Raw genomic sequence first — 57,671 nt, 5'->3', positions numbered from 1 at the left:
ATCCGGCCGCGATGACCCGCCGTGGCTAATGCCACCACGCTGTCGGCCATGCTCAGGCCCGAGCCGATGATGGCCACGTCGTCATCGCCGGCCAACAGGCGCACGCCGTCGTAATCCCACGCATCCACCACGCGGCCGGGCGGCAGGGCCTCGGCACCGGGCGTGGGCAACGGGCGCATGCTGTTGCCGCAGGCCAGCACCACCTGGCGTGACTGCCATTGCTGGCCATCGGCCAGTCGCAACACGTTCCGTGGCGTGCCCGGCTGCAGCGCGATAACCGGCACGTGCACCACGTGCAGCGTCGCCGGGCTCTGCGCCTGCGCTTCTGCAAGGCGATGCTGCAGGTACGCCGCGTAATGGCGGCGCGGAACGAACGTCTCGGTCAGTACGTCGCGCGGGACGCCTGGCAGTGCATCGGCCTGCAGCAGGTAGTCGACGAAATCACCCGGCTGTTCGGGCAGGCCGCTCATCTTGCCGGCCGGCACGTTGAGCAGGTGCTCCGGCCACGGCGTGGCGTAGGCAATGCCTTGGGCCAGCGTGGACGCGGGCTCGAACAGGACCACCTGCACGGGCGCGGTGGCGCCGCGCAGCGCGTTGAGCGCGACCAGCACGCCGGCCGCACCGCCGCCGATGATGGCCAGGTCGGCCTGGAGCATGGGTTCGGAGTCGGTCATGGCCGCATTGTAGGACATGCGCCCGCAACGCCCCGTGCGCTACATCAGCGCATCGGCCAGCCGCGCGATGCCTTCGCGGCTGCGTCGCCACGCAGGCCGCAGCCGCCACGCCTTCAGGTCGAGCTGGCGCGACTGCCGCAGGTAGTCGTCTTCGATCTCGATCAACTGTCGTACCAGCCCCCGGTCGTAGCAGAGCATGCCGATCTCGGCGTTGAGCGCGAACGAGCGGATGTCCAGGTTGATCGACCCGACCAGCGCGATGTCCTCGTCCACGGTGAGGTGCTTGGCATGCAGGAAATGCGGTTCGTACAGCGCAACGCGCACGCCGGCGCGCAGCAGTTCGTCGTAGTACGCCTCCTGCGCCCAGGCGGTGAGGTGCTGGTTGTTGCTGGCCGACAGGATCAGCTGCACCTGCACGCCCGACAGCGCGGCGATGCGCAGCGCACTCAACGTGGCCTCGTCGGGGACGAAGTACGGGGTGACCAGCACGATGCGGCGGCGTGCCAGGTGGATCAGCGCATTCACCGCGTCGCGCGCGTTGCTGAAGGGATAGGCCGGGCCACTGGGCAGCAGCTGGGTGGGCACGTCATCGGCGCAGACCGGCTCGACCATCATCACCTCCAGGCGCTGGCCGGTTTCCATGTACCAGTCGCTGGCGAACACCGCCTCCAGGTGGGCGACTGCGGGGCCGCGCACCCGCGCCACCAGTTCGCGGTTGGGGTAGCCGGGCACGAAGCCGGGCTGGGCCAGGTTCTGCGAACCGATGTAGCCGACCCGGTTGTCGATCACCGCGATCTTGCGGTGGTTGCGCAGGTCCATCCGCCCGCTGCGGCGCCAGCGCAGCCCGCCGGGCAGCATGGCGCGCACGTCCACGCCCAGCGCCTGCAGGCGGTGGCGGTAGCGGCGCAGGCCACGCTTGGCACCCACCGCATCCAGCAGCAGGCGGCAGTGCACGCCGCGTGCGGCGGCGCGCTGCAGCGCCTGCACCACCGCTTCGCCCACCGCGTCGTCGAACATCAGGTAGTACAGCAGGTGCACGCGGTCGCGGGCCTGGTCGATATCGTCGATCAGCGCCTGCAGCGAGGCGTCGTAGTCGGTCAGCAGCTCCACCGCGTTGCCGTGCACGGGCATGAAGTCGCCCTGGCGCTCGATCAGCGGCACCATTTCGGCGGTGGCGGTATCGGGCACCGGGTTCCAGCGCAGCGGCGGCTGCAGCGCCTGCTCCTCGCGGATCACCTGGGAGGCCTCGGCCTGGCGCTGCACGCGCTGGCGCGACAGCCAGGGGTGGCCGAACAGCAGGTACAGCGGCAGGCCCAGCAGGGGCACGAAGCCGACCAGCAGCAGCCAGCTGCGCGCGGCGCCGGGCGTGGTGCGGCTGGGAATCCAGAACAGCGCGGCCAGCCGGATCAGCCAGTCCAGCATCAACAACCATGAACCCAGCAGCCATTCGAACAGCATCGGTTCGCCCGTTTGGGGGTGTGCCGGCATTCTGCCATGGCCGGCGTGCACGCCCACGGAAACGAAAAAACCCGCCGTGAGGCGGGTTCTTCGTTGGCCATCGAGCAACCCCGTGAGGGATTACTTGATCTTGCCTTCCTTGTACGGGACGTGCTTGCGCACGACCGGATCGTACTTCGAGAATTCCATCTTCCCGGGGGTGTTCTTCTTGTTCTTGTCGGTCGTGTAGAAGTGACCGGTACCGGCGGTCGAAATCATACGGACCTTATCGCGCTTGCCTGCCATGATCGTCTACTCCTCAGACCTTTTCGCCGCGCGCACGCAGCTCAGCCAGAACGGAATCGATGCCGTTCTTGTCGATGGTGCGCAGTGCATGCGCGGAAACACGAAGCTTGACCCAGCGGTTTTCGCTGGCGACCCAGAAGCGGCGCTCGTGCAGGTTGGGCAGGAAACGACGACGGGTCTTGTTGTTGGCGTGCGAGACGTTGTTACCCGTCTGCACTCGCTTGCCGGAAACTTGGCATACGCGGGACATTGCGCACCTCGATGAAAGTATGTGTCAGCCCATAGCCCGGGCGACGGCGGCCTCGGCGGTTTCCCGCCACACGTCATGAGAATCAAAGGGTTACGCTGACGAGGGCAGACCGGATGACGTGTTCCCGGCCACCAATCCGGACAAATCCGGACACAGCGAGCCGCGCATTATGCACGCGCAGCCCCTGCAAGGCAAGGCTTATCCACAGCAAAACCCTGAACGGTGGCGCTCTTGCCCCTGTACCGGGGCGCGCCCGCGTGACATGATTTCACCAAGTGCTGCTGATCGGGACCCGGCGACGGGATAGTAGCGCTGCGAAGGCGGACTTGGTCCGTTCTTTCCTCAGCCATCGGCGGGATAGGCGAAAGCCAACGCGTTTCACTTTCACCGAGACCGTAATTCCAAGGCACCCCAGCGATGGGGTGCCTTTTTTATTCAGGGTCGCGGAATGCCCAGCTTGCTTGCCAACACTTTCTGGACCCGGAACAACCCCTGACCGCGCGGGAGCACCATGCCCTGCCAGTCGCGGTTGTAGGCGCTCACCACCCAGACGCGCACGCGGTTCTGCCGCTCACGTCTCGATATCCGGGTCCAGATGATGTCGCCATGGCCCAGGTCGGTGCAGAAGTACTGTTCCTGTGGCTCGCCACCCACGCTACGGACATGCCGCCGCACCGAAGCGTCGAAGAAGGGCCCACGCATGAAGGCTGCGACAGTGTGACTGAGCTGGTATCGCTTCACGCAGAAATAGCGCTCCTCGGCATGATGCGGGAAGCACGGTCCCCTGCCCTTCTGGTCGGTGAAGACATGGAAGCTGAAGTTCACGTCCACATCGACAAGGACGCCGTGCACCCTCACCTTCACCGAGAACGGATCCAGATGGCGCAGGTCATATCGGAGATTACCCGCAAAGAAAGTACCGTAGGACAACGTCTGCTGCCTTGAGCGCAGTTCCAGCCAGTGCTCGAGACTAGCTGCGGGTCATCGCCGCCAGGTTTGACGTACTTATCAGATTCGGGGATTGCAGCGGCGGGATAGACCCGTTCTGCACACCGCATGGAGATACTTCAATTTTCGATCATCGGATGCGTCCATGCGACTTCTCGCTGTGACCTATGGAACCGAAGGCGACACCCGGCCGCTGGTGATGCTGTGCCATGGGCTGCAGGTGGCTGGACATGAGGTGATGGTGCTGGCCGAGGGTGGCACGCTGGGCAGCGCGCAGGCACTTGGCGTGCCGCATGCGGCGCTCGAAGGCGACATCCACGACGAGGTGGTGGCGCTGGTGTCGCGCGGTAACAACATGGCGGCGGCATCGCGGGGCTTGGCGCGGATGGCGCAGCGGCACGTGCCGGCATGGATGCGACAGGCCGACGCGGCCGCGGCCGGGTGCGACGCGGTGCTGACCGGCGGGCTTGCCGCCTTCGTGGGCATGACGGTGGCCGAGCACCACGGCATACCGGTGATCGGAACCGGCATGATTCCACTTACGCCCACGCGCGCATTCGCCTCGCCCTTCCTGCCACGGCTGCGCCTCCCCGGTGTGCTCAACAAACTCAGCTACGGGCTGGTCAACGATGCCGTGTGGCGCACCTTCCGTCGCCCCATCAACGAAGCGCGGCGGGCGATGGGCATGCCGGCTCGGCGCACCCTGTGGCGTGACGTTCCAATGCTGTACGGGATTTCGCCGAGCCTGATGCCGCCGCCTGCCGACTGGCCGGCCAATCACCATGTGTGCGGGCAATGGCGTGCACCCGATGCGCCTTGGCAGCCGACGCCGGAACTGCAGGCCTTTCTCGATGAAGGCCCGCCGCCCGTATACGTCGGCTTTGGAAGCATGACGGGATTTGATCGCAACACGGTGTTGCCGGCACTGCTGCAGGCGCTGGCACCGCGGCGCGTGCTGCTGTTCCCGGGCTGGGCAGGCCTTCCAGACGGTCCGCTGCCAGCGAACGTGTTTGTCATCGGCCCTGCACCGCACGAAGCGCTGTTCCCGCGCTGTTCGCTGGTGATCCACCACGGCGGCAGCGGCACCACCCATTCGGCCTGCCGTGCGGGGGTGCCTTCATTGGTGATGCCGTTTGCGGCAGATCAGTTTTTCTGGGCGGCGCGATTGCGGGAGATCGGCGTAGCCGCCGAACCGCTGTCGCCTAAACGCCTGGACACCGGGACGTTGGGGCGTGCTATTTCCGTTGCCGAGCATGTGGACACGCGGGCACGTGCAGCTGCATTGGGACGGGCCATGGCGACGGAGGATGGTGTAGCGAAGGCCGTTCGGCTTATCGAGCAGGGGCAACGCCCGACCAACGGTCGGGCGCTACCCGGATAGCGCTACTGCCTGCGGTGCAGCCAGCGGTACAGCACCGGCAGCACCAGCAGGGTGAGCAGCGTTGATGACACGATGCCGCCGATCACCACGGTGGCCAGCGGGCGCTGTACTTCGGCGCCGGCGCCGACGTTGAAGGCCATCGGCACGAAGCCGAGCGAGGCCACCAGCGCGGTCATCAGCACCGGACGCAGCCGGCCCAGCGCGCCTTCGCGCACCGCATCGGCCAGCGGCATGCCGCCCTCGCGCAGGCTGCGCACGAAGCTGATCATCACCAGGCCGTTGAGCACCGCAACGCCCGAAAGCGCGATGAAGCCGACGCCCGCGGAGATGGAAAGCGGAATGCCACGTGCGGCCAATGCAAGCACCCCACCGGTGAGCGCCAGCGGTACACCGCTGAACACGATGGCCGCATCCTTGACCGAGCCGAACGCCCAGAACAACAGCGCGAAGATCAGGATCAGGGTGACCGGCACCACGACCGCCAGGCGCTGGCTGGCCGAGATCAGCTGCTCGAAGCTGCCGCCGTATTCGATCCAGTAGCCATCGGGCACCTGTACATCACGGTTGACCGCCTGCTGCAGGTCACTGACGAAGCTGCCCAGGTCACGATCGCGCACGTTGGCGGTGACCACGATGCGGCGCTTGCCGTTCTCGCGGTTGATCTGGTTCGGCCCCTCGCTGTTGGCCAGCGTGGCCAGCTCGCGCAGCGGCACGGTACGCGCGGTGCCGCTGGTCCAGCCGCCGGCCTGGCTGGATTCGTCGGCATCGCCTTCCAGTGCCGGGGCCAGCGATACCGGCAGGTCGGCCAGTGCGGCCGGGTCCTGGCGCAGCGCCTCGGGCAGGCGCACCACGATGTCGAAGCGACGGTCGCCTTCGAACAGCTGGCCGGCCACCTGCCCACCCACGGCGGTGGCCACGGTGGACTGCACCTGGCCCGGGTTGAGCCCGTAGCCGGCCAGCGCGCTGCGGTTGGGAGTGACGGTGAGCAGCGGCAGGCCGCTGGTTTCTTCCATGCGCACATCGGCCGCGCCGGGCACGCTGCCGGCCACGCTGGCGATGCGCCTGCCCACCTTCAGCAACGTCTCCAGGTCATCGCCGAACAGCATTACCGCCACGTCGGCACGCACGCCGGAGATGAGCTCGTTGGTGCGCATCTGGATCGGCTGGGTGAACTCGTAGTTGTTGCCGGGCAGCTGCTCCACCGCTGCTTCCAGCTCAGCCAGCAGCGTGGCGCGCGGTTTGCGCGGGTCCGGCCAGTCCCTGCGCGGTTTCATCATGATGAAGGTGTCGGCCACCGAGGGCGGCATCGGATCGGAGGCCACTTCCGGGGTGCCGATCTTGGAAAATACTTTGCTCACCTCCGGGAACCGCACCAGCCGGTTTTCGATCAGCTTCTGCATCTCGACCGACTGGGTCAGGCTGGTACCGGGAATGCGCATGGCATGCATGGCCACGTCGCCTTCGTCCAGGTTGGGCACGAACTCGCTGCCCAGCCGGGTGGCAAGCAGGCCGCAGCCCACCACCAGCACCAGCGCGCCACCCACCATCCAGCGCCCGCGCCGCAGCGAGAATGCCAGCAGGGGCTGGTAACGCCGGCGCACCCAGGCCATCACCCGGTTCTCCTTCTCCTGCACGTGGCCGCCCAGGAACAAGGCGATGGCGGCCGGCACGAAGGTCAGCGCCAGCACCATCGCGCCGCTCAACGCGAGCACCACGGTAATGGCCATGGGGTGGAACATTTTTCCTTCCACGCCCGACAACGCGAAGATCGGCAGGTATACGGCAGTGATGATGCCCAGCCCGAACAGGCTGGGGCGGATCACTTCGGCGGTGGCGCTGGCGGTTTCGGCAAAGCGCTCTTCGCGGGTCATGTCGCGGCCCAGCGCGTGCTGGCGCTCGCCGAAGCGGCGCAGGCAGTTCTCGATGATGATCACCGCGCCATCGACGATCAGGCCGAAGTCCAGCGCGCCCAGGCTCATCAGGTTCGCTGATACGCCCCCGCGCGCCATCCCGGTGAGGGTGAACAGCATCGCCAGCGGAATCACCGCGGCCGTGATCAATGCGGCGCGGAAATTTCCGAGCAGCAGGAACAGCACCACGATCACCAGCAGTGCGCCCTCCACCAGGTTCTTGGCCACGGTCTGGATGGTGCGGTCCACCAGGGTGGTGCGGTCGTAGCTGGCGGTGACGGTGACGCCGGGCGGCAGGCTGCGTTGCGCCTGCTCCAGCCGCGCCGCGGCCGCCTGCGCCACATCCCGGCTGTTGGCACCGATCAGCATCACCACCGTGCCCATCACCACTTCATGGCCGTTCTGGGTGGCGGCGCCGCTGCGCAGCTCGGGGCCTTCGGCGACCTCGGCGACGTCGTGCACGTGGATCGGCACGCCTTCGCGACGTGCCAGCACGATGTTGCCGATTTCCTCCAGGTTGGCCACCTGGCCGGGAATGCGCACCAGGAACTGCTGCCCGTTGCGTTCGATGTAGCCGGCGCCGACGTTCTGGTTGTTGCTTTCCACGGCCTGGACCACGTCTTCCAGGGTGAAACCCAGCGCACGCAGGCGGGCCGGATCGGGCGTGATGTGCACCTGGCGCTGGAAGCCACCGATGGTATTGACCTCGGTCACGCCCGGCACGTTGCGCAGCTGTGGGCGGATCACCCAGTCCTGCAGCGTGCGCAGGTCGGTGGCGGTGTAGGCGCTGCCATCGGGTTTACGCGCCGCCGGATCGGCGTCGATGGTGTACATGAAGATCTCGCCCAGACCGGTGGAGATCGGCCCCAGCTGCGGGTCCAGCCCGGCCGGGATCTGCGACTTCACCTGCTGCAGGCGTTCGGCCACCTGTTGCCGCGCGAAGTAGATGTCGGTGCCGTCTTCGAACACGACGGTGACCTGCGACAGCCCATAGCGCGACAGCGAGCGTGCCTGTTCCATCCGTGGCAGGCCGGCCATCACGGTTTCCACTGGGTAGGTAATGCGCTGTTCGGCTTCAAGCGGCGAATAGCCCGGGGCGGCGGTGTTGATCTGCACCTGGACGTTGGTGATGTCCGGGGTGGCATCGATGGGCAGCTTGGTGAAGCTCCACGCGCCCACGGCGATCAACGCCAGGGTCAGGCTCATCATCAGCCAGCGATGGGCGATGGAGGCGGCAATGATGCGCTCAAGCATGGCGATGCCCTCCACGCCCGGGGATGGTTGCGTGCTCAATGCTCATGCGACGCTCCCGCCTTGCCGATGTCGGCCTTCACCACGTAGCTCTGCCCGGTGACGACTTCATCGCCGAGGGTGAGGCCCTCCAGCACTTCCGCCTGGTTGGCGTCGCGCGCGCCGAGGCGCACTGGACGGGCGGTGTAGGTCTCGCCGGTGCGTACGAACACCACGTCCTTGCCTTCCATCGTCTGCAGCGCGCTGAGCGGCACCACCTGCGCGGCGGGCCGTGTCGCGACCACGATGCGCGCCTTCACCGCCGCGCCCGGCCGCCACAGGCCGTCGTCGTTGCGCAGCGTGGCGCGGGCCACGGTGCTCTGGCTGGCGGTGGCGGTGCCGGGCAGCACGCGTTCCAGCGTGGTAGCCTGGGTGACCCCGTCGGTCATCCGCGACACCGTAACCGGTACGCCGGCGGTGATGTGCTGGGTGTCGTTGCCGAAGATGTGCAGGTCCACCCACAGCGTGGACAGGTCGCCGATCTCGAACAGCGGCGTGCCCTCGCCCGCCACCCCGCCGACCTGCGCCTGGCGGGCCAGCACCACGCCGCTGATGGGAGCGCTGACCGTGTAGGTGGTCAGGCTGAGGTTGCTTTCGATGCTGGCCAGTACCTGGCCGGTCTTGATGGTGTCGCCCACGTTGGCGCGCAACGAGCGGATCGGGCCGGGGAACCGGGCCATCACCTGGGCCACGCGGCCGTCCACCGGGGTCAGCAGGCCCTGCACGTCGTGTTCGTCGGCGATGGTGCCGGCCGCGACCGGGGTGACCTTGATACCGGACTGCTCGGCCATCGCCGCAGGGATGGTGGTGCTGTCCGATGCGTCGTCGTGGTCCTCGCCCGCTTCGGTGTGGCCGGGTTCGCCGTGGCCGGCGTCCGGGCTGGCCGGTGCCGTGGGCGCTTCCTTGGCACAGCCGGCCAGTGCGAGCAGGCACAACAGGAGGGCGGCGATGCGCGCCGCGCGGGGGATCGAAAGGTTCATCGGCGGTCCTCCGTGGACACGGTCGCGGTAGCGGGAGCGGTGCTGGCGTGGGCAAGCAGGCCCTGGCCGGTCAGCCGTTGCAGTTCGATGAGTGCGGTCTGCGCGGCGATGGCGGCATCGAGCTGGCGCTGCCGCGCCTCGATGCGCATGGCCTGCAGCTGCGCCCACTCCATGTAGCTGATGGCACCGGCACGCCAGGCCTTTTCGGCGGCGTTCTCGGCACGCCGCAGGTGCGGCAGTACATCGCTCGCCATGCGGGTGACTTCCAGCCGCGACGTTTCATAGCGTCCGTGCGCTTCGGCCAGGGTGGTGTACAGCTGCAGCGCGCGCGCATCGCGTTCCACCCCGTTGAGGGCGAGCTCGGCTTCGGCTGCGCGGATCTCCGGACCGGCGCGGCGCAGGCTCCCCAGTGGCACGCTGAAGCCGCCGACCAGCGCGGTATCGCCGCTGTCGCGGCTGTTGCGCGCGCCGACCTGCCAGCTGATATCCGGCCGTGCCTGGGTGCGTGCCAACTGCAGCTGGGCTTCGCGCACGCGGCGTTCGCCGGCAAGCACGGCCAGTTCCGGGGTGCGCTGCAGTTCGTCAGCAAGGATATCGAAGGGTTGCAGGGCGGGCAGCTGCAGCGGGTCGCCGCTGACCACGTCGAAGCCGGGCTCGCGCTCACGCCACAGCGCCGACAGCGCGAGACGCGCGGCGCGGTCGGCCTGCATGGCGCGATCACGGTCCACTTCGGCCTGCGCCAACATCGCCTGCGCGGTCATCAGCACCGATTCGGGCGACGCGCCGGCCTGCAGGCGCATCCGGGCGGCGGCGACCGCGCGGCGACGCTGGTCGATATCGGTGTCGGCAATGGCAAGCTGCGCGCGGGCTTCAGCAATGGCGAGATAACGCTGGGCCACGGCGGCCATCAGGTCCAGCCGCGCGGTTTCGCGCTGCGGTGCCAACGCGTCGAGATTGGCCTGGGCCAGTACCCGGCGGGCATCAACCTTGCCGCCGCGCTCCAGCACGCCGGCCAGGGTGACGGTCAGTTCGGCGGCGTCGAAGCCACGGCTGCCACCGGTGCCCAGCGCATTTTCCAGCTCAACGCCGACGGTCAGTGGCGGCCCGAACGCGGCCGCCTCACGGCGCGCTTCCCAGACCGGGCGCTGGGCATCGGCCAGGCGAAGGTCGGGGTGGTAACGGGCGACGCGGGCGATGGCCTCGTCCAGGGTCAACGGGGGGGCGGCCGCCGCTGCAACGGGCAATGCTGCTTCGGCGGAACGGGAAACAGGCGCGGTGCCCTGCGCATATGCGCACGGCACGAACGCAATGGCAGCAACGGCTGCCAGACGCATCCACATGGGAATCTCCAGAAAGCGGTTCAGAGGTGAAGCCGCGGCAAGGCGCCGCGTGGCATCACACCGCTATCGGGGGGCGCAGCAGGCTCTCGGGTGGCTGGGCAAGCAGCTGCGCCGTCAGGCCGACCGGCACGGCGTGCGCCGGTGCGACCGCTAGCGACCAGGCCGATGCCGCCAGCGGCAGCACGCCGCCATGACCATGGCAGTGTCCGCAATGGACCAGCGCGTGCAGCAGGCGCGCGCCGTCATCCTCGTCCGCATGGTCAGCCTCGGCAGTGGCCGCGGCCACGTCGACCGGTTCGGCATGCGACACCGCATGCGACAGACCGGCGACCCCGGCGTGCGACAGCGCATGCAGGTCGCCCAGTGCCGACGCGAGCGCGCCACCGGCCGTGCCGAACAGCACCACCGCCAGCATCAGCAGGCGGACAGGCAGCGACAGGCGGTGGCGCAGGCGGGACATCATGGCCGCAGGGTAGCGATGCCCGTGCCCGTTACACAATCGCAGCGGCGGCGCGCGTTCATGCCGTACGGGCCGGCGGTGGCGCGTGGTGCGCCTGGCGCAGTGCGCGCAGCCGCAGCGCATCGGCCGCACTGCAGGGTGCGGACGTGTCCGGCCGCGCGCGACCGTCAGCCGCTGGCACCTTGAGCAGGTAGTCGCACTGCAGTTCGCCGCCGCTGCTGCGCACGGCGGGCGGCACGGTCCGGCCAGGATCGCAGCCTGCCTGCAGCCGCTGGCTCCAACCGGGGCTGGTCTCTTCCACGCGAAGGCTGGGCACGCCCAGCCGCTCGGCGATGCCGACAATGTCGTTGAAGGTACCGGCGTGGGCGTTGCCGACGAGCGCCACCCAGCGCTGCGGTCCCGGCTTGCCGGCCTGCCTGCGCTGGTCGTGCGCGATCCGCGCGGCCGCGACGTGGTTCAAGAGCTTGACCCGGATGTCCGGAAGGGCGGCCGCGCTGATTCCGGCGTGGTCGTGGACACCCCGCAGGTGGTAGCTGGCCATCAGGTCCAGCGCGACGACGCGCATGCCGACCTTGAAGGCGGCGTCGACCAGATCGCGGAAGGTCGCGCCGCAGGGCGCGTGGGTCAGGTGGCCGCTCTCCAGCCCTGCCAGGAAGCGCGCCAGGTCGGGGGAAAGCGTACCACTGCGGTGCAGGCGGTCGAGGTCGGCCTGGTGGAGGTCGCCCTGGAGGTGCTCCAGGTACAGGGTGTCGACCCCAAGATGGCGCAGCAACGCCATGTGATCGATCAACAGGCGCCTGCTGGACGGGCTGCAGGCCACCTCGCCCAGCACCAGTCCTTTCGCGCTGCCGAGCAGCTGCCGCAGCAGGTCCGCTTGCGTGCGTGCCGGTGCGAGATCGGGCGGGTCATGCCGACCGGTACACGCCGGTGGCGGGCTGCCGAGGGCGGCCTCCGCCAGCTGCGCGCGTTTGGCGAAGAAGCTGTCGAGCGCCGCGCGCTCGGGGGCTGCAAACGGCATGGTGTAGTCGGGGTCGAGCAGCCTGCGGTGCCGCTGCAGCAACGCGGCCAGGGCCTGGCCATGCTCGGGGGCGAGCGTGAAACGCTGCAGGGGATCGGGGCCGGCTGCACCCATGGACGTCGAGGCGCGGGTGGTCGGTGGACGCTGGCCGTCCGGCAGGTTGCGCAGGCTCAGCAGGGTCGGTTCCGCGTGGCGATGGGCTGCCTTGTTGGCGGTGGTGTGGCAGAACAGGCGGTGGTGAAGTGCGGACAGGGCATCCAGCATGGTCAGGCTCCTTGGGGGGAAACGCGCGCCCGGGGGCGCTCCCTGACCAGCCTAGTCATCTGCCACTGCAGCGCTGCGACGCGCTATGCAGTTTCGTCATCGCGGCGCGGGCCGTGTGCCGATGCGTGCGCGAGCGCACATCGGCACCGACCAGTTGCGACATCAGGGCGCGCGGCGCGCGTCGATGTACGCGCGGATCTGCGCATCCAGCACCGGCAACGGCACCGAGCCCTGGCTGAGTACCGCGTCGTGGAACGACTTGACGTCGAAGCGGTCGCCCAGCGCCTTTTCGGCCTCGCCGCGCAGGCGCACGATCGCGATCTCACCCAGCTTGTAGCTCAGTGCCTGGCCCGGCCACGAGATGTAGCGGTCCACTTCGGTGGTGACTTCGTGCTCGCTCAGCGCGGTGTGGTCGCGCAGGTAGGCCAGCGCCTGCTCGCGGGTCCAGCCCTTGTGGTGCACGCCGGTATCGATCACCAGGCGGGCGGCACGCCACATTTCATAGGTCAGGCGGCCGAAATCCTCGTACGGGGTTTCGTAGATGCCCATTTCCACGCCAAGCTTCTCGCTGTACAGGCCCCAGCCTTCGCCATAGGCGGAGATGTAGGCGTTGCGGCGGAACTCGGGCTGTTCGCCCTGCTCTGCCGCCAGCGCACCCTGCAGGGCGTGGCCCGGGTCGGACTCATGCAGGGTCAGCGCCGGCAGGTTGTACAGCGGGCGCGCCGGCAGGTTGTAGGTGTTGACCCAATAGGTGCCCATGCCGCCACGGCCGGCGGTCCAGAACGGGGCGATATCCGGCGGTACCGGCACGATGGTGAAGCGTGCGCGCGGCAGGGTCATGTACTTGCCGATCACGCCGTCCACGCGCTTGGAGATCCAGGCGGCGCGGTGCAGCAGTTCGTCTGGGGTCTTGGCGTAGAACTGCGGGTCGGTGCGCAGGAAGGCCAGGAAGTCGGCGAAGCTGCCCTTGAACTTGACCTCCTTGATGACGTCGTTCATTTCCTTCTGGATGCGCGCCACTTCCTTCAGGCCGATCTCGTGGATCTGCTGCGGGGTGAGGTCCAGCGTGGTGTATTCGTGGATCTGCTGCTGGTAGTACGCCTTGCCATCGGGCAGCGCTTCGGCGGCCAGGGTGGTGCGCGCCTGCGGCACGTACTCACCGACGAAGAAGGTGCGCAGCTTGACGAAGGCCGGCACCACGCTGGCGCTGATGGCCTGGCGGGCCTGCGCCTGCAGCTCGGCCTGTTCGGCGGCGGGAATGCTGGCCGGCAGTTTCTTGAACGGCGCGTACAGCGGCGACTGGGTCGGGTCCTTCAGCTCGGCCACGGTGGCGATCGAGACTTCACGGCCATCGAGCACCGCGCGCGGCACGCTGAAGCCGCGCTTCAGGCCGGCGCGCATGTTGTCGGTCTGCTGGTCGAAGTAGCGGGGTACGTCGTTGAGCCGGGCGATGTAGTTGCGGTAGTCCGCCGCGGTCTTCAGCTCGCGACGCGCCATGAACGAAAGGTTGGACCAGAACGAAGAATCCGAGTTGAAAGGCATCTCGTAGCCGCGCAGGCGCACTTCTTCGGCCAGGTTGAACACCTGGTCGCGGTAGATCGCGTAGTTGACCTGGTTGGTGGGCGAGAGCGCCTTGATATCGACCTTGCCGAGCTGGGCCAGCACGTCGTCCCACACCGCAAGGCGTGCCTGCTGCGCGGCCGCGCCCACGTCCGGCATGCGGGTGGCCGTGGCCGGGCCATCGCCGTCTTCACTGGCTTCGCCGCCACCGGCCTGGCGCCAGGCCCATTCCTTCTCGTAGATGGCGCGGAACGCCGCGTCGGCCGGCGATTCGGTGGCCAGGCTGACCGGCGCGACCGCCGGTGCCGCAGGGGGTGCGGCCAGTGCCGCATGGGCAGGAAGGGCCAGGGCGAGCAGCAACGCAGCAACGAGCGGTGATTTCACGAGCAGGGGTTCCCGGGGGACGGCAAACCCCGATCATGGCACCCCGATCCAGCGCGCGCATGGATCAAAGGTCCTGCCCGCAAAGCGGGCAGGACCGGGGATCGGCCAACGGCCGAGACCCGAGCGCCGAAGGCGCGGGTAGCGCCGACTGTTAGTCGGATGCTCTTGATCTTGATGTTGTTCTTGATTCCGGCGAAGAGCAGCCGACTAACAGTCGGCGCTACCGGGCGGGCGCCGAAGAGCAGCCGACTGACAGTCGGCGCTACCGGGCGGGCACCGGGTATCCGCCGGGTACGGACCGTTCCGGGCGGGCGCCGGGTATCCGCCGGGTACAGGCCGTACCGGGTGGGCGCCGGCTATCCGCCGGGTACGGGCCGATACCCGCAAGGTTCGCAGCCCTCAATGTTCGGCTTTATCCCGCTTCCACCCACGGTGCTGGATATCCAGCTTCAAGCTGTAAAGCGCGGTAAACGCCGGAAATAGGTTCTGCAGCACCCCCACCGAATCCTGCTTGGCCGAAAACAGGAAGTAGCTCAGCGTCATCAGGCTGCCCACCACGCTCATGTACCAGAACAGGCGCGGGATCACCGGCTTGCCGGCCCGGCGCGAGGCGACGAACTGCACCAGCCAGCGGCCGCCGAACATCAACGCGCCGGTATAGCCGATCAGCTTCCAGCCGGTCACGTGCAGCCCGGTCCAGAACAGCCAGCTCAGCGGTTGGTCGAGCCAGTGCAGTTCCATCAGCGTTCTTCCACGGCCGTGCGCTTGCTGCGCGTGATCAGCCAGGCCACCCCGCGCAGGTCGCGGATCCCGACCAGCGCGCGGCCGAGGTTGTTGTACTTGGACACCCCGGCGGTGCGGTGGCGGTGGTTGACCGGCACGCTCACCGTCTTCCAGCCCGCCCGCTGCATCAGCGCGGGCAGGTAGCGGTGCATGTGGTCGAAGTACGGCAGCTCCAGGAACGCGGCACGCTCGAACAGCTTGATGCCGCAGCCGGTATCGGGGGTGTCGTCACGCAGCATGCGGGCGCGGATCGCGTTGGCCCACTTGCTGGCCCAGCGCTTGCTGCCGCTGTCCTGGCGGTTGACGCGCCAGCCAGCGAACAGCTTCACCTGCGGCTCGGCGGTCGCACGCGCGGCCAGCAGCTTCGGAATGTCCGCCGGGTCGTTCTGGCCGTCGCCATCCAGCGTGGCGATCCACGGTGCGCGGGCGTGCTTGACCCCGTTCTTCACCGCGGTGCTCTGCCCGCTCTGGCTGACATGGTGCAGGACCCGCAATTCGGGGTTGGCCGGCTTCAACGACTCCAGCACGGCCAGGGTGTCGTCGCGCGAGTGATCGTCGACGTAGACGATCTCGAAGTCCACCTGGCCGCGCAGCGCCGCGGTGATCTCTTCGATCAGGGGCTGTACGTTGTCGCGTTCATTGAATACCGGGACGACGACCGACAACTGGGGTTGGCTCATGATCGGGCTCTGCGAAAGGCCAGGAATGAAAAAGACCGCGCATTTTCCGAGATCAAGGTTATCCGAAGATGAACCCGGCGATGTGAGTCAGGCGCGATCACCGAAATAGTCGCGGCACCAGGCCACCACCGGCGGCAGGCCGCGCTCGATCGGGGTGACCGGTTCATAGCCGAAAGCGTCATGGGCACGACGGGTGTCGGCCATGGTGCGGACCATGTCGCCGGGCTGCATCGGCTTGTAGACCTTCTGTGCCGGGCGTCCAGCGGCGGCCTCGATGACCCCGATGAAGTGTTCCAGCTCGATAGGGGTGTGGTTGCCCAGGTTGAAGACACGGTGCGGTACGTCCTCGCTGGACGGATGCGCCAGCGCGCCGAGGATACCGGCCACGATGTCGGAAACATGTGTGAAATCGCGCTGCATCCTGCCGTCGTTGAACACGTCGATGGGGCGCCCGGCCAGCACCGCGCGCGAGAACAGCAGCGGCGCCATGTCGGGGCGGCCCCACGGGCCGTACACGGTGAAGAAGCGCAGGCCGGTGGCGTGCAGGCCATACAACTGCGCGTAGGTGTAAGCCATCAACTCGTTGGCCGCCTTGGTCGCTGCGTACAGCGAGCGCGGCTTGTCGATGCGCTGGTCTTCGGAGAACGGCGGGGTGGCCGAATCACCGTAGACCGAGCTGCTGGAGGCGTACACCAGGTGGGACACGCCGCGATGGCGGCACAGTTCCAGGATGTTGACGAACCCGGTCAGGTTGCTGTCCACGTAGGCGTGCGGGTTTTCCAGCGAATAACGCACACCGGCCTGCGCGGCCAGGTGGATCACCCGGGTCGGCTGCACCTCGTCGAACAGCGCGGCCAGGCCATCGCGGTCGGTCAGGTCCAGCGCGCGGATATCGGCGTCCGGGCACAGTGCCGCCACGCGATCGCGCTTGATCTGCGGGTCGTAGTAGTCGTTGTAATTGTCCAGGCCGACCACCGTGTGCCCGGCATCGAGCAGGGCACGCACGGTATTGGCGCCGATGAAGCCTGCAGCGCCGGTCACAAGAAGGGTCATGGCAGTCGTCCCGGAAAATCCAGGCGACAGAATAGCGCCGTTACCGGTACGTCACTACAGGCTCAGCGGCGCTTCGCGCGCCAGCGTGGCCTTGCGTTCCTTGCTGAAATCCCACCAGGGACGCGGGGCTTCGCCCTGCATGAAGCGCACGATGGACAGGAACACATCGATCACGCACGGGTCGTGCAGCACCCCGGTGCGCATGCACAGCTGCGCGTACATGTCGTAGGCATCGCGGCCGCGCACGTGCGCGGGGACACGGATCCCGATCAGACGAAGATCCTTCTCACAGGCCGGCCCGACATTTGGCAGGTCGGTCAGGCGCAACAGATGGTTGCGATCGACCTTGGTGGGGTTCATCAGGTAAGTGGGTTCCCTCTTGCGTGGCGGGGGACTCAGCCCTTGCGTACGCGGAGCTTCTCGAGCACGCCGTCCAGCGTGTCCAGGTCGGTGTAATGGATGATCAACTTGCCCTTGCCGCCGCGACCGTGGTTGATCGCCACGCGGGCACCCAGCGATTCGGACAGCTCGGTTTCCAGCGACGCGATGTCGGCCTGCGGGGCGGCCGCGCTCGGCTTGCGGCGCAGCGAGGCAGGCACCTTGCCGGCAGCGAACTGCTGCGCACGGTGTTCGACCTCACGCACCGACCAGCCCTGGTCGGCTGCTTCCTGGGCCAGCTTGCTGGCCAGTTCCGGCGCCAGGGTCAGCAGCGCGCGGGCATGGCCCATTTCCAGCCGGCGGGTTTCCAGCAGCAGGCGGATCGCCACCGGCAGCTCCAGCAGGCGCAGCAGGTTGGACACCGCCGCGCGCGAGCGACCGACGGCCTGGGCGGCCTCGGCGTGGGTCAGGGCGAATTCGCTGATGAGCCGCTGCAGGGCTTCGGCTTCTTCGAGCGGGTTGAGGTCTTCGCGCTGGATGTTCTCGATCAGCGCCATCGCAATGACGGTGCGGTCTTCCAGCTCGCGCACCACCACCGGCACTTCGTCCAGGCCGGCCAGCTGCGACGCGCGCCAGCGGCGTTCGCCGGCCACGATCTCGAAGCTGTCCGTGCCGAGCTGGCGGACCAGGATCGGCTGGATCACGCCCTGCGCCTTGATGGAATCGGCCAGCTCGGCGAGCTTGGTTTCGTCCATGTCGCGGCGTGGCTGGTACTTGCCCGGCTGCAGGTGCTTGACCGGCAGCTTGCGCAGCACTTCACCCGGCAGCGGCTCGATCACGGCCGCGGCCTGCACCTGTGTCACCGCGCCCTTGGGCCCCAGCAGCGCATCGAGGCCACGGCCGAGGCCGCGTTTCTTGCCGGGGGCGGGCTTGGTGCTCATCAGGCGGTCTCCATGGCCTTGCCGGCCGTGTTGCGTTGGTGGTGGCGGCGGATGATCTCGCCGGCCAGGCCGAGGTAGGCGACGCCGCCGCGCGAGGCGCGGTCGTAGCCGACGATGCTCTGGCCGTGGCTGGGCGCCTCGGCCAGGCGCACGTTGCGCGGCACGATGGTGCGGAACACGCGGTCGCCGAAGTGGTCGGTCAATTCGGCCGACACGGCATTGGCGAGGTTGTTGCGCACATCGAACATGGTGCGCAGCACGCCCTCGATCTCCAGGCTGGGATTGAGGTTGGCGCGCAGCGCATCGATGGTTTCCACCAGCGCGCTCAGGCCTTCCAGCGCGTAGTACTCGCACTGCATCGGCACGATCACCGAATCGGCGGCGGCCAACGCGTTGAGGGTCAGCAACGACAGCGCCGGCGGGCAGTCGATCAGGATGAAGTCGTACTCGTCCTGGATCGGGGCCAGCGCGCGCTTGAGCCGCTGTTCGCGTTCGCCCTGGTCCATCAGCTGGATCTCGGCGGCGGTCAGGTCGATGTTGCCCGGCAGCAGGTCGAAGCCTTCCGGGGTGGTCACCCGGACGTCGGCCGCGGTGCTTTCGCCCAGCAGCAGGTCGCAGGTGGAGGCGGCAACTTCGCGCTTGTCCACGCCGCTGCCCATGGTCGCATTGCCCTGGGAATCGAGGTCGACCAGCAGCACGCGCTTGGGCGCAGCAGCCAGGGCGGCGGCCAGATTGACGGCAGTCGTGGTCTTGCCGACGCCACCTTTCTGGTTGGCGATGGCGATGATGCGGGCCATGCGGGTGAGCCTCATCGGCAGGGGGTGGGACTGGGCATTATGCGGGCATGGGGCGTGTCGTGTCTCACGGACCGGCCACCACCACCAGATGGCGCTCGCCGGTCAGGCCCGGAACATGCAGCGGCAGGACCTGCTCAACCCGCCAGCCGGCCGGCAGCTGGGCGATCTCGTCATGCGGGTGGACGCCCTTCATGGCCAGCAGGCGTCCGCCGGGGCGCAGCAGGTGCCCGCCAACGGCGATGATGCCGGCCAGGGTGTCCATGGCGCGGGCGGTGAGGTTGTCATAGGCGCCCGGCTCTGCCAGCGCTTCGGCACGGGATTCGGCCACGCGGGCGTTGGCCAGGCCCAGCTGGCGCACCGCTTCGCGCATGAAGCGGGCCTTCTTGCCGTTGCTTTCCACCAAGGTCACCTGCAGCTGCGGGCGGGCGATGGCCAGCGGAATGCCGGGCAGCCCGGGGCCGGTGCCCAGGTCGGCCAGGGTGCCCTGCTCCAGGTACGGCTGCATCGCCAGCGAATCGAGCAGGTGGCGGGTGACCATCTCCATCGGGTCGCGGATGGCGGTGAGGTTGTAGGTGCGGTTCCAGCGGTCCAGCAGGGCGAGGTAGGTCAACAGGGGCGGCGCCAGGGTGGCATCCAGGCCCATGGCAGCCAGGCCGCGCTCAAGCGCATCGGCCACGCCGGCCGGGAGTGTGTGTTCGGTCATGCGCCCATTATCGCAGGCTGGGGACCTGCTGACTGCGCGGATTCGGTGCGCTCAGAGCGCGTGCCAGGCCAGTGCGGCGCGGAAATCGTCCGCGGCCTGCCATTCGTGCAGGTGCCAGCGCTGGGCCGGGCCGAGTTCCGGGTCGCACCAGGCCAGGTGCAGGGCGCCGTCGGCGGCGGGCGCCAGCTGCAGGCGGTGCAGGCCGAACGAGATGCCCTGCCCCTGCGCCTTGAGGATGGCCTCCTTGGCGCACCAGACCCGGAAGAACCAATGGGTGCGGGCGTCTTCGTCCAGCCCGAGCAGCCATGCCACTTCGGTCGGGTGGAAGAAGCGCTCGATGATTTCGGCCATGCGCGGCCGTGGGCGCAGCGGCTCCAGATCCACGCCCAGCCGCACGCCCTCGCCCAGCCCCACCAGCAGCAGGCCATGGCTGTGACTCCAGCCGGTGCCGATATGCGCCAGCGGGCCGTGCAGCTCCGGGCGGCCGCGCGGATCGCGCTGCAGCGGCAGGTCTTCGGCGCTGCCCCCCAACTGGTCAGCCAGCAACACCCGCGCCTGCGGCTCGCCACGGGTACCGGGCACATGCGGCAGGCGCCAGACGGTGACCGGGCCGAACCGCCAGGGCCCGTCCAGGGTCGCCGGCAGGCTCATGCGAACACCCCGCCAATGCGGCTGCACGACGACTTCACGGGGGCTGCCGTCAACTGGCTCTGTCTCATCGGCACACAAACTCTGGAGTGGACAACATGGGCATCATCATCTGGTTGATCGTCGGTGGCATCGTGGGCTGGCTTGCCAGCATCATCATGCGCCGCGACGCGCAGCAGGGCATCATCCTCAACATCGTGGTCGGCATCGTCGGCGCGCTGATCGCCGGCTTCCTGTTCGGCGGCGGCATCAACGAAGCGATCACCATCCGCACGTTCCTGTTCTCGCTGATCGGGGCCGTGATCCTGCTGGCGATCGTGAACCTCTTCACCCGCCGCAGCGTTCGGTAACCTGACAGGGCAGGTAACGACCGTTGGTCGTTACGCCTTTCCAGCAAGGCCCGGCACCCGCCGGGCCTTGTGCGTTTCAGCCCAGCTGCACCCACGCCGGGGCGTGGTCGCTCGGCCGGTCCCAGGTGCGCGGCTCGCGGTCGATGCCCGAAGCCAGCGCACGCGCCTTGAGGGCATCCGACACCAGGGTCAGGTCGATGCGCAGGCCCAGGTTGCGGCGGAACCCGGCGGCGCGGTAATCCCACCAGCTGAACACGCCTTCTTCTTCGCTGTGCAGCCGGAAGGCATCGTGCAGCCCCAGCTGCAGCAACTTGTTGAGCGCGCCGCGTTCGGCGGTGGAGGTCAGGATGTGGTTCTCGTTCCAGACCAGCGGGTCGTGCACATCACGCGCGTCCGGGGCGATGTTGAAGTCGCCCATCACCACCAGCTCCGGGTATTTCTGCAGTTCCGAGGCCACCCAGGCGTGCACCGCTTCCAGCCAGCGCAGCTTGTAGGCGTACTTGTCGGTGTCCACGTCCTGGCCGTTGACCACGTACAGGTTGATGATGCGCACGCCGTTGACGGTGCCGGCGATCACCCGCTTCTGCTCGTCCTCGAAGCCTGGAATGCCGATCTGCACGTCCTGCGCCGGCTCGCGCGACAGCAGCGCCACGCCGTTGTAGGTCTTCTGCCCGGCGAACACGCTGCGGTAGCCCAGCCCGGCCAGCACCGCGTCGGGGAACTTGTGGTCTTCCATCTTGGTTTCCTGGATGCCGACCACGTCCGGCGCGAACGCGGTGAGCCACTGTTCCAGGTGCGGCAGGCGCACGTTGAGCGAATTGACGTTCCAGGAGGCGATTTTCATGGGCGCATTGTAGCGGGTCGGCGGTTCCGTACCGACCAACGGTCGGTACCTACCGGTCGAACGCGCGGGCCTTGGCCGTGGCGCCGGTCGAACGCGCGCCTCGGACGCGGCGCATGCGAAACGATGCTGCCCCGGGTAGGTACCGACCGTTGGTCGGTACCTCCATCAGCGCAGAATCACCCTGAGCAGGCCGGCAATGCGTGAATACGGCGGTTTAAGCATATCGCTCGCCGCCCACCGCGACTGCCACAGGATCGGCAGCTGCTTGCTCATCGCATCGAACCCGGCACGCCCGTGGTAGGCGCCCATCCCGCTGGGGCCGACGCCGCCGAACGGCAGGCCGTTGATGGCGAAATGCAGCAGGGTGTCGTTGACGGTGACGCCGCCGGCCACGATCTGGCCGAGCACGCGCTCCACCACCGGCCGCTGTTCGCTAAAAACGTACAGCGCCAGCGGCCGGTCGCGGCCCTGCACTGATTCCAGGGCGGCATCCAGGTCGGGATAGGCGCACACCGGCAGGATCGGGCCGAAGATTTCCTCCTGCATCAGGTCCAGGTCGGCCGGCGGGTCGAGCACGATGGTAGGCACGATCATCCGCTCGCGGCGCGCGCGCTCGGGATCGATGCTGGCCAGTTCGATCACCGGCACGCCGCGTTCGCGCGCCTGGGCCAGGTAGCCGAGCAGGCGCTGGTACTGGCCGTCATTGATGATGCGGGTGTAATCGTCGGTATTGCTGAAGTCACCGTAGCGCGCGCGCACTTGGGTCTGCAGCTGCTGCACCAGCTCGCGCTGGCGGCGGCTGTCGACCAGCACATAATCCGGCGCGATGCAGGTCTGGCCGGCATTGAACCACTTGCCGGTAGCCAGCCGCGCGGCGGCCTTGCCCAGCGGATAGTCGCTGCACACGATGGCCGGTGACTTGCCGCCCAGCTCCAGGGTGAGCGGGGTCAGGTGCTGCGCGGCGGCCGCCATGACCTTGCGGCCCAACGCCGTGGAGCCGGTGAACACCAGGTGGTCCAGCGGCGCGCCGGCCAGCGCCGAGGCCAGCGCGGCGTCGCCCTGCACTACCGCTACGCGCTCGGCCGGGAACACGTCGGCCAGCAGGTCGTGCAGGAAGGCGCTGGTGCGCGGGGTGTGCTCGGAGGGTTTCAGGACGACGTGGTTGCCTGCCGCGATGGCAGTGGCCAGCGGAATCAGCGCCAGGTTCACCGGGTAGTTCCACGGCGAGATCACCCCGACCACGCCGAGTGGCACCGGCCGGGTCTGCGCCCGCGCCGGCCAGAACCGCCAGCCGACCCCGACCCGGCGCGGGCGCATCCAGCCTCGCAGGTGCGCCAGCAGGTGGTCGATCTCATTGAGCACGGTCATGCCGTCGGCGATCAGCGACTCATGGGTGGAGCGGTGGCCGAAATCGGCTGCGATGGCCTCGGCCATCTGCGGCAGGCGTGTCTTCAACGCAGCGCGCAGGCGCTGCAGGTCGCTGCGGCGCTGTTCCAGCGACGGGCGGTTGGCCTGCCAGGCGTGGCGCAGGGTATGCAGAATGGCCTGTAGGGCGGCAGTGTCGGTGTTGGGGTGGTCCATGGCCGGAATATAGCAATGGTTGTGGCCGACACCGCGAGGACACGCATGGCGTGTCGCTACGCATCGGACGCACTGTAGCGACACGCCATGCGTGTCCTCGCAGACCCAAACGAAGAAGGGCCGTGGCAATGCCACGGCCCTTCTGGTTCACGCCATCACCGGTTACTTGGTGATGTCCACACCCTTGGTTTCATGCAGGAACAGGCCGCCGACCACGACCGTCATCAGCGCGATGATGATCGGGTACCACAGGCCGTAGTACAGGTTGCCGGTGCCGGCCACCAGCGCGAACGAGATCGCGGGCAGGAAGCCACCGAACCAGCCGTTGCCGATGTGGTACGGCAGCGACATCGAGGTGTAGCGGATGCGGGTCGGGAACAGCTCGACCAGGTAGGCCGCGATCGGGCCGTAGACCATGGTCACGTACAGCACCAGGATCCACAGCATGAGCACGGTGCCGGCAATGTTGATGCGCGCGTTGTCGGCCTTGGCCGGGTAACCGGCTGCGGTCAGCGCCGCCTTGAGTTCGCCACCGAAGGCATCGCCCTTGGCCTTGAGCTCATCCTTGGTCAGGCCAGCGGCTTCGAACGAGGTCACCTGGCTGTTACCCACGCTCACCAGCGCCAGCGAACCAGCGGCGGCAGGCTGCACGTCGTACGGCACACCGGCCTTGGTCAGCGCGGCGGTGGCCACGTCGCAGGAGCTGGTGAACTTGCGCAGGCCGACCGGATCGAACTGGAACGAGCAGGTGTTCGGATCGGCGATGACCAGCGCCGGCGAGCTGCTGCGGGCTTCTTCGATGGCCGGGTTGGCGAAGTGGGTCAGGCCCTTGAACACCGGGATGTAGGTCACCGCGGCCAACAGGCAGCCGGCCAGGATGATCTTCTTGCGGCCGATGCGATCGGACAGCCAGCCGAAGAAGATGAAGAACGGCGTACCCAGGGCCAGCGCGCCGGCGATCAGCAGGTAGGAGGTGGTGGCATCGACCTTGAGCATGCTGCTCAGGAAGAACAGCGCGTAGAACTGGCCGCCATACCACACCACGGCCTGGCCGGCTGCGGCGCCGAGCAGGACCAGCAGCATCAGCTTGAGGTTGCCGTCCTTGAGGCTGTCACGGAACGGGGTCTTGGAGCCCTTGCCTTCGGCCTTCATCTGCTGGAACAGCGGCGACTCGCTCAGCTGCAGGCGGATCCACACCGAAATGCCCAGCAGGATGATCGAGACCAGGAACGGAATGCGCCAGCCCCAGGCTTCAAATGCCTCGTTGCCCAGGAAGTAGCGGCAGGCCAGGATGATCAGCAGCGACATGAACAGGCCAAGCGTGGCCGTGCACTGGATGAAGCTGGTGTACAGGCCACGCTTGTCGGCCGGTGCATGCTCGGCCACGTAGGTCGCCGCGCCACCGTACTCGCCACCCATCGCCAGGCCCTGGGCCAGGCGCAGGACGATCAGGATCACCGGCGCCGCGAAGCCGATCGACGCGTAGTTGGGCAGCACGCCGACCAGGAAGGTCGAGATGCCCATGATCAGGATCGTGACCAGGAAGGTGTACTTGCGGCCGATGCGGTCGCCGAGGCTGCCGAAGAAGGCCGCGCCGAACGGACGCACGAAGAAGCCGGCCGCGAAGGCCAGCAGGGCGAAGATCATGCCCGTGGTTTCGTTGACCCCGCTGAAGAACTGCTTGGCGATGATCGCCGCCAGCGAGCCATACAGGAAGAAGTCATACCATTCGAACACGGTGCCAAGGCTGGACGCGAAGATGACCTTCTTGTGGCCCTTGGTAAGTTCTGCTTTTGCAGGTACGGGTGTGGTGGACATAAGACGCTTCCCCTCCGAAGCAATCATTGGTGGCAGGTGCCGACAATGCGTCGGCACCCATGCTTAAAAACTGTACTTCGTGGTGAACTGCACGCGGTTGATGTCGCCCTTGCGGCCATCTTCGATCTCGCGCACGCCGTACATGTACTCCGCGCCGATATCGACCTTGGGCATCGGCGTGTAGAAGATGTTGCCGCGGATGCTCTGCACGCTCTTGGTGACCAGCGGGCCCAGCACGCTGTCGTTGTCGTAGTCGCTGCGGGCGTAGATCAGGTTGGTGCGCAGCTTCGGGGTGAAGGCGTGGCGCCAGCCGACATAGCCGGCCAGCACGCCAGTGGGGTTGAGTTCGTCCTGGGCCACGTCGTAAGCCGTATCGGCGGTGACGCCCAGGCCAACGTAACGGGCGATGCCTTCGCCACCGCTGATCTGGTAGTGCAGCTGGTCGCTGCCGCCCATCACCCACTTGCCGCCCAGGGTCAGGCCGCCGCCGATCTTGTCGGCGTCGGCACCGGTGGCCTGGTTGTCGACCTTGAGCTGACGCACGATACCGCCCACCCCGAAGGTGCCCCAGTCGCCCTTCCAGCCATAGCGCAGGGTCAGGTCCGGCAGGGAGCCACGGTCGCTGTTGCTGGCCACGTTGGTCCACGCCCCGGTAACCGGATTGCGGGTGCCGGTGAGCACGGTGGTTTCCGGGTTTTCCAGCGCGACGCTGAAGCCGCCCTGGGTGTAGCGGATCTGCGCCTGGCGCACGAACAGCACGCCGTCGGTGGGACCGACGAAGTCGGCCGCTTCCGGCAGCGAGGCCGCGTCCATGAAGTTCGACCAGGTCTGGCCGGCCATCCAGTTGTTCCAATACATGTACGCGTGGCGCAGGGTCACGCCGTAAGTATTGGTGGCGGTCTGGTTGCCCAGCGAGTTGCCGAAGAAGTCCATCTCGAAGAACGCGCCGGACTTGTTGCCCTTGTCCGAGACGTTGTCGATGCCCAGGTTGAAGCGCGAGAACTTGGCGTGGGCATTGAAGTCCACGTCGGAACGCTCGCCGCTGCCGCCGGCACCGGCCACCGGGGTCTGGCCCGGCAGGTACAGCGCGCGGCCGGTGGCGTCGTCGGCCAGCTGGCCATCGCCGGTCTGGGTGGCCAGGAAGTCGGCCTTGATGAAGCCGCCGATCTTGACCGTGGTGCCCGGCGCGGCGCCCGGGGTGATGGTGGTGACCTGGATCGGCTGCTTGCCGGCGGGCACGGTGGCGCCGGCAGGCTGTTGCGCCTGCACGGTCTTTACCGCGGTCACATCGGTCTGGGCTTGGCTGATCTGGGTCTGCTGCTGCTGGGTGGTGGACAGCAGCAGCTGCACCTGGCGCTCCAGCTCGGCAACGCGCGCTTCCAGCTGCTTCTCTTTGGCGGTTTCGGCAAACGCCATGCTAGGCGCCACCAACGCGACCAACAGGCAGGTCGCCAACGGCTTGCGCATGGTCTTCAACATACGGGTACTCATGTTGCCCTCTCTCCCGGGTGGCAAAGTGATCGCCGCGTGTGGGGTCACGGTCGAGCCGAGCGTGCGGCCGGTTGACGCACCCCGGCTATTGGCAATTGGTCGAACCCGCCGCTTTTACGACCAAGGTCTAACCATTCCCTTACCTCGTGGCGCAGTGGATGCGGCAAACTGAGCGGGATGAATCGCGGGTTATGCTGCGATCGCACAACCCAGTCCTAGTGCAAGTGAGGGTGCCATGGCCGATCTTTACCCCGTCAAGGCGGACGTTGCCGCCAAGGCGCGCATTGACAAGAACACTTACCAGCAGCTCTACCGCGAATCGGTGGACAACCCCGACGCGTTCTGGGGCAAGGCCGCCGAGCGGCTGGACTGGTACAGGAAGCCGTCCACGATCCGCAACGTCAGCTACCAGCTCGACGATTTCCGCATCAAGTGGTTCGAAGACGGCGAACTCAACGCCAGCGTGAACTGCCTGGACCGCCAGCTGGACAAGCGCGGCGACAAGGTTGCGCTGCTGTTCGAACCGGACAGCCCGGATGCGCCGGCGCAGGGCGTGACCTACCGCGAGCTGTACGAGCGCACCTGCCGCCTCGGCAACGCGCTGCGCAACCTGGGCGTCAAGAAGGGCGACCGGGTCACCATCTACCTGCCGATGATCGTTGACGCCGCTGTAGCCATGCTGGCCTGCGCGCGCATCGGTGCAATCCACTCGGTGGTGTTCGGTGGCTTTGCGCCCAACTCGATCGCCGACCGCGTGATCGACTGCGGCAGCAAGCTGATCATCACCGCCGACGAAGGCCTGCGCGGCGGCCGCAGGATTCCGCTGAAGGCTAACGTGGATGCCGCGCTGAAGCTGCCCGGCACCACCACGGTGGAAACCGTGCTGGTGGTGCGCCACACCGGCGGCGCGGTAGACATGCAGGCCCCGCGCGACCGCTGGTTCCACGACGTGGTGGACCCGCAGCCGGCACAGTGCGAACCGGAGCGGATGAACGCCGAGGATCCGCTGTTCATCCTCTACACCTCCGGTTCCACCGGCAAGCCCAAGGGCGTGCTGCACACCACCGGCGGTTACCTGCTCTACGCGGCCTACACCCATGAAGCGGTGTTCGACCTGCGCGAAGAGGACATCTACTGGTGCACCGCCGATGTGGGCTGGGTCACCGGGCACAGCTACATCGTGTACGGCCCGCTGGCCAACGGCGCCACCTCGCTGATGTTCGAAGGCGTGCCTAACTACCCCGACACCTCGCGCTTCTGGCAGGTGATCGATAAGCACCAGGTCAGCATCTTCTACACCGCGCCTACCGCCATCCGCGCGTTGATGCGCGAAGGCGATGCGCCGGTCAAGCGCACCTCGCGCGCCTCGCTGCGCCTGCTGGGCAGCGTCGGCGAGCCGATCAACCCGGAAGCCTGGCGCTGGTACTACGACGTGGTCGGCGATGGCCGCTGCCCGATCGTGGATACCTGGTGGCAGACCGAAACCGGCGGCATCCTGATTTCGCCGCTGCCCGGCGCGATCGATCTCAAGCCCGGGTCGGCCACCCTGCCCTTCTTCGGCGTGCAGCCGGCGCTGGTCAACGCCGATGGCGAGATCAAGGACGGCGCCACCGAAGGCAACCTGATCATCCGCGATTCGTGGCCGGGCCAGATGCGCACCGTCTACGGCGACCACCAGCGCTTCATCGACACCTACTTCCGCACCTACCCGGGCAGCTACTTCACCGGTGACGGCTGCCGGCGCGACGAGGACGGCTACTACTGGATCACCGGCCGCGTCGACGATGTCATCAACGTGTCCGGCCACCGCATCGGTACCGCCGAGGTGGAAAGCGCACTGGTTTCCCACCCGAAGGTGGCCGAAGCGGCCGTGGTCGGCTTCCCGCACGACATCAAGGGCCAGGGCATCTATGCCTACGTGACCCTGGTGGCCGACGAAACGCCGAGCGAGGAGCTGCACAAGGAGCTGGTGGCGTGGGTGCGCAAGGAGATCGGCCCGATCGCCTCGCCCGACCACCTGCAGTGGGCCCCGGGGCTGCCGAAGACGCGCTCGGGCAAGATCATGCGCCGCATCCTGCGCAAGATCGCCGAGAACGCGCCCGACCAGCTGGGTGACACCTCGACCCTGGCCGACCCGTCGGTGGTGGCATCGCTGGTGGAAGAGCGTAAGGTCAAGTAATTGGTTCCCACCTCCCCCATGACAACCCTGCTGATCGCCGATGACCACCCCCTGTTCCGTGAAGCCCTGCGCGGCGCGGTGCAGCGGGTGATGCCGGGCGTGCTGCTGTACGAGGCCGACAGCGTGGAAGCGCTGTACCAGCTGGCCGACCAGCATGCCGATGCCGACCTGGTCCTGATGGACCTCAACATGCCCGGTGCGCAGGGCTTCAACGCGCTGGTGCACATGCGGGCACTGCACCCGCAGTTGCCGGTGGTGGTGGTGTCCGCGCGCGAAGAGCCCACCGTGATGCGGCGGGCACTGGACCACGGCGCGTTCGGGTTCATTCCCAAGTCGGCCGACTCGGACACCATCGGCCATGCGCTGGGCACGATCCTGGACGGCGAAACCTGGGCCCCGCCGGAGGCGCACAACGTGCCGCCGACCGGGCGCGAGGAACGCGAGGTCGGCCAGCGCCTGCGCGAGCTCACCCCGCAGCAGTTCCGGGTGCTGCAGATGCTCGGCGCCGGGCGGCTCAACAAGCAGATTGCGTATGACCTCAATGTGTCCGAGGCCACCATCAAAGCGCATGTGACCGCGATCCTGCGCAAGCTGGGCGTGACCAACCGTACCCAGGCGGTGTTGATGGCCGGCAAGCTGACGCTGGATGACGAGCCGTTGGTGTTGCCGCCGGAAGAGGATTGATCGCGGATTGCGTGGCTGCGTGGCCGCGTGGCTGCGTGGCCGCGTGGTTGCGTGATTGCGTCGTTGCGTCGTTGCGTCGTTGCGGTAGAGCCGACTGTTAGTCGGCTGCGGAGACATGCAGCGGACTAACAGTCCGCTCTACCTGCTTCGGCTTATAGCCGAAGCTATACATCCCAGCACGCCCTGCGCAATTCGGCGATTTGGGCGGTAAACCGCGTTCGCGGTGCTAAGCTTCGCGTCCCCTTGGGGAGTAGCCTGTTTCCTGCTGAAGGAAACGCCCGTATCAACATGCTCGGCCAGTGCGCCGTGGTGCGGGCAGCCAGTGATGGTTGGCGAGACCAGCGGTCCGCGTGCGCAACGACAGGTTGGGCGCGAACGTGGGCCGTTGTCCGTCATCGCCCAACCTGCACTGTCGTGTGATGTCCCCCATTTCGATGCTGTTGATCGGCTTTGCCATGTCCACCGATGCCTTCGCCGCGGCAATCGGCAAAGGCGCTGCCATGCGCAAGCCGCGTTTTCCCGATGCGCTGCGTGCCGGCCTCATCTTCGGTGTGATCGAAGGCCTTACGCCGGTGATCGGCTGGCTGCTCGGCCGCGCCGCGTCGTCCTACGTGCAGGCCTTCGACCACTGGATCGCCTTCGTGCTGCTCGGTGCGCTGGGCGTGCACATGATCATCAACGGCGTGCGGCACGACCCGGACGCTGACAGCGACGACCCCGACAAGCAGCACGGTTTCTGGCACCTGGCCGTCACCGGCTTTGCCACCAGCATCGATGCCCTGGCCGTCGGCGTGGGCCTGGCCTTCCTGGACGTGCATATCGGCGTGATGGCGACGGTGATCGGCCTGTGCACGCTGGTGATGGTCACCACCGGCATCATGCTGGGTCGGGTGCTGGGCGACATGATCGGCAAGCGTGCCGAGATCGCTGGCGGCGTAATCCTGATCATCGTCGGCAGCGCCATCCTGTATGAGCATCTTTCTGGCGCCGTCGGCTAGATCAGGTGCGTGGGCGGTGGTAGTCGACGATGTCGACCAGCACGTAGCCATGTGGAGTTTTACGGTACAGCAGGCGCTCCGTGTTACGGCCCGGGCTCTGCCGGCCTTCCCAGTGGATGTCGGTCGCTTGATACGGCATGCCCTGGTAGCGCACCGGGTGGCCGCAAGGACGGCGGTCGGCCAAGTCACCTTTGATCCGGTCCAGTTCCCGCAAGGTGCGGCTGTCGGCGGCCAGTCCACGCAGCTTGGCGCGCAGCAGCGGTCCCAAGTGGACCTCGGCGCGGGCGTGATGGACTGAGCCGGCTGACTCCGCCGCCGGTGTCGGCGTCGCTGCCGATGCCGATGCATCACCGGATTCACAGTGTCGCCGCGTCTGGCGACGATGGGTGACGCCGACCAGTGCGCTGGGCTTCAGTGTCTCCAGCATGTGCCCTGTCCGGGCGGGAGCAGAATGCACGCGCATCTCGCCCTGGCATTCGTCGGTGGTGAACGCATGCGCGTCACGCAGCGCGGTATTGGCAAGGTCCACGCGCAGGTACGGGCAGTGCAGCTGGCGCAGCACGGTGCCGGCGCGCGTGCCTGCCTGGTTCAGCGCGGTCGCGATGGCCGTGCCCTGCCCTTCGCGCGCGGCCACCAGGTAACACGCGTTGGCGTTGCGCTTGGCGAGCAGCATCACCGCACGATCGCGGCAATGGGTCAGGTAGAAATGACGGATGACGCCTGCAATGAGCGGATTTGGTGGCACCCTGCGGGTCTGGCAGTATGCATTGAATTCACGGGCGACCCGGCTGAAATCCCGCTCCAGCTGCGCGGCGAGAGACTTCAACGCGTCCAGGTCATCAACGCTGGTGCCGGCCTCATGCAGCAGCTCGCGCACGGCCGGGTAGTCGACCAGCGCCTTCTCATGCGGCTGCAGTTGCCGCGCAGGCTTGTCGGGGTCCAGCCATCGCATCGCGTTGGTGCAGCCGATCCCCATCCAGCCGGAGATCAGCGCGGGCTTCACGATCTCGGCAACGCTCCATGCGGGACCGGCGGCATTGGTGCAACCGCGGAATACCAGCTCGAATCCTGCGCCCACCACGGCACCCAACGTGCCTGCGAGGGGAATCGCCGCGCCGGAATGCAGCGGGGTGGCAAGAAGGGAACGCAGCGAGGGAACGGGCACGGAAACTCCGCAGCAGGTGGTCGGCTGCGCAGCATAGACAGCGCGACGGCACGAGCGTGCTGCGGCTGTCGCCTTCAACCTTGGAGGGTCGAGTGCGCCGCCAGGTACGCGCGCAGCGAGGCCGGTTTGATCGGCTTGGTCAGCAGGCGGTAACCGCGCTCGCGCGCCATGCGCTTGAGTTCGTCGCGCCCGTCGGCAGTGAGCAGCGCGCCGGGAATGTCGCGCCCGGCGCGCTCGCGCAGCGCCACCAGCGTGTCCAGTCCATCCAGGCGGTCGTGCAGGTGGTAGTCGACCAGCATCACGTCCGGCTGCGCCTGCACTTCCTCCAGCGCCTGGTCCACGGTGCTGGCAGTGATCACCTGCACCTGCCAGCGGCCCAGCAATGCACGCATGCCGTCGAGGATTTCCTGGTCGTTGTCCACGCACAGCACGCGCATGCCGGCCAGCGAATCGGTGCGGGTGCTGTGCTCGGGCACGCTGGCCGGCGCGTCGCTGGCCGGTAGATCCGGCACCTGCGCACGGGGCAGCAGGATCGAGAACATGCTGCCACTGCCCACCTGGCTGCGCGCGTTGAGGCGGTGGTCGAGCAGGCGCGAGATGCGCTGGCAGATCGACAGGCCCAGCCCCAGCCCCTGCTCGCCCCAGTCGAACGGCTGCTGGTAGCGATGGAACTCGTTGAAGATCTGCTGCATGTGGTGCTCGGGGATGCCCGGCCCGGTATCCCACACCTGCAGTTCGATCTCGTCGCGGCGATGGCGCACGGCCAGCACGATGCGGCCCTGGCGGGTGTAGCGCAGCGCATTGGCCAGGAAGTTCTGCAGCACCCGGCGCAGCAGCCGGCGGTCGCTGCGCACCCACGCCGGGCGTGCGAACAGGTCCAGGCGCAAGCCGCGCCCGGCCGCCACCGGCGAGTACTGCGCGGCCAGTTCGCGCATCAGCAGGCTCACGTCGAAATCGCCGATCACCGGGTGCAGGCCGCCGGCATCCAGCCGCGACACGTCCAGCAGCCCGTCCAGCAGTTCTTCGGCGGCACGCAGGGAGGCGTCCACGCGCTCTGCCAGGTGCCGCTGTTCATCGTTGTTGTGGTGGCTGTCGCGCAATGCCGAGGCGAACAGGCGCGCTGCGTTCAGCGGCTGCAGCACGTCATGGCTGATTGCGGCCAGGAAACGGGTCTTGGACTGCTGCGCCACTTCGGCTTCATGCGAACGTTCGGCCACGCGCTGTTCCAGCGTCTCGTTGGCTTCCAGCAGCGCGGTCTCGGCGTGCTTGTAGTCGGTGATGTCGTTGTAGCTGGTGACATAGCCGCCGCCGGGCAGCGCCTGGCCGCGCATCTCGATCACCCGGCCATCGCTGCGGGTGCGCTCGAAGATGTGCGGCGAACCGGCGCGCATGTAGCCGATGCGGCGGTTGATCTGCACGTCGATATCGCCCTCGCCCAGCTCGCCGCGCTCGGCGTTGTAGCGGATCAGGTCGGCCACCGGGCGGCCCACGTACAACATGCCATCGGGGTAGCCGAACATCTGCTGGTAGCGGCGGTTCCACGCGGTCAGGCGCATGTCCGGATCAACCACGCTGACCCCGGCGCTGATGTTTTCCAGCGTGGTGGACAGGATTTCACGGTTGAAGCGCAGTTCCTGCCCGGCCTCATCGAGTACCGCCACCACTTCGCCCAGGTCCATGCCCGAGCCGCGCAGCAGGCTGGTCAGCAGCAGGCGCGCGGAGGCCGCGCCGATCGAGGCGGCCAGCAGGCGTTCGGTGAACTGCACCCAGGCCCGGTCCGCCGGGGCCGAGGCCTGCAGCTCGCGGCCCAGCGACTGCGCCTGCTCGAAGAACGACCGGCGCGCATGGCGATCGCCGACCACGCGCGAGGCCAGCGCCAGCAGGTCGCCCACATGCACATGGCCCGGCCAGGCACCGGCCACGGAGGGGCGCTCGGCATACGGGTCCAGGAACGGCGCGGCGCGCAGGCGCTCGTCCACGCCGGGGCGCCAGCGCACCGATACCAGCAGCATGGCCGCGGCGTTGATCAGCAGCGACCAGAACGTGCCATGGGTGAGCGGGTCCCAGCTGGTCATGCCGAACAGCCCCTGCGGCCGCAGCCAGGCAATGCCGAACGGTCCGTCGCTCAGCCAGGCCGCATCCATCCAGCCGGCGTGGGTCAGCGCCGGCAGCAGCAGGGTGTAGATCCAGGTGCCGAAGCCGAGCAGGATGCCGGTCTCCACGCCCCGGCGGCTGGCACCGCGCCAGTACAGGCCGCCGATCAGGCCCGGCGCAAACTGGGCCACCGCGGCGAATGCCATCAGCCCGTACGAGGCCAGGGTGCTGTCGTTGCTGCTGCCGCGGTAGTAGCTGTACGCGGCCAGGGCCAGCAGCAGGATCGCCATGCGGCGGATCCACAACACCCGCGAAGCGACGTCGGCCGCTTCCTGGTGGTCGCCACTGCGGCGCAGCAGCACCGGCATCACCAGGTCGTTGCTGACCATGGTGGCCAGCGCGATGGAGGACACGATGACCATGCCGGTGGCAGCCGAGAAGCCGCCCACGTAGGCCACCAGCGCCAGGAATTTACGGCCTTCGGCCAACGGCAGGGCCAGCACCATGCTGTCGTCGGCGATGCTGCCGCCGGTGCCGAACAGGGTCACACCGGCCGTGGCGATCGGAATCACCATCGCCGAAATGATGATCAGGTAGCCGCCGAACATCCACCGCGCGCGGCGCACATCGCGCACGTCGCCGCATTCCACCACCGCCACGTGGAACTGGCGCGGCAGGCACACGATGGCCAGGAAGCTGAGCAGGGTCTGCGAGATGAAGCCCACCGGCGGCAGCCCGGTGAACAGCGTATGTGCGCTGCGCACCACGGTTTCGCCACGGTCGGCCAGCCACAGGTAGGCGAACAGGCCCAGCGCCACCATCGCGATCAGCTTGATCATCGATTCCAGCGCGATGGCCAGCATCATGCCGTGGTGGTGTTCGGTGGCATCCACCTGGCGGGTGCCGAACAGGGTGGCGAACAGCGCCATCAACAGCGCCACGTACAGCGCCGGGTCGCTGAACCAGCCGGTGGGCCCGACGCTGCCGGTCAGCACCTGCAGGCTCATGGCCACGGCTTTGTACTGCAGGGCGAGGTAGGGAACGATGCCGATCAGCGCGATCACCGCCACCAGCGCGGCCAGGCGGCGCGAGCGGCCGAACCGCGAGGAGATGAAATCGGCGATGGACACCACGTTCTGGCTGCGCGCGATCAGCGCCAGGCGTTCGATGATGCGCCAGCCAAACAGCAGCAGCAGCAGCGGACCGAGGTAGATCGGCAGGTAGCCGATGCCGTTACGCACCGCCGTGCCCACCGCCCCGTAGAAGGTCCACGACGAGCAGTACACCGCCAGCGCCAGGCTGTAGACCACCGGGCGCAGCCACGGGCGGTCGGGGTACATGGGACGGCGGTCGCCCCACCAGGCCACGCCGAACAACAGGGCGGCATAGGCCACCGACACCAGCAGCAGGATCCAGCTAGAAACCACGGGCATGTTTCCGCAAGCGCAGGCCGCAGTGTAGCCGCTGCACGCCCCTGCTCACGCCGCCAGCGGACGCGACGGCAGCTGCAGGTCGATCCGGGTGCCCTCGCCCGGGCGGCTGTGCACCTGCACCGCACCGCCGGCCGCCTCCACCAGGCTGGCGGTCACCGCCAGGCCCAGGCCGGTACCCTGTCCCACCGGCTTGGTGGTGAAGAACGGTTCCAGGCAGCGCGCGCGCACCGTTTCGCTCATGCCTTTGCCGGTGTCCTGCAGCTGCAGGACTACGCGTCCGTCGGTATCGGGCGGCTGCAGGCGCAGCGTGAACCGGCCACCGTCGGGCATGGCCTGGCTGGCATTGACCGCCAGGCTGAGCAGGATCGATTCGAGCTGGGCCGGGTCGAAGTGGATCAGCCGCTGCACGTCGCCGGTTTCCACTTCGCAGTGCACGCGGTCATCGAACACCTGCTGCAGCGTGGGCGCCATCGCCGCCAGCGTGGCGGCCGCGTCCAGCAGCTGCGGTCGGCCCGGCTCGAGCCGGCTGAAATCCAGCAGGCGCCGGCTGACCGCGCTGGCCCGCCGGGTCGCCGAATCCGCGCCCTGCAGGGCCGCCTGCAGGATCTCGCCCTCGCTGCGCCGCGCCTTGGCCACGTAGCCCTGGATGAGCGCCAGCAGGTGGTTGAAATCGTGCGCGATGCCGCTGGCCAGGCGACCTACGTTGTCCATCTTCATGGCATGCACGAGCTGGTCGCGCGAACGCTCGCGGGCCTGCATCTCCACCTGCAGCTCGTCGCGCTTGCGGGCCAGTTCCTGGCTGCGCTGGTGAGCCTCCTGCAGGCTTTCACGCAGGCCGGTCACGCTGTGGTGGAGCAGCCAGGCAGTCATGACGGTGCCGAATGCCGACACTGCCAGGTCACTGGTCGCGTGCAGCACCCGGTCGGTCCGGAACAGGCCCGACGCCGCGTCGACCCAGCCGCCCAAGGCCATCAGCCCGCACAGCCATGCCGCGGTCCAGGCCAGCGGACGGCGGCCAAGCACCGCCGCCACCAACAGCACCGGCACCAGCTGCACCAGCTGCACCCGCAGCTGGGCGGCCAGTCCCCAGTACCCGTAGGCCAGCACCAGCAGCAGCAGTTCACCGGCCAGGAACACCACGGCGGCATGCAGGCTGCGGCCGGCCCGGTGCTCGATCAGGCACAGCAGGCACAACAGCAGGTGGGCGGCGGCCATGGCCGGGACCATCATGTCCAGGCCCGCCCCGAGCCGAAACGCCGTCCACGCCGCCAGCAACGGGTGGTACAGCCCCACCAGCAGCAGCAGGCTGCCCAGCATGGCATCGGTACGCCGACCCAGCCCGGCAGGGCGTTCAGCAGCGGCGGCGCGGGTGGAAGGCGACGACTCGGGCATGCGGCAGGGAATGGGGGCGGCGCCGGCGCGCGGCGGCAACATCGGTATATTAGCAGTGCGCTGTAGATCGTCTGCACTCGACCGGGGAAGTCGTTGTCGCCATGCCTATGTTGTTGCTAGTCCGGCGCGGACTGCCTGCGCTTGCCGTTGTGCTGTCCCTGGCCGCGCTGCCCGCCCAGGCGCAGCGCCCGCTCGACGCGGCGCCGCAGATGGCGCAGGTGGAACAGTGCCATGCCCTGCTCACCAGCGAACCGCAGGCCTCGCTGCAGCTCGCACGCAGCCTGTTGGCCGCGCCCTCGCTGTCCACCTCGATGGAAATCGGCGCGGTCGGCTGCCTGGGGGTGGCGCTGCGGGCGCTGGGGCAGCTGGACCAGACCACCGACCTGCCCGACCGCCTGCTGGCGGCCGCGGCGCGCGCCGACGCCAGCCCCGACGATATCCAGCGCGCCCGGACCATGGCCGCGCACCTGCTGCTGTGGCGCGGCGACCACGCGCGCGCGCTCGGCTTGACCGGCACCCTGCTGGACGATGCGGTGCGGCAACGCGACGTGCAGGGCCAGATCGGCGCGTTGATGCAGATCGCGATGATCCGTGGCGACGCGATGGGCGATGCCGAAGGCGCCCTCACCTACCTGCACAAGGCTACGCAGCTCAGCGACCACCTGCACCGGCCGCCGAACCCGGGCGACCTGATCCTGTACTACAACTATGGGTATGCGCTGCTGATGCTGCAGCGGTACGAGGAAGCCACCGCAGCCTTCAAGCGCGCCGAAGCGATCGGAACGCGGCTGAGCGGCCAGGACGTGTTTCTGCATCGCATCGCCAGCCATCGCGCCGAAATCCTGCGCGTGTCGGGGCAGCGGGAGGCCGCCGAGGCAGCGCTGCGCGGCGTGCTGGCCTGGCAGGGAAAGCAGGATCCGCAGGGCCAGGTGGTGACCCTGCAGCGCCTGGCACGGCTGGCGATGGACCGGGGCAACGCCGCGGTGGCGCTGCCGCTGGCCACCCAGGCGCAGGGCCTGGCAGAGCACGGGCGGTTCGTGGAAGAAGTCCGCAACGGCCTGGACCTGCTCGGTGACATCCACACCCTGCTGGGTCACCGCGAGCAGGCGCTGCAATACGCACGCCAAGGCCGCGCGATGGACCAGGCGCGCAGCAAGGGCGAGACCCTCACCCAGCTGGCCAGGCTGCAGGCCTCGGCCGAACGCAGCATCCATCCCGCCCAGGTCAATGCCGAACAGGACCTGGGCCGGGTGCGCGTGCTGCGCAACAGCGCGGTGATCGCTTTCCTCACCGTCGCGGTGATTGCCACGGTGCTCGTGCTGCGGCTGCGCCAGCAGCGCGGCCAGCTCACCGCACTCAGCCGGACCGACAGCGTCACCGGGCTGCCCAACCGCCGCGAGGCCGAGCGCAGGCTCGACGAACGCGCCGCAGGCCACGACGGCGCAGCGCGCAGCGCGCTGCTGCTGATCGAACTGGACGACTTCAAAGCGCTGAACGAGCGCCATGGACAAGCAGCCGGCGACAGCGTGCTGCGTGCCGTGGGCGAATGCCTGCGGGCGGCCTGCGACCGGCACGACCTGCTGGCACGCTGGGGCGGCGCGGCCTTCCTTGTGGCGCGCCACGACACCGGCGCGGAAGCGGCACAGGCCCTGGCCGGGCACCTGCGGCTGGCCATCGAGCGGCTGGTGGTGGATCTCGCCCCCGGTCAGCACCTGACCCTGACCGCCAGCGTGGGCATGGCACCCCTGCCGTTGTTCGGCGATGCACCGGCGGAGCGGGATGACAGCCTGCGCGCTGCCGATCGTGCACTGCAGGGCGCCCGCCAGGGCGGGCGCAATGCATGGGCAGGGATATGGGGCGAGGACGGGACCCAGGCACCGCATCTGTATGCAGTGCTGGGAAATCCGGAAGAGGCCGCGGCGGCCGGGTGGGTGCGTCTCAGTGGCAGCCGGCCCATTCGCTGGGATGTGTGATGGATCCGACGTCAGCGGATGACGTCGAACCGCACTTCCACCCGCCGGTTGGGCAGCAGGCATTCCAGCAGGGCCGCGCGCGGGCTCACGCCGTCGCACTGCTGCACCTGCTGCGTGTCACCCCGGTATTCGTAACGGATCGTGGCCGGGTCCAGCCCCCGCCCGATCAGCAGCTCACGCACGGTGCGTGCACGCCGCTCGGACAGCGCCTGGTTGGCGTCGAACCCGCGCCCCTGCAGGCGGTCGGCATGCCCGACCAGCGTGACGCCCTGCAGCTTCAGCTTCTCCGCGGCGATGCTGGCCAACGCGCGGTCGATGCTCTCCAGCGAGTAGGTGCGGATGTCGCGGTAGCCGTCGCGGTCGAACTCGAACAGCACGTTGGCCACCAGCGGGCCCGGTGCGGCGATGGCCGCCGGGGCGACGTCGCACTGGCGGGCCAGCGCTTCGGCGTCGTTGACCAGCTCCTCGGCGATCTGGATGTACGGCTTGGAATGCCGCCACTGCTGCTGGTTGAATTCGTTGCCGGCGTGCACCAGCTCGACCTCGCCGCAGGCCACCTGCTGCGCCGCGCAGGCAAAGCCCGGCGTGCCATGCAGCACGCGCAGGCGCTGCCACAGGTCGTCGCGCAGGTACTTCGCGTTGTTGACCAGCGGCGTGTCGGTGGGCAGCGGGCTGGCGCCCTGTTCCATGCCGATGATCAGCCGCTCGGATTCACCCAATGCAGCCTGCGGGAAATCGCTGCGGTCGTTGCGGCTGTATTCGTGGAAGGACACGTCCAGCCAGCACTGTGCCTTGGACAGGTGGTAATCGCGGATCGGGCGGCCGCCGTCGTTGAGCGCCTGGATGCGGCCCTGGGTGGCCTCATACGTGGCATGGTCGGCATGGATCGCCTCGTCGGTGATGCGCTGCTGCTGCGGCCGCAGTTGCGCCGTCTGGGCGTGTGCGGCACCGGCAAGCGCGGCAAGGAGCGCCGCGCCCAGCAGCGGGCGCGCAGAACGGAAGATCGGGTTGGCGTTGTTCATCAGGGCATCCTCAGCGTGCCGGGTCGCGGTAGCGGACGGGGTCCGGCCGGAAAAGGTCTTCGTCGAACTTGAAGCGCAGGCGCACGAACACGCCCTGCTGGGTGTACTCATAGCCGTTCAGGTCGCGGTCGCCGGCAAAGCCGGTCCAGTTGTAGCCGGCCGACAACCACAGGTTCTGGCGCAGCAGGCGGCCGACTTCCATGCCGTAGGCGTACTGGTTGGCGCCGCTCTGGCCGCGGAACGTGGAGCCGAGCACGCCGATGTCCCAGTTCTCGGTGATGTCATAGACCACCCGCCCGGACAGCAGCGTGGCGCGGAAGTCACTGTTGACCCGACCCCCGTCGGCGTAGGCGAACTGATCCTGCTGCCACTTCCCCGCCACGCGCCCGGTGAACCACCACGGCCGCGACGGATGCCAATCGGCATGGGCAGAGACAATGTGCGCGCGGGTGCGCACGTCCTGGCTGCTGCCATCCACGGTGCTGCCATCGACCAGGGTCAGCCCGCTCTCGTCGCGCTCGAGCTTGTACTCGTAACGGGCCAGCGCGTTGATCCGGTTGCGGTCGGTATCGCGGTAGGCCACGCCCAGCTGGAAGCGGTCCTGCAGCACGTCGCCGCGTGCGTCATACCGCGTGCTCAGCAGGTAGTTGCGGGCCAGCAGTGTCCAGTCGCGGCTGAGCTTGCGGGCCAGCATGAACTGCAGCAGCGTCGTGTTGAACGCCTCGTTGGTGTCGCTGTCCGGCACGTCTTCGGAAATGCGGTGTTCGGCCCGTATCGCACCGCGCCACAGCGGGTTGGCGCCGTAGTCCAAGGCCAGCGCCAGGCCGGTGCTGTCACCGGTGCTGCCGTCTATCACCTTCACGTGCTCGGCCGAACTGGACAGGCGCAGTCCTTCGGCGATGTCCCAGTTGTTGCGGATACCCGAGGCGGCCTGTACGTCGCGGCCACTGATCGCGTCGCGCAGGCGGTACTCGCTGAAGGTCTGGGTATCGCGCAGGTAGCTGCTGTCGATACCGAACACCAGCGCGTCGGCCTCGCGGTCGGTGGTGGTGATGCCGTAGGCGCTGGTCAGGCCGGTCTGCTTTTCGTAGCGGCCGTAGAGGCGGCTGCGTTCGAACACCTGGTAGTCCAGCCCGGCGGCCAGGCGCCGACGTTCTTCGCCGCTCACGCTGTGCTCGATCTCGGCACCACTGCTGAGCTTGTCGCTCAGGCGATAGCCCAAGCCGAAGCGGGCGCTGTCCGATTCCAGCTCGGTGCCCACCGGCAGGTCGCTGGTGATCGGGCTGCCGGTGCTGCTGCCGTTGATCACCATCAACCCGGTAGCCGGGTCCAGCGCCTGCTGGCCGTAGCCGAGCGCGCCGCCACCGGCGCCGGTGGCGAAGCCGCCGGTCAGCCCGCCGGCATTGCCGAACGGTACCCCGGACGACCACGGCGAGGTCACGCCGATGGTCTCGCGGATGCTGCGCACGCCCAGGTCCACGGTCAGCCGTTCAGTAGCGCCAATGCGTACGCCGGCGCCGCCGGCATCGCGCTTGCCACCGTCCGGGTTGCGGTCTTCGCTGCGCAGCCCTTCCACGTACAGCTCCAGCCGCGGCCCAAGCTGGTAGGCCACGCGCGCGCTGTACTCACCGCGACCGCCGTACAGCGGCGCGGCCGGGTTGTTGAACGCCGGATCGGTACGGGCGGCAAACAGGCGCGCTTCCAGCTTCTCGGTCTGGTGCGCGAATTCCACGCGCCAGGCATCGCCTTCCACGTCGCCGGTGACGTCCTTCAGGCCCTGCGAGGTGATCTGGTTGATGCTGTTGGTGTTGACCTCGCTCTGGGTGCGCGCGAACTCGGCCACCAGCAGGGTGTTGTCGCCGAACCGGTAGCTGGCGTTGGCGCTGCCCATGCGGAATTCCGCATACGGGTTGCGGTCATCCACCGCCGCCGCGCCGACTTCCAGCCGGTCGGTGAGCTTCACCTGCGCGTCGGCTCCCACCACCCAGAACTTCTCGGTGTCCTGGTCCAGTTCATAGGTGATGCGCAGCGAGACCGGGTTGAGGTCGCTGTCGAAGGCCGGCAGGAACTGGTTGAGCAGGATGCGGCCGGAGAACGGCTCGAAGCTGTAGTCCACCAGCCGCGCCAACGGCCGCACCGACACGATGCGGGTGGGCTGGTTGCGATCGCGCGAGATGACTTCGACACGCTCGCTGCCTTCCAGCACCGCGTTGTTGCGCAGCGCGTAGGGACCACTGCCCTGGCTGCGGAACTCTTCGATCACCTGGCGCAGGGAATCTTCGATGGCGAACACGTTGCTGCGCACGCGCTCGCTTTCGAAATGCCAGCCCAGCCCGGTGGCGGTGCGGTTGTAGGTCCCCAGGCTGCGCTGCGGAATCGGACCGCTGCCGCCGATGCCGGTGGCCGTGGCCAGCCCGTCGCCGGTCTGGAAATCGCCGTAGAGCAGGTAGCTGCGCTTGTTGTCGATGCGAACATACAGGCGCTCGGCCGAGCGCGCGTCGAAGCCGCGCAGCGACGCGTCGCCGTAGACCGGGTAGAACTCCTCGGGCTGGATGTCACGCAGCAGGCGGCCGCGGGTGTCCTTGTCCGAATCGTAGGCGGCAGTGAGCAGCGCATCGCCCTTGATCCGGCCCTTGACGAAGAACGCGGTGCGCGCGGCGGCGTTGGCCTTGCCGTTGTTGAACTGGCGCTCCCAGCGACGGATGTCGCGGTCGAAGGCGTCGTTGTGCTCCACCGGCGAAACCAGGCTGCCATTGCCGTGGCGACGGAAGTTGACCACGCCTTCGATGAGGCCGGTGGCGATCATCTCGCGCATCTCCGGCACGAAGCCGATGCTGCCCTGCGCGGTTTCGGCGCCGGCGGTGATCCGCAGCAGCACATCCTGGGGCTCGTGCGGCGCGACCAGGTCGAACTCGGCCACGCCATCGACCACCTGCAGCTGCACGCCGGGGGTGACCTTGTCAGCATCCAGCGCGCCCGGGCCGAGCTCATCGGTGCGCGAGCCGGGAAGGCGGATCCGGCCGCCACTGTTTTCAATCGTCGCGTAGGTGGTGCCGGCCAGCGGCAGGCCGCTGGGGTCCAGCAGCTGCACGCGCACGTGCACCGGGCTCTGGCCATCGGCCGGCACGCCGTCGCGGTCCAGCTCGACCACGATGCGGTCCAGCGTGCCCGCTGCGGCGCGCACCGCAACCGGCGCGGCGTCCACGCTGGCGGGGCTGCGCGGGTACAGCGTGCTGGCATCGCCCAGTACCGGGGTGAAGCGGCCCGGCGTACCCACGCTCTGGGCCATCGCCGGCAGGGTTGCCAGCGCACAGGCCAGCAGGCTCAGGCGCGGCAGCTGGCGCACTACGGAAGCATGGCTCATGGCTGGCCCTCCGTGGTGGCGGCGGGCGGTGTGGCTCTGGGATGCACGATCGGTCTCTGGTTGGCCGTGTCGGTCGCCTGCTGCGGCGCCCGTGCGGGTTTGCTCTCGAAGCGCAGCGGCGCCTGGCCCGGTTCGGTTTCCGGCGCCTGCACCTCACCCTGGGTGCGGCGTGCCTTGACCTGCTCCAGCACCGGGTTGGCGCAGCTGCCTTCGATGAAGTCGGCGCGGTGCAGCTCGCCGTTCTTCAGGTCGAGCAGCAGGCTGTCGGCGTCGCCCAGGTTGCGGTTGCTGCTGGTGGTCAGGCGCGCGCCGACCGGCAGCGTGCTCGCATCCACCTTCAGCGTGTGGCTCTGCGGCGGCAGGCCGCAGAAGCTGTACTTGCCTTCCGAATCGCTGATCACCCAGGTGCCGTCGGAGAAGTACAGGCGCACTCCCGGAATGCCCAGCTCTTCGCGGTCCTGCAGGTGGTTGTTGTTGCAGTCCATGAACACCTTGCCGAGCACACAGGCCTGTTCGGTGAACACGCCACCGGTGACACGCACGCGGTATTCGGCACGGTTGGAGGCCAGCGAACCGGGCAGCGGGGTGACCGCCACCGGGTCGATGCAACCGCCGCTGATCGAACAGCCATGGGCCTGCGCACGGTTGATGCCGTCGCCCTGCTGCGCGCCCACGCCCACGCGGACCCGGTAGGTCAGCACGATCTGGCCACCGACAGTGATCGGCCCCAGCGCGAAGCCCAGCAGCGGGCCGGGCTTGCCGGCCGGGTCGGCCACCGCACGGCCGTCGGCACGCGCGGTGCCGTCGATGTAGGTGAAGCCACGCGGCAGGCGGTCGATCACGTTCAACGCGGCCAGCGCACTGCCGGCGGTCTGGCGCACGGTGATGGTGTACTGCACGGTGTCGCCGATTTCGGCGGTCTGGCGGTCGCCGGTCTTGGTGATCGCCAGGCCCGTGGCCACCGCCGTATCCAGCGGCAGATGGTTGTGCACGATCGCTGCGGTGGCCGAACCCGCGAACAGGGTCAGGTAGTACTCGGTCGCCGTACCCACCGCGCCGGTCGGCGCCTGGGTGTTGGCCTGCACGACATGGTTGGCACCGGCACCGCCGGCCGGCGACAACGCGCTGGCCTGCGGCGGGATCATGCTCGACACGAAGGTGTAGCCACCCGGCGGAGTCACCGTCAACTGGAACTCGCAACGTGCCGGCGCCGCCGGACCAAACGCGAACTGGTAGAAGCCTTCGCTGCCAACGGTCATCGCAATCGTGTTGCCGTCAATGCGATAGCCACCACCGGCTGCATTGAGCACGCTGGTTCGCGGGTCATACCCGCTGCACAGGCCAACCGGCGCCAGGGTCACGATCGAACCCGGTACCGGGTCGCGGGTGGTGGCGTCGTACACCACGCCCGATGGGTCTACCGGCAGGCTCTGCTGCGGCAGGTGGTCACCGGCGCGCAGCACCACTTCCAGCTGGCTGGTACCGTTGTCGGTGGTGCGGCAGGCACTGACCGCGCCGCGCGCGATCGCCGCGTCGGCGTCGCAGGCTTCCTGCACGCCGCCGGCACTTTCGCGGGTGACCGGGAACGGCCACAGCACGGTGGAGCGCGGGTCGCGGAAGCGGATGTTCCACTTCACGCCTGGCACCACATCGCCGAAGCGGTAGCTGCCGTCAGCCGCACTCACGGTGGTCTTCACCACCTGCCCGTTGGCAGGGTCCACCAGCTCCACGATCCAGGCCGACAGACGGCGGTCGCCGCCATCCAGCAGCTGGTCATCGCTGCCCACGTCGAACCAGACGGTGCCGCCGACCGACGCGGCCAGCTGCACGCTGTTGGGCACGCGGCAGGCGTTGTGGATGATGGTGTCCACGCACGCCGGCAGGTTGCCCACTTCGCCCTCGAACGCAGCGCGTTCGGTTGCGGTCGGGGCGCGGAACGGGTTCTCGCCGCCGCCTTCCACCAGCACGGCATTGTTGACTGTGCCGGCCTCGGCCGCTGCGGCGGCCACGCGCACCACCACGGCGATGCTGTCCGGCGATACCGCACCGGCGGCCAGCACGCGCTGGCTGGTGCAGCTGAAACGCACCGCGCCGGGTTCACCGGTACAGCTCCAGCCGGTCCCCACCGGCAGGCTGTCCAGGCTCAGGCCCGCCGGCAGGCGGTCGTGCACCGTGTACTCGCCACGGCTCGGCTGTTGGCCGGCGTTGCGCACCTGGATGGTGTAACCGGCCAGGTTGTTGACCGTGAAGCGCGTGCTGGTGGACGCCTTGCTGACCATCAGGTCGGGCGAATCGCCGATCTCACCGAAGTTGTACTCCAGCGCGTCCACGCCCAGCGGCAGCACGATCTGGCTGATCGCCGACGGCACGCTGGCGCGGTCACTGGCCACACCGACCAGGGCGGCGTTGACGGTGCCGGCGCTGGTGATGCCGTTGAGCGTCTGCGGCGGCTGGGTCGGCTCGGTCACGGTGTAGGTGCCCGGGCGCAGGCCCTCGAAGCGGTAGCGGCCTTCGGCGTCGGTATTCAACGTGAGCGATACCGGCTGGCCAAGGTCATCGGTGCCGGTCAGCACCACGCTGACCCCGGCGATGCCGCCTTCGCCGCTGTCGACGCTGCCATTGTCGTTACTGTCGTTGTAGACGCGGCCGGCAATGCTGGCGGTCGGAATCTCACCAAAATTGTTGTTCACCGACTGCTGGTTCACGCCCAGCACCAGCGCAGTGATCTGCGAAGGCGCCGTGCCCGGCGCGGTCACGCTGCCACCGGTGCTGCCGGCCACGGTGCGGCCATCGCGGGTGCCGGTGGGCTGCTCCGGTTCGGTCACCACGTAGGTGCCCGGCGGCAGTTCGGCGAAGCTGTAGCTGCCGTCGGCGTCGGTCACGGTATCGCGGCTGATCGGGTTGCCGGCCAGGTCGGTGCCGGTCAGGGTGACCCGCACATTGGCCAGGCCGGTTTCGCCCGGGTCGACCACGCCGTCATTGTTGCGGTCGGTCCAGACCTTGCCGCTGATGCCGCTGTTGAGCGGAATCTCGCCGAACAGGTTGTCCACCGAGGCGCTGCCCGGCGTGGTCAGGTCGATGGTGCTGATCGCACTGGGCACGGTGGTGATCGGGGTGGCGGTGCCACGCGGCGTGCCGCCGACGGTGCCGGCGGTGGTGATGCCGTTGCTGGTGCCGGCCGGCTGCTGCGGTTCAACAAGCGTGTAGGTGCCCGGTCGAAGGCCTTCGAACACGAAGCGGCCATCGGCATCGGTCTGCACGCTGACCGAGACGCTGGCGCCGGTGTCGTCGGTGCCGGTGACCTGCACGGTCACCGCTTCGATGCCGGTTTCAGCGGCACCGTTGCGCACGCCGTCGTTGTCGACATCGAAGAACACCGCGCCGGCGATGGACACCGGCAGGATCTCGGCGAAGTCATAGGCGGTCCCTGCCTTGCCGGCCGTCAGCGTGATCGCGTTGATCGCGCTCGGCACGCTGGCCACGGCGGTGGACACGCCCACGATGGCGCCGTCGATGCTGCCCGCACGGGTGAGGCCGTTGAGGGTCGGGACGCCATTGAACGACGGCTGCGCGGCCTGCTCGGTCACGCTGTAGGTGCCGGCCAGCAGGTGGTCGAAGCGGTAGCGGCCGTCGGCATCGGTCGCCACGGTGACCACGGCGTTGCCCAGCGCGTCGACCGTGCCGGCCGGCAGCTGCAGCTGCACGCCCGGCAGGCCCGGCTCGCCGGCGTCCTGCACGCCGTTGTTGTTGCGGTCCAGGAACACGGTGCCGGACAGCGACGCGGCCAGCTCGCCGAAGTCGTTGCCGCTGGCGCCGGCGGCGGGCAGGTTGGCGATCAGGATGACGTTGCCCGGCTGCTCGCGGCCTTCGCCCAGCCCGGTCGGCTGGGTTTCGGTGATGCGGTAGGCCTGGCCGGCGATCGCGCCAGGGTAGCTGTACTGGCCATCGGCATTGGTGACCAGGGTGACGGTGGTGTCGTCGGGCGTCCCGAACACGCCGTCGGCGCCATTGCCGACGATGGTCACCTGCACGCCGGGCACGCCGATGTCGCCGGCGGTGTTGTCGCCGTCGTCGTTGCGGTCCAGGTACACCGTGCCGCTGATCGGCGCATTGGCCAGTTCGCCAAACAGGTAGCCGCTGGCGTCCTGCCCGGCGTTGATGGCGATCGCCGAAATGACGTTGGCCACGGCCGTGCTGCCGGGGGTGGCCGCATTGCCGGCCGCATGCTTGCCGTCCAGGTAACCGGCCGGCTGCGTTTCGGTCAGGGTGTAGCCGGTGCCGGCCTGCGGCGGCAGCAGGTCGCTGAAGCTGTAGCCGCCGTTGGCATCGGTGGTGGTGGTCAGCGCGACCGGATTGCCAAGCACGTCCGTGCCCGACAGGGTCACGGTGACGTTGGCGATGGCGTTTTCACCGGCGTCGCGGCGGCCGTTGTTGTTGTTGGCCGCCACGTTGGAGAAGTCTTCGTAGACCTCGCCGCTGAGCGAACCGAGCGCCTCGCCGAAATCATTGCCACTGGAACCGGTCAACGGCAGCGCGTTGAGGGTGATGCTGTTGGTCGCGTTTTCCGCAGCGTTCGCATACCCCTGCGGCTGCGTCTCAGTAATGCGGTAGTTCTGCCCGACCACCAGGCCATCGAAATCGTAGCGGCCCTGCGCGTCGGTCTGGACCACCACCGGTGGCAGGTCATCGCCCGTACCGAACGCGCCGTCGGGGCCCGCGCCGATGAGGGTGACGGTGACGCCCTGCAGGCCGCCATTGGCCTGCGAATTGCGCGTACCGGCATCGCCGGCATCGAAGTCGCCGTTGCCGTTGCGGTCCAGGTACACATGGCCGGAGATGGCGGTGACCGCGTCTTCGCCGAAGTTGAACGCTGTGGCGTCTTCGCCGCGCGAGAGGTCGATGTTGCCGATCCGGTCGGTGGTTGCCGCATCGCCGGTCGCGCCGGTGGCCACGGTGCAGCCTGCGCAGGCCGCAGCACCCACCAGGCCCGGATTGATCGCGCTCGGGCGGTTGCGGTAGCTGCCGGTGGGCAGCACTTCGCGCAGCGTGTACACCTGCAGCGGGTTCAGGCCGGGGAAGCTGTAGCTGCCGTCGGCGGCGGTGGTGGCACTGGCCACCACGGTGCCGGCCGCGTCGAGCAGTTCGACGGTGGCATTGGCGATCGGGGCGTCGCCGGTGTTGCGGGTGTTGCTGTAGTTGCTGTCGACGTAGACGAAGCCGGACAACGCCGGGCGGCGCACTTCCGGGAAGTTGTAGCGCACCGCGTCCACACCCGCGCCCAGCGCGATGGCGGAGTAGAGCGAGTTGGCGCTGATCGCTGGATCGACCACGGCATAGGTACCACCGGCCGACGGCGCCAGGCCGCCCGAAACGGGCGGTGCCACCGGCCCATTGACGTACGCGGCCGGCTGCACCTGGGTCAGCGTGTAGCCGTCGGTACCGGCCGGCGCAAGGTTGTCGAAGCGGTAGGCGCCGTTGCCGTCGGTGGTGGTGGTGAGCGCCACCACGTTGCCGTAGGCATCGGTGCCGGTGAGGCGGACTTCGACGCCGGAAATGGTCGGTTCGCCGGCCTGCGGCGTGCCGCCGTCGGTGCCGCTGCGCTCGCGGTCCTGGAACACCACGCCGGTCAGCGAGGACCGCACCACGGTGTGGGTGCTGGTGCCTTCGTCATTGCCGGGGGTCGGGTCGAGCTGGTCGCTGGTGGCGCGTGCGGTGTTGAGGCCGGCGCCATTGGCCGGCACCGTGGTCCAGCGCGCGGGCACCAGCACGCGGACGCGGCCGTCCAGCGCCAGATCACCCATGCGGCAGGTAAGGTTGCGACCGTTCACCACGCAGCTGCCGGTGCCGTTGCTGACCACGCCGGCATCGGCGGTGTTGCCGGCCTTCTGCCAGCTGGTGCCTTCGCCGCCGCCGATCACCTCCAGGCCTGCCGGCAGCGTATCGGTGACCACCACGCCATCGCCGCGCAGCGGGTTGTCGCCGCTGCGGTCGCGCGACAGGCTGTGGCCCGGGCCGTTGTTGACCACGTCCAGCACGTACCAGAACGGCTGGCGCAGGCTGATCGTGGTGGCAGCGGCGGGCAGCGGCTGGGTCGGGTTGGCATTGGGCGCCAGCACCACGCTGGTCTTGGTCATTGCCAGGTCCGAGCGCGTGCGGATGCTGGTTTCCTGCACCGCGCTGTTGTTGCTGGTATCGCGCTCGGTTTCGGCCGAGCGTGCGGTGACCTCGTTCAACAGCGTCGCGCCGGTGGCCGGCGGCGCGCTGAGGTACTGGTACACCAGGTACAGGTAGCTGGTCTGGTTGGCGGCGATCGCCCCCTGTTCGGTGGTGGACACGCCCACGCTGGGCATGCTGCACGACAGGGTCTGCGGCGCCGTGGTGGGATTGCTGCTGCCCGGGGCAACGGTACAGCGCACGCCTGGTGCTTCCATCGCGCCCTGCGGGGTGGTGGCGGTGCCGGTGCGGCTGCCGACGAAGGCGACATTGGCGCCACTGGCCGGGGTGATGGTGTCTTCGATCACCGTGCGGGTGGCCAGCGACGGGCCGTCGTTGCGCACGCTGACCTGGTACAGGATGTAGTTGTTGGCTTCCTGGCCCACGCGCGAGTCAAAGCCCAGCGGATCTACCGCGCCGGCGAAGTTCTGGTCGATCTTGTTGACGATCAGGTCGACTTCACCGGCGGTGAAATCCAGCGCGGCGGCACGCAGGTCATCGTCGGTGCGGCTGTTGTAGTTGTAGCTGCGCCCGCTGCCGTCGACGCCGCTGGCCGGGACCGGGCTGCCGGTGTTGTCCGGATCGAAATGGAACGAGCCATCGTTGGTGAAACGGCGACCGGTGTTGCCGCTGTTGACGTTCGGGCGGATCACCACCGTCATGGTCTGGGTGGAGTTGTTGGCCATGTCCTGCGGCGCACAGGTCAGCCGCAGCGTGGCGGGCGCGCCGCCGGTGTTGAACCACGAGGTGCCGCCCGGGGCGGGCGCCGAGCTGATCGCCGCATCGTTGGAGGTCACGCTGCACGCGGTGCTGCCGCTGCCGGTGCGCGCCGCGGAAATCAATACGAAACCGGCGTCATTGGCCGGCAGGGTGAAGGTATCGCTGAACACCACGCCGCGGGCCGTGGACGGACCCCGGTTCTGGTAGGTGATGCGGTAGGTGGTGTTGACGCCGGCGCGGCCCGGGCTGCCGGAGGTGATGTCCTTGGCGGTGGTGGCCACGTTGGCCACCGGGTCGATCTGCACCCAGTCCGAGGCGCTGTTGTTGCCCGGGTTGGCTTCGCCGATCGACCCGCTCACGGTCGGATCGATGCTGACGCCAGCGGTGTTGCAGAAACGGCCGGCCGGCATCGCCACGCCACCGCAGGTACCGGCGGCCTGGCTCTGGCTGTCGAACAGACCACGGTTGACGGTGAACACGATCGTGGCGGTGGCGCCGGCCGCCAGCGCGGTGCCGGCGGAGCGGCAGATGTAGCCGCTGCCGACCACATCGCAGGTCCAGCCGGCCGGCACGGTGTTCTTGGTGACGGTGGTGCTGCCGGTGACGAAGCCCGGGATGGGGTCGTTGACCACCACGCCGGTGGTGGTTGCGCCGTTGTTGGTGACCTGCAGCGTGTAGCTGACCCCACCATCCGCTTCCCGGATCACGTTGTCGGCGTCGCCAGCGCCATTGGTGCGCTTGGTGATGGACAGGTCGGCGCGGGCGTCGGTGGCGCGGCTCTGCCCGCCGGTGCAGTCATTGCCGGTGTTCGGATCCAGGTTGATGCCACCGGCGGTGGTCGGTTCGGCCGAACCGCCGCTGCCGCCGGTACAGGCGGTATTGGCCAGCGTGCCCTGCAGGCGCGCAAGCGTGTACAGGGTCAGCGCGGCGGAGTTGCCGTTGACCGCGACCGGGTAGCCACCAGTCTGGGTGCAGGTGACGACCTGCGCCGGGGCCCCGCTCCAGGCGCGGTCCACGCTGCAGCTGAAACCGCCCACGGTCACGGGCACGCCCGCCGCGTAGGGCTGCCCACTGGCATCGACCCATTCTTCGCCCGCGGCAAGCGTATCGACCAGCTGCAGGTTGCCGGTGACCGTGCGCGGGCCCAGGTTCTGCGCGCGCAGGGTGCTGGTCATCACGCTGTCGGTGCGCAGCCCGGTGTTGTTCCACACCGGTACCAGCGCCGGGGTCTTGGTCTTGGTCATACGCAGATCGGCGCCGTCGGGGATGACGGTCAGGCCGACGCTGCCTTCGTTGTTGGTGAGCACCGGATCCGGCGTGGCGGCGCTGATCTGGGCGGTGTTGGTCACCGTACCGCTGCTGTTGGTGCCGGTGGACGGCACCTGCGCCTGGATCGCGATCTGCGCCTGCGCGCCCGGTGCGAAGCTCGCGGCGTTGCAGGTGACCACGGTGCGCTCGGCGTTGTTGGTGCACGACCAGCCGCCGGGTCCGGATACCCCGTTGACCTGGAAGCCTTCCGGCAACGCATCGCGCAGGACCACGGTGGTGGCCGCGCTGGGACCATCGTTGCGCGCGGTCAGCGTATAGGTGACCACCGAACCGGCGGCTGCCGGCGCGGGCGATACCGACTTGGACACCAGCAGGTCCGCACCGGCGGTCACCTGCGTGGTCACCTGGGCAGCGTTGTTGTCCGGCACCGGGTCGGGCACGTTGCCGGCGTTGACCACCGCCGAATTGACGATGTTGCCGGTGCCGACATTGACCTTGCCGCGGAACGAATAGCTGGTGCTCGCGCCTACCGCCAGGGTGCCGTTGTAGGTGCCGTTCTGCTGGGTGAAGGCCCAGTCCGCACCGGTCGGCGCGCCGACCAGGGTGACGTTCGGCGGCAGCGTATCGGCGACCCGGAAGCCGGTGGTGACGCTGGGGCCGGCGTTGCGCACGGTCAGGGTGTAGGTGACTTCACCGCCGCCAATCACCGGATCGGGCGTGGCGCTCTTGCTGAGTTCCAGGTCGGCCGCCGCCTGGATGGTGGTGTTCTGGCTGGTGCGGTTGTTGGCAACGTTGGTATCGCTGCCGAAGAACGGGTCGGTGTTCTGCAGCGAGTTGATCGGCGTGGTCGCCGGCGGCAGCGCGTTGGCGAAACCGATCGCGGCGCGCACGGTGATGGTGGCCGGCTGCGAGGCGATGGTGGTGACCGGCAGCTTGAACTCGTAGGGCGCCGTAGAGGCGTTCAATGCCGGGTTCGTGCACACCACGCGGATAGTGCCGGCAGCGCCCGCCGAGGCGCTGCAGCCCGCCGGGGCGGTGCCGCCCAGCGCGGTGCCGGCGGGCAGGTCGAACAGGGTCACGCTGCCGCTGGCGGTGTCATTGGCGCCGTTTTCGACCTTGACGTTGTAGATCACCGTGGTGCCTGCGGGCACCGGGTCGTAACCGGTATCGGAGAAGTCGGTGATCTGCAGGTCGATGGCCAGTGCGGGTAGTGGCAGCGCCATCAGCAGGCCCAGCACGGCGCGGCGCAGCGACAAGCGCCAGGACTGCGCCTGCGTGCGCTCAAACGGCGTTGCCGCCGCGCAGATGCCTGCGCGATCGCTCTGGATGGACATGCGTTTTCCCCTGTTCCGGTCGCTGCAGCGTTCACAGGGAACGCCGCACGATGCGTACCCAACGCAACCGGTCCAGACGTCCCCTGTCAGATGAATCCCAGGCCTGCAGGCGACAGACGTCGCCGACGGTGCCGGGCGGGGCGGATTGTGATGTTGCCGTGAAGGCAAGTCAGTGCCGGCGGCTCACGCACGCTCACACTGGCTCACACAGACCCGCGCGGGTCAGGCGGTAAGCAGGTAGCCCTGGCCGCGCAGCGCGCGGATCGGCAGCTCGACATCGGTGGCGCTGCGCACGCGCGTGCGCAGGCGATGGACCAGCACATCCAGGCGGTGCGGATCGAAATCCCACGGGGTGTCGGTGATGTTGGCAATCAGCTGCTCGCGGGTGACGGCGCCGCCGTTGGCCGCGAACAGCAACTGCAGCACGCCGCGCTCCATCATCGTCAGCGCCAGCGTGGCGGCGGTCGGTGCGTGCAGGGTCCATCCGTCATCGGCCAATCGCCAGCGCGGCTGCGCCGTGGCGGGCGCCGGCGCGGTGGAAGGGGGCGAGAGGCGGCGGCGCAGGCTGTGCAGGCCGGCTGCCAGCACGTCCAGGTCCGGTGGCTTGACCAGATACAGGTCGGCGCCCTGGGTCAGGCCCAGCGCCATGTCACGGGGATCGCCACGGCCGGTCAGCATCACGATGCCGATCGAGGCCGAGGCGCGAAGGTGGCTCGCCACCGTGTAGCCGTCTTCGCCAGGCAGGCCCACGTCCAGCACCACGATGTCGCAGCGGTCGCTCAGCAGCGCGCGGTACAGGGCTTCAGCGCTGTCCAGGCCACGCACGGTCGCGCCGCGCCAGGCCAGGTCGTCCAGCAGCAGTGCAAGCAGCTCCGGGTCGTCTTCAACCACCCAGACCTTCAGCCCTTCAAGTTCCCGTACTGCAGTCACGTGGTGCGTCGCTTCCTCCGGATCCAGCCTGCAGTCTAGCCGCCGCCCGGGAACCCGCCAAATGCTACAAAAGCCGCAGTGCGGTGGCGTGTGGGTGCAAGCGACAGTGGGGCGTCGTGGTTGCCGCTTGTTCGTGTGGATCGGGGCAGGCAGCGTTGACCGCCCCTCGTTCCCACGGAGTTCCAGCATGCCCGTAGCCACCTCGCCGCCCGCCATACTCACCCCGCTGTTGCGCCACCGCCTGGAAACCTCGCTGCCCGCGGACCAACGCGAGGTCACCTGCAACGCGCTCAGCAACCTGCTGTATTCGGTCTGGAACGCCCGAGCCGTCACTGAAACCCCTCCGCCGGCTGACCGTACCAGTCGTTGGCCGATGGCGCAGATCTACCAGCGGCTGGCGGTTCCGGTAGCCGGTTCCCCGTTCGGCCCACTCAGTGCGGATGAACATCGCACGCTGCAGCTGGTGCACTACCTGCACGAAGTGGAAGCGGCACTGCCGCTTGATCCCGGAGGCGACCCCGCCATACAGCGGCCGCAGAGCCAGATCCATGCCCACCTGCTGCATGAACTGCGCCGCGAGTTCTCGTTGCTGCCGGTGCCGGTAACGTTGACCTGGCGCGAGCTGGCAGTCAGCGATATTGCCGTCAAGCTGCTGGCCAAGGCCGAGCGGCTGGGCTTTCAGCCCACAGAAGTACGGGCACTGGGTGCGCAGCAGTTGGACGCGGTGGCAGGCGTTCACCGCGGCGGCATGAAGCTGACCCTGGTGGCGTGGAACGGCGCCGCGCCGCCAGAGCGCTCGCACGCTGCAGCCAACCCCAACGTCTGGGACCCCGGCAACCCGCTGGGCAACGAACTGGATCTGCTGCTCGCGCCCTTGCAGATGGACTGGACCGGGCTGACGCCGCTGGCCCGTTGAAGGGCGCCGGCCTACTCGGCCGGCACGCCCATTTCGGTCAGCAGTGCCGGCGCCGGGTAGACCTTGGCCAGCAGCCAGCGCAGGTAGCGCATGTCCACGTGCACGGCGCGCTTGAAGCGCGGGTCGAACCACCAGCTGGCGCTGACCGATTCCCAGTTGCTGTCGAAGTTCAGCCCGATCAGCTCGCCGCGTGCATTGAGCACCGGCGAGCCGGAGTTGCCGCCGGTGGTATCCAGGTTGGTCAGGAAGTTGACCGTCTGGGTCTTCAGCACCGGGTCGGCGGTGCTGCCGAAATCGCCCTTGGCGATGGCCGCCAGCAACGGCTTGGGCGCATCGAACGGGAATGCATTGGTGTTCTTTTCCACGATGCCGGCCACGGTGGTCACCGGGTCGAAATGCACCGCATCGCGCGGGGACAGCGCTTCCACCTTGCCGTAGCTGATGCGCAGCGTACGGTTGGCGTCCGGGTAAACCGCCCTGCCCTGCTTTGCCCGCCACGCAAACAGGGCCTGCATGTAGGCCGGGCGCAGGCGCAGCTGCTCACCTTCGCGCTCCTTGCGCTCACCCTCCAGGCGCAGCTGCGCGGCCACCAGCGGGCCGGCCAGGTCGATCAGCGGGTCGTGCGCCAATGCCTTGCCTTCCTTGGCAGCAGCGAAGCGGCTCAGGCGTTCGGCTTCATCACCCAGCCGGGTACCGCTGTACAGCGCGTCCAACGCCTTGGCCAGCGCGGCCGGGGTCCGGCCGAACGCGGCGTCGAACTCGGGCACGCGCTGCGCATCGGGCAACTGCTGGTAGCGGGTGAGCAGATTCGTCAGCAGCGCCTTCTCGACCTCCGGCGCGTAGCGGCGCTGGACCTGCTTGAGGGTGCCTTCGATCAGCGCCTGATCGCGCTGCTGGTAGCCGCTTTCGCGCTCGGCATCGGGCTTGGCCGATTCGATGCGCAGGCGCTCCAGCAGCAACGCCGAACGCAGCAGCTGGCTCTGCGCGGCGGCCTGTTCCAGCACGAAATCGCGCTCGCCCATCGACGCGCCCTGCGACAGCGAGCCCAGCAGCGCTTGGATGTCCGGCTGCCAGGTCGCATCGGTGGCCTTCAGCATCGCCGCCTCATCGGTGGCGCGCTGGGTCTTGGCATCGCTGCGCAGCAGGCCCTCCAGCTCACCGGCGGCACGCTTGCGGTTGTTCTTCAGCGACTGCAGCTGCGCGGCATAGCGGGTGCGGGCCTGCGCATCCTTGGCGGTAGCCGCCTCGATGGTGTCGATCATCTGCTGGAACACCGCCACCCGGCGCGGCAGCACCGCATCGATCTGGCCGGCGAACTCGGCCGCCGTGCGGTGGCGGTAGGTGATGCCCGGGTATCCGGCCAGCATGGCGAAATCACCGGTCTTCGGGCCATCGATGGCCATCTTCAGGTGCGCCGGCGGGTGGTAAGGCACGTTGTCCGGGCTGTAGGCGGCCGGCTTGCCGTCCTTGCCCACGTAGGCGCGCAGCAGGGTGAAATCGCCGGTGTGGCGCGGCCACATGAAGTTGTCGATCTCGTCGCCGTAGTTGCCGATGGCGCGCGGCGGCGCGTACACCAGCCGCACATCGCTCAGTTCCAGCTGGCGGATGCGGTAGAAATCGGTGCCATAGTACATGTCGGCCACGCTGCAGCGCACGTTGCCTTCCTGCTCGCACTCGGCCACCAGCCGCTTGCTCGCGCGGTCCACCGCGTCGAAATAGGCGCGGCCGGTCTTGCCGCGCGCGTCGCGCAGCACTTCATCGGTGACCTTGTCGAAGCCAGTGGTGACCAGCACGCGGAAATCCGGGTTGGACGGGCGCTCATCGCTGCGACCCTGGGCGATGAAGCCGCCGTCGATCAGGTTGTGCTCGGCGGTGCTGTTGTACTGGATCACGCCCATGGCGACATGGTGGTTGGTCAGCAGCAGGCCGTCTTCAGAGACGAACGAGCCGGTGCCGCCCCCCGCACGCACCACCGCGCTCAGCGGCGCGGCGGTCACGTTGGCCAGGTCGGCCGGGTTGCCCTTGAACCCGGCCGCCTTCAGCGGCTTGGCCAGATCCGGCAGCTGGGTCGGCATCCACATGCCTTCGTCGGCGTGGGCGCCGGCGGCGAGGGTGAGGCCAAGGGCCAGGGCGGCGCTGAGGGGCTTGCGTGCGGGCATGGGTGCATCCAGTACGGCGGAACGAGCGGGCACCTTAGCCACTGGGGGCCGGTGGGGCAACGCCCGATGGTCAGGGGTGGGGCGGGCTGGCTAGAATCGGCGCTTCTCAGGGGGAGATGGCAGGGATGATCGTAGGGATTGATCTGGGCACGACGCATTCGTTGATCGGGGTGCACGACGGCCAAGGCGGGCGCCTGTTCACCAACGCTTACGGCGACCTGCTCACACCCTCGGTGGTCAGCCTGGATGGCGACACGGTACTCGTGGGACGGGCCGCGCGGGAGCGGCTGGTGACCCACCCCCACCTCACTGCGGCAACGTTCAAGCGGGTGATGGGCAGCGACCACGAAGTGAAGCTTGGCGAGCGCCGGTTCCGGCCCGAAGAGCTGTCCGCCCTGGTCCTGCGCTCGCTGCTGGCCGATGCCGAAGCGGCCTTGGGCATGCGTATCGAGGAAGCGGTGATCAGCGTACCGGCCTACTTCAGCGACGCACAGCGCAAGGCCACGCGCACCGCTGGCGAACTGGCCGGCATCCGCGTGGAACGCCTGATCAACGAACCTACTGCCGCCGCGCTGGCCTATGGCCTGCGTGACCGCGAGGGCGAAGGCCGGATCCTGGTCCTGGACCTCGGCGGCGGCACCTTCGATGTGTCGATCCTGGAACTGTTCGACGGCATGGTGGAGGTGCATGCCTCGGCGGGCGATACCTTCCTGGGCGGCGAGGACTTCCTGGAAGTACTGCTGCAGGCCTTCGCTGCCGATACCGGTACCGACCTGAAGCAGTTGCCGGCCGGTGAGCTGGCGCGTCTGCGCCAGCAGATGGAGGCATTCAAGCATGGCCTGTCGGGCAACGGCGACAGCACGCTGCAGATCGCGCTGCTCGGCACGACGGTGCAGTGGAGCTGTACGGCGGAGCGCTTCGAGACACTTGCCGCACCCTTGCTGCAGCGGATGCGCCTGCCCATCGAACGCGCGTTGCGCGATGCGCGGCTGGGCCCGGGCGACATCGATGACGTGGTACTGGTCGGCGGCGCGGTGCGCATGCCGATGGTCGGCCGCCTGGCTACGCGGTTGCTGGGCCGCTTGCCGTTGCGCCACATCCACCCCGACCAGGCGATCGCGTTGGGGACCACGCTGGCGGCGGGCCTGAAACAACGCGCCATCGACCTGGAAGAGGTGGTGCTGACCGATGTCTGCCCGTACACGCTGGGTATCGACATTTCCCGCGTGGACGAGCGCGGCCGCTATCATCCCGGCTATTTCCTGCCGGTGATCCCGCGCAACAGCGTGGTGCCGATCAGCCGCGAGCAGTCGATCAGCCCGGTATCGGACAAACAGAAGGTCCTCTCGGTCGGCATCTTCCAGGGCGAACACCCGGTGGTCGAACGCAACATCGCGCTGGGCCGGCTGGACATCCCGGTGGATCCTGCGCGCGGCGGTGACGGCAGCTTCCGGGTCCGCTTCACCTACGATGTCGACGGCCTGTTGCAGGTGGAGATCACCGACACCGGCAGCGGTCGCTAGCACGATCTTGTCCTGCAGCGCAGCGTAGGCGCGT

The 57,671-nt window shown here is 68.3% G+C and carries 39 protein-coding genes (1 of these 39 running past the window's edge); 8 read left to right on the top strand and 31 right to left on the bottom strand.

Annotated features, from left to right (window positions below; all coding sequences use genetic code 11):
* The 5 genes from KVS69_RS06185 to KVS69_RS06165 all read right to left on the bottom strand — a co-directional run.
* Nucleotides 1–692: the start of an FAD/NAD(P)-binding protein gene (locus tag KVS69_RS06185; RefSeq protein WP_217537495.1), read on the bottom strand. 724 nt of this gene lie to the left of the window's left edge; 692 of the gene's 1,416 nt are visible here — the first part of the coding sequence; the start codon lies at nucleotides 690–692; the stop codon falls past the left edge of the window.
* 21 nt (nucleotides 693–713) lie between these two features.
* Entirely contained in the window at nucleotides 714–2,132 is a 1,419-nt protein-coding gene (gene cls, locus KVS69_RS06180; RefSeq protein WP_068847847.1) for a cardiolipin synthase, read from the bottom strand.
* A 120-nt stretch (nucleotides 2,133–2,252) separates the two neighbouring features.
* Nucleotides 2,253–2,420: a 50S ribosomal protein L33 gene (rpmG, locus tag KVS69_RS06175; protein WP_170272460.1), complete on the bottom strand. Its 168-nt coding sequence runs from the start codon at nucleotides 2,418–2,420 to the stop codon at nucleotides 2,253–2,255.
* Nucleotides 2,421–2,430: 10 nt separating this feature from the next.
* Nucleotides 2,431–2,667, bottom strand: coding sequence for a 50S ribosomal protein L28 (gene rpmB / locus KVS69_RS06170; RefSeq protein ID WP_005411638.1), 237 nt, complete (start codon nucleotides 2,665–2,667; stop codon nucleotides 2,431–2,433).
* 435 nt (nucleotides 2,668–3,102) lie between these two features.
* On the bottom strand, nucleotides 3,103–3,597 hold the full coding sequence (locus KVS69_RS06165) for a hypothetical protein (RefSeq protein ID WP_217537494.1): 495 nt from the start codon (nucleotides 3,595–3,597) through the stop codon (nucleotides 3,103–3,105).
* A gap of 163 nt (nucleotides 3,598–3,760) precedes the next feature.
* On the opposite strand from KVS69_RS06165, the gene KVS69_RS06160 reads away from it, so the two are divergent.
* A complete protein-coding gene (locus tag KVS69_RS06160) occupies nucleotides 3,761–4,996 on the top strand; it encodes a glycosyltransferase (RefSeq protein ID WP_217537519.1) in 1,236 nt (411 codons plus the stop codon).
* Nucleotides 4,997–4,998: 2 nt separating this feature from the next.
* On the opposite strand, the gene KVS69_RS06155 is transcribed toward KVS69_RS06160, so the two are convergent.
* From KVS69_RS06155 to KVS69_RS06090, 14 genes are all read right to left on the bottom strand, one after another.
* A complete protein-coding gene (locus KVS69_RS06155; protein ID WP_217537493.1) occupies nucleotides 4,999–8,160 on the bottom strand; it encodes a CusA/CzcA family heavy metal efflux RND transporter in 3,162 nt (1,053 codons plus the stop codon).
* Between the two features lie 35 nt (nucleotides 8,161–8,195).
* Nucleotides 8,196–9,176: an efflux RND transporter periplasmic adaptor subunit gene (locus KVS69_RS06150; protein ID WP_217537492.1), complete on the bottom strand. Its 981-nt coding sequence runs from the start codon at nucleotides 9,174–9,176 to the stop codon at nucleotides 8,196–8,198.
* Entirely contained in the window at nucleotides 9,173–10,516 is a 1,344-nt protein-coding gene (locus KVS69_RS06145; protein ID WP_217537491.1) for a TolC family protein, read from the bottom strand. Before KVS69_RS06145 ends, KVS69_RS06150 begins: the two co-directional genes overlap by 4 nt.
* 55 nt (nucleotides 10,517–10,571) lie before the next feature.
* Complete coding sequence (locus KVS69_RS06140) at nucleotides 10,572–10,976, bottom strand: hypothetical protein (RefSeq protein WP_217537490.1); 405 nt, start codon at nucleotides 10,974–10,976, stop codon at nucleotides 10,572–10,574.
* 58 nt (nucleotides 10,977–11,034) lie between these two features.
* Nucleotides 11,035–12,258 carry a membrane-targeted effector domain-containing toxin gene (locus KVS69_RS06135; protein WP_217537489.1) on the bottom strand — a complete coding sequence of 408 codons (1,224 nt, stop codon included), beginning with the start codon at nucleotides 12,256–12,258 and terminating at the stop codon, nucleotides 11,035–11,037.
* 162 nt (nucleotides 12,259–12,420) lie between these two features.
* Nucleotides 12,421–14,202, bottom strand: a complete 1,782-nt coding sequence (locus KVS69_RS06130) for a DUF885 family protein (RefSeq protein WP_217537488.1) — start codon at nucleotides 14,200–14,202, stop codon at nucleotides 12,421–12,423.
* Nucleotides 14,203–14,601: 399 nt separating this feature from the next.
* Entirely contained in the window at nucleotides 14,602–14,943 is a 342-nt protein-coding gene (locus KVS69_RS06125) for a lipid-A-disaccharide synthase N-terminal domain-containing protein (RefSeq protein ID WP_068847856.1), read from the bottom strand.
* Complete coding sequence (locus KVS69_RS06120; RefSeq protein WP_068847858.1) at nucleotides 14,943–15,665, bottom strand: glycosyltransferase family 2 protein; 723 nt, start codon at nucleotides 15,663–15,665, stop codon at nucleotides 14,943–14,945. The genes KVS69_RS06125 and KVS69_RS06120 overlap by 1 nt, the downstream gene beginning before the upstream one ends.
* 87 nt (nucleotides 15,666–15,752) lie before the next feature.
* Nucleotides 15,753–16,718 carry an NAD-dependent epimerase/dehydratase family protein gene (locus tag KVS69_RS06115; RefSeq protein WP_217537487.1) on the bottom strand — a complete coding sequence of 322 codons (966 nt, stop codon included), beginning with the start codon at nucleotides 16,716–16,718 and terminating at the stop codon, nucleotides 15,753–15,755.
* A 54-nt stretch (nucleotides 16,719–16,772) separates the two neighbouring features.
* Nucleotides 16,773–17,078 carry a helix-hairpin-helix domain-containing protein gene (locus tag KVS69_RS06110; RefSeq protein WP_068847862.1) on the bottom strand — a complete coding sequence of 102 codons (306 nt, stop codon included), beginning with the start codon at nucleotides 17,076–17,078 and terminating at the stop codon, nucleotides 16,773–16,775.
* Nucleotides 17,079–17,113: 35 nt separating this feature from the next.
* Nucleotides 17,114–18,037, bottom strand: coding sequence for a ParB/RepB/Spo0J family partition protein (locus tag KVS69_RS06105; RefSeq protein ID WP_093532619.1), 924 nt, complete (start codon nucleotides 18,035–18,037; stop codon nucleotides 17,114–17,116).
* On the bottom strand, nucleotides 18,037–18,834 hold the full coding sequence (locus KVS69_RS06100; protein WP_217537486.1) for a ParA family protein: 798 nt from the start codon (nucleotides 18,832–18,834) through the stop codon (nucleotides 18,037–18,039). The genes KVS69_RS06105 and KVS69_RS06100 overlap by 1 nt, the downstream gene beginning before the upstream one ends.
* A 64-nt stretch (nucleotides 18,835–18,898) precedes the next feature.
* On the bottom strand, nucleotides 18,899–19,537 hold the full coding sequence (gene rsmG, locus KVS69_RS06095; protein ID WP_210131371.1) for a 16S rRNA (guanine(527)-N(7))-methyltransferase RsmG: 639 nt from the start codon (nucleotides 19,535–19,537) through the stop codon (nucleotides 18,899–18,901).
* Nucleotides 19,538–19,588: 51 nt separating this feature from the next.
* Nucleotides 19,589–20,188: a 4'-phosphopantetheinyl transferase superfamily protein gene (locus tag KVS69_RS06090; RefSeq protein WP_217537485.1), complete on the bottom strand. Its 600-nt coding sequence runs from the start codon at nucleotides 20,186–20,188 to the stop codon at nucleotides 19,589–19,591.
* A gap of 95 nt (nucleotides 20,189–20,283) precedes the next feature.
* Between KVS69_RS06090 and KVS69_RS06085 the strand changes: the two genes are divergently transcribed.
* Nucleotides 20,284–20,535: a GlsB/YeaQ/YmgE family stress response membrane protein gene (locus tag KVS69_RS06085; RefSeq protein ID WP_068854466.1), complete on the top strand. Its 252-nt coding sequence runs from the start codon at nucleotides 20,284–20,286 to the stop codon at nucleotides 20,533–20,535.
* 76 nt (nucleotides 20,536–20,611) lie between these two features.
* On the opposite strand, the gene xth is transcribed toward KVS69_RS06085, so the two are convergent.
* The 4 genes from xth to KVS69_RS06065 form a co-directional block, all read right to left on the bottom strand.
* Nucleotides 20,612–21,379 carry an exodeoxyribonuclease III gene (gene xth / locus KVS69_RS06080; RefSeq protein ID WP_068847873.1) on the bottom strand — a complete coding sequence of 256 codons (768 nt, stop codon included), beginning with the start codon at nucleotides 21,377–21,379 and terminating at the stop codon, nucleotides 20,612–20,614.
* Between the two features lie 165 nt (nucleotides 21,380–21,544).
* Nucleotides 21,545–22,960 (bottom strand): coniferyl aldehyde dehydrogenase, encoded by a 1,416-nt coding sequence (locus KVS69_RS06075; RefSeq protein WP_217537484.1) that lies wholly within the window; start codon nucleotides 22,958–22,960, stop codon nucleotides 21,545–21,547.
* Between the two features lie 162 nt (nucleotides 22,961–23,122).
* On the bottom strand, nucleotides 23,123–24,778 hold the full coding sequence (locus tag KVS69_RS06070) for an MFS transporter (RefSeq protein ID WP_068847877.1): 1,656 nt from the start codon (nucleotides 24,776–24,778) through the stop codon (nucleotides 23,123–23,125).
* 63 nt (nucleotides 24,779–24,841) lie between these two features.
* A complete protein-coding gene (locus tag KVS69_RS06065; protein WP_217537483.1) occupies nucleotides 24,842–26,269 on the bottom strand; it encodes a DcaP family trimeric outer membrane transporter in 1,428 nt (475 codons plus the stop codon).
* A gap of 235 nt (nucleotides 26,270–26,504) precedes the next feature.
* On the opposite strand from KVS69_RS06065, the gene acs reads away from it, so the two are divergent.
* The 3 genes from acs (at nucleotide 26,505) to mntP (ending at nucleotide 30,130) form a co-directional block, all read left to right on the top strand.
* Nucleotides 26,505–28,448, top strand: a complete 1,944-nt coding sequence (gene acs / locus KVS69_RS06060) for an acetate--CoA ligase (protein WP_217537482.1) — start codon at nucleotides 26,505–26,507, stop codon at nucleotides 28,446–28,448.
* An 18-nt stretch (nucleotides 28,449–28,466) separates the two neighbouring features.
* Nucleotides 28,467–29,132 (top strand): response regulator transcription factor, encoded by a 666-nt coding sequence (locus tag KVS69_RS06055; protein ID WP_068847883.1) that lies wholly within the window; start codon nucleotides 28,467–28,469, stop codon nucleotides 29,130–29,132.
* A gap of 419 nt (nucleotides 29,133–29,551) precedes the next feature.
* The gene (mntP, locus tag KVS69_RS06050; RefSeq protein WP_217537481.1) at nucleotides 29,552–30,130 is read left to right on the top strand and encodes a manganese efflux pump MntP; all 579 of its coding nucleotides are present in this window, start codon (nucleotides 29,552–29,554) and stop codon (nucleotides 30,128–30,130) included.
* 1 nt (nucleotide 30,131) lies between these two features.
* Here mntP and KVS69_RS06045 read toward each other — a convergent pair whose 3' ends face one another.
* The 3 genes from KVS69_RS06045 to KVS69_RS06035 form a co-directional block, all read right to left on the bottom strand.
* A complete protein-coding gene (locus KVS69_RS06045) occupies nucleotides 30,132–31,295 on the bottom strand; it encodes a hypothetical protein (RefSeq protein ID WP_217537480.1) in 1,164 nt (387 codons plus the stop codon).
* A 74-nt stretch (nucleotides 31,296–31,369) separates the two neighbouring features.
* Nucleotides 31,370–34,816, bottom strand: a complete 3,447-nt coding sequence (locus KVS69_RS06040) for a PAS domain-containing hybrid sensor histidine kinase/response regulator (RefSeq protein ID WP_184126090.1) — start codon at nucleotides 34,814–34,816, stop codon at nucleotides 31,370–31,372.
* 51 nt (nucleotides 34,817–34,867) lie between these two features.
* Nucleotides 34,868–36,256 carry an ATP-binding protein gene (locus KVS69_RS06035; protein WP_217537479.1) on the bottom strand — a complete coding sequence of 463 codons (1,389 nt, stop codon included), beginning with the start codon at nucleotides 36,254–36,256 and terminating at the stop codon, nucleotides 34,868–34,870.
* 107 nt (nucleotides 36,257–36,363) lie between these two features.
* On the opposite strand from KVS69_RS06035, the gene KVS69_RS06030 reads away from it, so the two are divergent.
* On the top strand, nucleotides 36,364–38,187 hold the full coding sequence (locus tag KVS69_RS06030; RefSeq protein WP_217537478.1) for a tetratricopeptide repeat-containing diguanylate cyclase: 1,824 nt from the start codon (nucleotides 36,364–36,366) through the stop codon (nucleotides 38,185–38,187).
* Between the two features lie 11 nt (nucleotides 38,188–38,198).
* Here the strand turns inward: KVS69_RS06030 and KVS69_RS06025 are convergent, their stop codons facing one another.
* The 4 genes from KVS69_RS06025 to KVS69_RS06010 all read right to left on the bottom strand — a co-directional run bounded on the left by KVS69_RS06025 (nucleotide 38,199) and on the right by KVS69_RS06010 (nucleotide 53,039).
* Nucleotides 38,199–39,209 carry an OmpA family protein gene (locus tag KVS69_RS06025; protein WP_217537477.1) on the bottom strand — a complete coding sequence of 337 codons (1,011 nt, stop codon included), beginning with the start codon at nucleotides 39,207–39,209 and terminating at the stop codon, nucleotides 38,199–38,201.
* Between the two features lie 10 nt (nucleotides 39,210–39,219).
* The gene (locus KVS69_RS06020; RefSeq protein ID WP_217537476.1) at nucleotides 39,220–42,573 is read right to left on the bottom strand and encodes a hypothetical protein; all 3,354 of its coding nucleotides are present in this window, start codon (nucleotides 42,571–42,573) and stop codon (nucleotides 39,220–39,222) included.
* Nucleotides 42,570–52,109, bottom strand: coding sequence for an SdrD B-like domain-containing protein (locus tag KVS69_RS06015; RefSeq protein WP_217537475.1), 9,540 nt, complete (start codon nucleotides 52,107–52,109; stop codon nucleotides 42,570–42,572). The genes KVS69_RS06020 and KVS69_RS06015 overlap by 4 nt, the downstream gene beginning before the upstream one ends.
* Nucleotides 52,110–52,331: 222 nt before the next feature.
* On the bottom strand, nucleotides 52,332–53,039 hold the full coding sequence (locus tag KVS69_RS06010; RefSeq protein WP_068847901.1) for a response regulator transcription factor: 708 nt from the start codon (nucleotides 53,037–53,039) through the stop codon (nucleotides 52,332–52,334).
* Between the two features lie 187 nt (nucleotides 53,040–53,226).
* On the opposite strand from KVS69_RS06010, the gene KVS69_RS06005 reads away from it, so the two are divergent.
* Nucleotides 53,227–53,955, top strand: a complete 729-nt coding sequence (locus tag KVS69_RS06005) for a hypothetical protein (protein ID WP_217537474.1) — start codon at nucleotides 53,227–53,229, stop codon at nucleotides 53,953–53,955.
* Between the two features lie 11 nt (nucleotides 53,956–53,966).
* Here KVS69_RS06005 and KVS69_RS06000 read toward each other — a convergent pair whose 3' ends face one another.
* On the bottom strand, nucleotides 53,967–56,114 hold the full coding sequence (locus tag KVS69_RS06000; protein WP_217537473.1) for a S46 family peptidase: 2,148 nt from the start codon (nucleotides 56,112–56,114) through the stop codon (nucleotides 53,967–53,969).
* A 125-nt stretch (nucleotides 56,115–56,239) separates the two neighbouring features.
* On the opposite strand from KVS69_RS06000, the gene KVS69_RS05995 reads away from it, so the two are divergent.
* Complete coding sequence (locus KVS69_RS05995; RefSeq protein WP_254622050.1) at nucleotides 56,240–57,637, top strand: molecular chaperone HscC; 1,398 nt, start codon at nucleotides 56,240–56,242, stop codon at nucleotides 57,635–57,637.
* Nucleotides 57,638–57,671: the final 34 nt, after the last annotated feature.

The organism is Stenotrophomonas sp. GbtcB23 (assembly GCF_019091045.1).
Lineage (GTDB): Bacteria > Pseudomonadota > Gammaproteobacteria > Xanthomonadales > Xanthomonadaceae > Stenotrophomonas > Stenotrophomonas rhizophila_A.
This window is presented reverse-complemented; position numbering and strand designations above follow the sequence as displayed.

What these genes read in the sequence shown, in the direction of transcription:
- cls (WP_068847847.1), bottom strand. Translation starts at nt 2,132, where the DNA reads ATGCTGTTCGAATGGCTGCTGGGTTCATGGTTGTTGATGCTGGACTGG.
- rpmB (WP_005411638.1), bottom strand. Translation starts at nt 2,667, where the DNA reads ATGTCCCGCGTATGCCAAGTTTCCGGCAAGCGAGTGCAGACGGGTAAC.
- KVS69_RS06160 (WP_217537519.1), top strand. Translation starts at nt 3,761, where the DNA reads ATGCGACTTCTCGCTGTGACCTATGGAACCGAAGGCGACACCCGGCCG.
- KVS69_RS06155 (WP_217537493.1), bottom strand. Translation starts at nt 8,160, where the DNA reads ATGCTTGAGCGCATCATTGCCGCCTCCATCGCCCATCGCTGGCTGATG.
- KVS69_RS06150 (WP_217537492.1), bottom strand. Translation starts at nt 9,176, where the DNA reads ATGAACCTTTCGATCCCCCGCGCGGCGCGCATCGCCGCCCTCCTGTTG.
- KVS69_RS06145 (WP_217537491.1), bottom strand. Translation starts at nt 10,516, where the DNA reads ATGTGGATGCGTCTGGCAGCCGTTGCTGCCATTGCGTTCGTGCCGTGC.
- KVS69_RS06140 (WP_217537490.1), bottom strand. Translation starts at nt 10,976, where the DNA reads ATGTCCCGCCTGCGCCACCGCCTGTCGCTGCCTGTCCGCCTGCTGATG.
- KVS69_RS06135 (WP_217537489.1), bottom strand. Translation starts at nt 12,258, where the DNA reads ATGCTGGATGCCCTGTCCGCACTTCACCACCGCCTGTTCTGCCACACC.
- KVS69_RS06125 (WP_068847856.1), bottom strand. Translation starts at nt 14,943, where the DNA reads ATGGAACTGCACTGGCTCGACCAACCGCTGAGCTGGCTGTTCTGGACC.
- KVS69_RS06120 (WP_068847858.1), bottom strand. Translation starts at nt 15,665, where the DNA reads ATGAGCCAACCCCAGTTGTCGGTCGTCGTCCCGGTATTCAATGAACGC.
- KVS69_RS06115 (WP_217537487.1), bottom strand. Translation starts at nt 16,718, where the DNA reads ATGACCCTTCTTGTGACCGGCGCTGCAGGCTTCATCGGCGCCAATACC.
- KVS69_RS06110 (WP_068847862.1), bottom strand. Translation starts at nt 17,078, where the DNA reads ATGAACCCCACCAAGGTCGATCGCAACCATCTGTTGCGCCTGACCGAC.
- KVS69_RS06105 (WP_093532619.1), bottom strand. Translation starts at nt 18,037, where the DNA reads ATGAGCACCAAGCCCGCCCCCGGCAAGAAACGCGGCCTCGGCCGTGGC.
- KVS69_RS06100 (WP_217537486.1), bottom strand. Translation starts at nt 18,834, where the DNA reads ATGGCCCGCATCATCGCCATCGCCAACCAGAAAGGTGGCGTCGGCAAG.
- rsmG (WP_210131371.1), bottom strand. Translation starts at nt 19,537, where the DNA reads ATGACCGAACACACACTCCCGGCCGGCGTGGCCGATGCGCTTGAGCGC.
- KVS69_RS06090 (WP_217537485.1), bottom strand. Translation starts at nt 20,188, where the DNA reads ATGAGCCTGCCGGCGACCCTGGACGGGCCCTGGCGGTTCGGCCCGGTC.
- KVS69_RS06085 (WP_068854466.1), top strand. Translation starts at nt 20,284, where the DNA reads ATGGGCATCATCATCTGGTTGATCGTCGGTGGCATCGTGGGCTGGCTT.
- xth (WP_068847873.1), bottom strand. Translation starts at nt 21,379, where the DNA reads ATGAAAATCGCCTCCTGGAACGTCAATTCGCTCAACGTGCGCCTGCCG.
- KVS69_RS06075 (WP_217537484.1), bottom strand. Translation starts at nt 22,960, where the DNA reads ATGGACCACCCCAACACCGACACTGCCGCCCTACAGGCCATTCTGCAT.
- KVS69_RS06070 (WP_068847877.1), bottom strand. Translation starts at nt 24,778, where the DNA reads ATGTCCACCACACCCGTACCTGCAAAAGCAGAACTTACCAAGGGCCAC.
- KVS69_RS06065 (WP_217537483.1), bottom strand. Translation starts at nt 26,269, where the DNA reads ATGAGTACCCGTATGTTGAAGACCATGCGCAAGCCGTTGGCGACCTGC.
- acs (WP_217537482.1), top strand. Translation starts at nt 26,505, where the DNA reads ATGGCCGATCTTTACCCCGTCAAGGCGGACGTTGCCGCCAAGGCGCGC.
- KVS69_RS06055 (WP_068847883.1), top strand. Translation starts at nt 28,467, where the DNA reads ATGACAACCCTGCTGATCGCCGATGACCACCCCCTGTTCCGTGAAGCC.
- mntP (WP_217537481.1), top strand. Translation starts at nt 29,552, where the DNA reads ATGTCCCCCATTTCGATGCTGTTGATCGGCTTTGCCATGTCCACCGAT.
- KVS69_RS06035 (WP_217537479.1), bottom strand. Translation starts at nt 36,256, where the DNA reads ATGTTGCCGCCGCGCGCCGGCGCCGCCCCCATTCCCTGCCGCATGCCC.
- KVS69_RS06025 (WP_217537477.1), bottom strand. Translation starts at nt 39,209, where the DNA reads ATGAACAACGCCAACCCGATCTTCCGTTCTGCGCGCCCGCTGCTGGGC.
- KVS69_RS06020 (WP_217537476.1), bottom strand. Translation starts at nt 42,573, where the DNA reads ATGAGCCATGCTTCCGTAGTGCGCCAGCTGCCGCGCCTGAGCCTGCTG.
- KVS69_RS06015 (WP_217537475.1), bottom strand. Translation starts at nt 52,109, where the DNA reads ATGTCCATCCAGAGCGATCGCGCAGGCATCTGCGCGGCGGCAACGCCG.
- KVS69_RS06005 (WP_217537474.1), top strand. Translation starts at nt 53,227, where the DNA reads ATGCCCGTAGCCACCTCGCCGCCCGCCATACTCACCCCGCTGTTGCGC.
- KVS69_RS06000 (WP_217537473.1), bottom strand. Translation starts at nt 56,114, where the DNA reads ATGCCCGCACGCAAGCCCCTCAGCGCCGCCCTGGCCCTTGGCCTCACC.
- KVS69_RS05995 (WP_254622050.1), top strand. Translation starts at nt 56,240, where the DNA reads ATGATCGTAGGGATTGATCTGGGCACGACGCATTCGTTGATCGGGGTG.